General features: G+C 31.2%; 56 protein-coding genes (2 of these 56 cut by a window edge). 40 read left to right on the top strand and 16 right to left on the bottom strand.

Features of this window, described 5'->3' with window-relative positions:
- Positions 1-100, bottom strand: partial view of a 30S ribosomal protein S12 methylthiotransferase RimO gene (gene rimO, locus JM82_RS00810; protein ID WP_145000341.1) — the start only. The gene continues 1,208 nt to the left of window position 1, outside the view; the window shows 100 of its 1,308 coding nt (coding positions 1-100); the start codon lies at positions 98-100; the stop codon falls past the left edge of the window.
- Positions 101-194: 94 nt separating this feature from the next.
- Between rimO and JM82_RS00815 the strand changes: the two genes are divergently transcribed.
- Positions 195-1,271 carry a serine hydrolase domain-containing protein gene (locus tag JM82_RS00815; RefSeq protein WP_145000343.1) on the top strand — a complete coding sequence of 359 codons (1,077 nt, stop codon included), beginning with the start codon at positions 195-197 and terminating at the stop codon, positions 1,269-1,271.
- Between the two features lie 346 nt (positions 1,272-1,617).
- Here JM82_RS00815 and ftsY read toward each other — a convergent pair whose 3' ends face one another.
- The 8 genes from ftsY to JM82_RS00855 all read right to left on the bottom strand — a co-directional run bounded on the left by ftsY (position 1,618) and on the right by JM82_RS00855 (position 6,585).
- A complete protein-coding gene (gene ftsY, locus JM82_RS00820) occupies positions 1,618-2,592 on the bottom strand; it encodes a signal recognition particle-docking protein FtsY (RefSeq protein WP_145000345.1) in 975 nt (324 codons plus the stop codon).
- 293 nt (positions 2,593-2,885) lie between these two features.
- Positions 2,886-3,038: a DUF4295 domain-containing protein gene (locus tag JM82_RS00825; RefSeq protein WP_145000347.1), complete on the bottom strand. Its 153-nt coding sequence runs from the start codon at positions 3,036-3,038 to the stop codon at positions 2,886-2,888.
- Between the two features lie 34 nt (positions 3,039-3,072).
- A complete protein-coding gene (gene rpmG / locus JM82_RS00830) occupies positions 3,073-3,255 on the bottom strand; it encodes a 50S ribosomal protein L33 (RefSeq protein ID WP_028282775.1) in 183 nt (60 codons plus the stop codon).
- 27 nt (positions 3,256-3,282) lie between these two features.
- Entirely contained in the window at positions 3,283-3,519 is a 237-nt protein-coding gene (gene rpmB / locus JM82_RS00835; protein WP_028282774.1) for a 50S ribosomal protein L28, read from the bottom strand.
- Between the two features lie 82 nt (positions 3,520-3,601).
- Positions 3,602-4,852 (bottom strand): competence/damage-inducible protein A, encoded by a 1,251-nt coding sequence (locus JM82_RS00840; RefSeq protein ID WP_145000349.1) that lies wholly within the window; start codon positions 4,850-4,852, stop codon positions 3,602-3,604.
- Positions 4,852-5,193: an Hpt domain-containing protein gene (locus JM82_RS00845; protein ID WP_145000351.1), complete on the bottom strand. Its 342-nt coding sequence runs from the start codon at positions 5,191-5,193 to the stop codon at positions 4,852-4,854. The genes JM82_RS00840 and JM82_RS00845 overlap by 1 nt, the downstream gene beginning before the upstream one ends.
- Positions 5,194-5,196: 3 nt before the next feature.
- On the bottom strand, positions 5,197-5,808 hold the full coding sequence (locus JM82_RS00850) for a fumarylacetoacetate hydrolase family protein (protein ID WP_145000353.1): 612 nt from the start codon (positions 5,806-5,808) through the stop codon (positions 5,197-5,199).
- A gap of 3 nt (positions 5,809-5,811) precedes the next feature.
- Entirely contained in the window at positions 5,812-6,585 is a 774-nt protein-coding gene (locus JM82_RS00855; RefSeq protein ID WP_145000355.1) for a 3'-5' exonuclease, read from the bottom strand.
- 72 nt (positions 6,586-6,657) lie between these two features.
- Here JM82_RS00855 and JM82_RS00860 point away from each other — a divergent pair, with 72 nt between their 5' ends.
- Both JM82_RS00860 and JM82_RS00865 read left to right on the top strand, forming a co-directional pair.
- Positions 6,658-7,296, top strand: a complete 639-nt coding sequence (locus tag JM82_RS00860) for a glutaredoxin family protein (RefSeq protein ID WP_145000356.1) — start codon at positions 6,658-6,660, stop codon at positions 7,294-7,296.
- Between the two features lie 49 nt (positions 7,297-7,345).
- Positions 7,346-7,771: a hypothetical protein gene (locus JM82_RS00865; RefSeq protein WP_145000358.1), complete on the top strand. Its 426-nt coding sequence runs from the start codon at positions 7,346-7,348 to the stop codon at positions 7,769-7,771.
- 389 nt (positions 7,772-8,160) lie between these two features.
- Here JM82_RS00865 and JM82_RS00870 read toward each other — a convergent pair whose 3' ends face one another.
- From JM82_RS00870 to recR, 5 genes are all read right to left on the bottom strand, one after another.
- Positions 8,161-9,474 (bottom strand): dihydrolipoamide acetyltransferase family protein, encoded by a 1,314-nt coding sequence (locus JM82_RS00870; protein WP_145000360.1) that lies wholly within the window; start codon positions 9,472-9,474, stop codon positions 8,161-8,163.
- A gap of 115 nt (positions 9,475-9,589) precedes the next feature.
- Entirely contained in the window at positions 9,590-10,027 is a 438-nt protein-coding gene (locus JM82_RS00875) for a hypothetical protein (protein WP_145000362.1), read from the bottom strand.
- A 178-nt stretch (positions 10,028-10,205) separates the two neighbouring features.
- A complete protein-coding gene (locus JM82_RS00880) occupies positions 10,206-10,784 on the bottom strand; it encodes a phosphoribosyltransferase family protein (protein ID WP_145000364.1) in 579 nt (192 codons plus the stop codon).
- Positions 10,785-11,591, bottom strand: a complete 807-nt coding sequence (locus tag JM82_RS00885; RefSeq protein ID WP_145000366.1) for a glycosyltransferase — start codon at positions 11,589-11,591, stop codon at positions 10,785-10,787.
- An 8-nt stretch (positions 11,592-11,599) separates the two neighbouring features.
- Complete coding sequence (recR, locus tag JM82_RS00890; protein ID WP_145000368.1) at positions 11,600-12,217, bottom strand: recombination mediator RecR; 618 nt, start codon at positions 12,215-12,217, stop codon at positions 11,600-11,602.
- A 170-nt stretch (positions 12,218-12,387) separates the two neighbouring features.
- Here recR and JM82_RS00895 point away from each other — a divergent pair, with 170 nt between their 5' ends.
- Entirely contained in the window at positions 12,388-13,875 is a 1,488-nt protein-coding gene (locus tag JM82_RS00895; RefSeq protein ID WP_145000370.1) for a sodium:solute symporter, read from the top strand.
- On the opposite strand, the gene JM82_RS00900 is transcribed toward JM82_RS00895, so the two are convergent.
- Complete coding sequence (locus tag JM82_RS00900) at positions 13,859-14,221, bottom strand: CoA-binding protein (RefSeq protein WP_145000372.1); 363 nt, start codon at positions 14,219-14,221, stop codon at positions 13,859-13,861. The genes JM82_RS00895 and JM82_RS00900 overlap by 17 nt on opposite strands.
- Before the next feature lie 101 nt (positions 14,222-14,322).
- Between JM82_RS00900 and JM82_RS00905 the strand changes: the two genes are divergently transcribed.
- Positions 14,323-16,767, top strand: a complete 2,445-nt coding sequence (locus tag JM82_RS00905; RefSeq protein WP_145000374.1) for an outer membrane beta-barrel family protein — start codon at positions 14,323-14,325, stop codon at positions 16,765-16,767.
- A 402-nt stretch (positions 16,768-17,169) separates the two neighbouring features.
- Here JM82_RS00905 and JM82_RS00910 read toward each other — a convergent pair whose 3' ends face one another.
- Positions 17,170-18,180 (bottom strand): 3-oxoacyl-ACP synthase III family protein, encoded by a 1,011-nt coding sequence (locus JM82_RS00910; protein WP_145000376.1) that lies wholly within the window; start codon positions 18,178-18,180, stop codon positions 17,170-17,172.
- Between the two features lie 247 nt (positions 18,181-18,427).
- On the opposite strand from JM82_RS00910, the gene htpG reads away from it, so the two are divergent.
- The 35 genes from htpG to JM82_RS01085 all read left to right on the top strand — a co-directional run.
- The gene (gene htpG / locus JM82_RS00915; protein WP_145000378.1) at positions 18,428-20,344 is read left to right on the top strand and encodes a molecular chaperone HtpG; all 1,917 of its coding nucleotides are present in this window, start codon (positions 18,428-18,430) and stop codon (positions 20,342-20,344) included.
- 157 nt (positions 20,345-20,501) lie between these two features.
- Positions 20,502-21,371, top strand: a complete 870-nt coding sequence (locus JM82_RS00920) for a DUF5694 domain-containing protein (RefSeq protein WP_145000380.1) — start codon at positions 20,502-20,504, stop codon at positions 21,369-21,371.
- A gap of 137 nt (positions 21,372-21,508) precedes the next feature.
- The gene (locus JM82_RS00925; protein ID WP_145000383.1) at positions 21,509-22,732 is read left to right on the top strand and encodes a hypothetical protein; all 1,224 of its coding nucleotides are present in this window, start codon (positions 21,509-21,511) and stop codon (positions 22,730-22,732) included.
- 110 nt (positions 22,733-22,842) lie between these two features.
- Complete coding sequence (locus JM82_RS00930; protein ID WP_145000385.1) at positions 22,843-23,181, top strand: PadR family transcriptional regulator; 339 nt, start codon at positions 22,843-22,845, stop codon at positions 23,179-23,181.
- The gene (locus JM82_RS00935; protein ID WP_145000387.1) at positions 23,178-23,609 is read left to right on the top strand and encodes a GldL-related protein; all 432 of its coding nucleotides are present in this window, start codon (positions 23,178-23,180) and stop codon (positions 23,607-23,609) included. Before JM82_RS00930 ends, JM82_RS00935 begins: the two co-directional genes overlap by 4 nt.
- Before the next feature lie 22 nt (positions 23,610-23,631).
- Positions 23,632-23,817 carry a hypothetical protein gene (locus JM82_RS00940; RefSeq protein WP_145000389.1) on the top strand — a complete coding sequence of 62 codons (186 nt, stop codon included), beginning with the start codon at positions 23,632-23,634 and terminating at the stop codon, positions 23,815-23,817.
- A 251-nt stretch (positions 23,818-24,068) separates the two neighbouring features.
- Positions 24,069-26,306, top strand: a complete 2,238-nt coding sequence (locus JM82_RS00945) for a gliding motility-associated C-terminal domain-containing protein (protein WP_145000391.1) — start codon at positions 24,069-24,071, stop codon at positions 26,304-26,306.
- Positions 26,307-26,470: 164 nt separating this feature from the next.
- On the top strand, positions 26,471-26,824 hold the full coding sequence (locus JM82_RS00950; RefSeq protein ID WP_145000393.1) for a DUF6567 family protein: 354 nt from the start codon (positions 26,471-26,473) through the stop codon (positions 26,822-26,824).
- Positions 26,825-27,098: 274 nt separating this feature from the next.
- The gene (locus tag JM82_RS00955) at positions 27,099-27,716 is read left to right on the top strand and encodes an SIMPL domain-containing protein (RefSeq protein WP_145000395.1); all 618 of its coding nucleotides are present in this window, start codon (positions 27,099-27,101) and stop codon (positions 27,714-27,716) included.
- A complete protein-coding gene (locus JM82_RS00960) occupies positions 27,717-28,367 on the top strand; it encodes a hypothetical protein (RefSeq protein WP_145000397.1) in 651 nt (216 codons plus the stop codon). It begins immediately after the preceding gene.
- A 266-nt stretch (positions 28,368-28,633) separates the two neighbouring features.
- Entirely contained in the window at positions 28,634-30,115 is a 1,482-nt protein-coding gene (gene drt3a / locus JM82_RS00965) for an antiviral reverse transcriptase Drt3a (protein ID WP_145000399.1), read from the top strand.
- Positions 30,115-32,274 (top strand): antiviral reverse transcriptase Drt3b, encoded by a 2,160-nt coding sequence (drt3b, locus tag JM82_RS00970; protein ID WP_145000401.1) that lies wholly within the window; start codon positions 30,115-30,117, stop codon positions 32,272-32,274. The genes drt3a and drt3b overlap by 1 nt, the downstream gene beginning before the upstream one ends.
- Positions 32,275-32,657: 383 nt before the next feature.
- A complete protein-coding gene (locus JM82_RS00975) occupies positions 32,658-33,146 on the top strand; it encodes a hypothetical protein (protein WP_145000403.1) in 489 nt (162 codons plus the stop codon).
- Between the two features lie 169 nt (positions 33,147-33,315).
- Positions 33,316-34,011: a hypothetical protein gene (locus JM82_RS00980; protein ID WP_145000405.1), complete on the top strand. Its 696-nt coding sequence runs from the start codon at positions 33,316-33,318 to the stop codon at positions 34,009-34,011.
- A gap of 165 nt (positions 34,012-34,176) precedes the next feature.
- The gene (locus tag JM82_RS00985; protein ID WP_145000407.1) at positions 34,177-34,878 is read left to right on the top strand and encodes a hypothetical protein; all 702 of its coding nucleotides are present in this window, start codon (positions 34,177-34,179) and stop codon (positions 34,876-34,878) included.
- A 144-nt stretch (positions 34,879-35,022) separates the two neighbouring features.
- The gene (locus tag JM82_RS00990) at positions 35,023-35,685 is read left to right on the top strand and encodes a hypothetical protein (protein WP_261375224.1); all 663 of its coding nucleotides are present in this window, start codon (positions 35,023-35,025) and stop codon (positions 35,683-35,685) included.
- A gap of 114 nt (positions 35,686-35,799) precedes the next feature.
- Positions 35,800-36,369 carry a hypothetical protein gene (locus JM82_RS00995; protein WP_261375226.1) on the top strand — a complete coding sequence of 190 codons (570 nt, stop codon included), beginning with the start codon at positions 35,800-35,802 and terminating at the stop codon, positions 36,367-36,369.
- 37 nt (positions 36,370-36,406) lie between these two features.
- The gene (locus tag JM82_RS01000; RefSeq protein ID WP_145000409.1) at positions 36,407-36,604 is read left to right on the top strand and encodes a hypothetical protein; all 198 of its coding nucleotides are present in this window, start codon (positions 36,407-36,409) and stop codon (positions 36,602-36,604) included.
- A 145-nt stretch (positions 36,605-36,749) separates the two neighbouring features.
- Positions 36,750-38,582 (top strand): Xaa-Pro dipeptidyl-peptidase, encoded by a 1,833-nt coding sequence (locus JM82_RS01005; RefSeq protein ID WP_409994617.1) that lies wholly within the window; start codon positions 36,750-36,752, stop codon positions 38,580-38,582.
- A 2-nt stretch (positions 38,583-38,584) separates the two neighbouring features.
- Positions 38,585-38,932, top strand: a complete 348-nt coding sequence (locus JM82_RS01010; RefSeq protein WP_145000410.1) for a hypothetical protein — start codon at positions 38,585-38,587, stop codon at positions 38,930-38,932.
- A gap of 4 nt (positions 38,933-38,936) precedes the next feature.
- Complete coding sequence (locus JM82_RS01015; RefSeq protein ID WP_261375228.1) at positions 38,937-40,238, top strand: MFS transporter; 1,302 nt, start codon at positions 38,937-38,939, stop codon at positions 40,236-40,238.
- Positions 40,239-40,356: 118 nt separating this feature from the next.
- On the top strand, positions 40,357-41,304 hold the full coding sequence (locus tag JM82_RS01020; RefSeq protein WP_145000412.1) for a tRNA dihydrouridine synthase: 948 nt from the start codon (positions 40,357-40,359) through the stop codon (positions 41,302-41,304).
- Between the two features lie 48 nt (positions 41,305-41,352).
- Complete coding sequence (locus tag JM82_RS01025) at positions 41,353-42,684, top strand: hypothetical protein (protein ID WP_145000414.1); 1,332 nt, start codon at positions 41,353-41,355, stop codon at positions 42,682-42,684.
- A 5-nt stretch (positions 42,685-42,689) separates the two neighbouring features.
- Positions 42,690-43,328 (top strand): MOSC domain-containing protein, encoded by a 639-nt coding sequence (locus JM82_RS01030; RefSeq protein WP_145000416.1) that lies wholly within the window; start codon positions 42,690-42,692, stop codon positions 43,326-43,328.
- A gap of 66 nt (positions 43,329-43,394) precedes the next feature.
- Positions 43,395-45,695, top strand: coding sequence for a B12-binding domain-containing radical SAM protein (locus JM82_RS01035; protein ID WP_145000418.1), 2,301 nt, complete (start codon positions 43,395-43,397; stop codon positions 45,693-45,695).
- 51 nt (positions 45,696-45,746) lie between these two features.
- Complete coding sequence (locus tag JM82_RS01040; protein ID WP_145000420.1) at positions 45,747-48,005, top strand: FUSC family protein; 2,259 nt, start codon at positions 45,747-45,749, stop codon at positions 48,003-48,005.
- A gap of 27 nt (positions 48,006-48,032) precedes the next feature.
- On the top strand, positions 48,033-48,590 hold the full coding sequence (locus JM82_RS01045) for a hypothetical protein (RefSeq protein WP_145000422.1): 558 nt from the start codon (positions 48,033-48,035) through the stop codon (positions 48,588-48,590).
- 136 nt (positions 48,591-48,726) lie between these two features.
- Positions 48,727-49,389 carry a carboxypeptidase-like regulatory domain-containing protein gene (locus JM82_RS01050; RefSeq protein WP_145000424.1) on the top strand — a complete coding sequence of 221 codons (663 nt, stop codon included), beginning with the start codon at positions 48,727-48,729 and terminating at the stop codon, positions 49,387-49,389.
- Positions 49,390-49,400: 11 nt separating this feature from the next.
- Positions 49,401-50,405, top strand: coding sequence for a transglutaminase domain-containing protein (locus JM82_RS01055; protein ID WP_145000427.1), 1,005 nt, complete (start codon positions 49,401-49,403; stop codon positions 50,403-50,405).
- Between the two features lie 78 nt (positions 50,406-50,483).
- Positions 50,484-51,725 carry a DEAD/DEAH box helicase gene (locus JM82_RS01060; RefSeq protein ID WP_145000429.1) on the top strand — a complete coding sequence of 414 codons (1,242 nt, stop codon included), beginning with the start codon at positions 50,484-50,486 and terminating at the stop codon, positions 51,723-51,725.
- Positions 51,726-51,744: 19 nt separating this feature from the next.
- Positions 51,745-52,728, top strand: a complete 984-nt coding sequence (locus JM82_RS01065; RefSeq protein WP_145000431.1) for a carboxypeptidase-like regulatory domain-containing protein — start codon at positions 51,745-51,747, stop codon at positions 52,726-52,728.
- Positions 52,729-52,863: 135 nt separating this feature from the next.
- Complete coding sequence (locus tag JM82_RS01070; RefSeq protein ID WP_145000433.1) at positions 52,864-55,083, top strand: RelA/SpoT family protein; 2,220 nt, start codon at positions 52,864-52,866, stop codon at positions 55,081-55,083.
- Positions 55,084-55,178: 95 nt separating this feature from the next.
- Complete coding sequence (locus JM82_RS01075) at positions 55,179-55,646, top strand: Fur family transcriptional regulator (protein ID WP_028282732.1); 468 nt, start codon at positions 55,179-55,181, stop codon at positions 55,644-55,646.
- A gap of 2 nt (positions 55,647-55,648) precedes the next feature.
- Positions 55,649-56,920 (top strand): adenylosuccinate synthase, encoded by a 1,272-nt coding sequence (locus tag JM82_RS01080; RefSeq protein WP_145000435.1) that lies wholly within the window; start codon positions 55,649-55,651, stop codon positions 56,918-56,920.
- A gap of 93 nt (positions 56,921-57,013) precedes the next feature.
- Positions 57,014-57,671 carry the 5' portion of a helix-turn-helix domain-containing protein gene (locus JM82_RS01085; RefSeq protein ID WP_145000437.1) on the top strand. 464 nt of this gene lie beyond the right edge of the window, so 658 of the gene's 1,122 nt are visible here — the first part of the coding sequence; its start codon is at positions 57,014-57,016; its stop codon lies off the right edge, out of view.

The raw sequence follows: 57,671 nt of genomic DNA on the forward strand, positions 1-57,671 counted from the left end.
CTTTTAATTGTCCCATTAGGACTTCGCTATCGTAGACATTTTTACTACAACCTAAAGTTATTACGTTGATTTTGTTCTTTTTAAGTGACTTTGTTCTCATACCTCATTTTTGGATTGCAAAGATACTATCAAATTTTAATATAACAGATATTAAACCATTTTGATTTATATTGGTCTAATAAAAAACTAATAGTATGAAACCAATCTATTTAATTTTTAGTTTACTAACCTTCATTAGTTTAAGTTGCACATCAAAAGATGACACTGATTTAAAAGAAAATCATGACGCGCAAAACATATATTTCCCTCCTTTAGATAGTGATACTTGGGAAACTAAATCACCTTCCGAGTTACAATGGAATACTTCAGCTTTAGCTGAATTATCTTCATTTTTAGAAAACACAAACACCAAATCGTTTATAATTTTACATAAAGGAAAAATTGCTTTTGAGCAGTATTTTAATGATCATGCTTTAACTGATCCTTGGTATTGGGCAAGTGCAGGAAAAACATTAACTTCAACTGTTACAGGTATTGCTCAAGACCAAGGATTATTAGAGATAAGCAGCAAAGTGTCCGATTATTTAGGAACAAATTGGACTAGTGAAACTTTAGAACAAGAACAACTAATTACATGCCAAAATCTGTTATCCATGGACTCTGGTTTGGATGATAGTCTAGGCGATAGTGTTGCACCAGAAAATTTGCAATATATTGCAAACGCAAGTAATCGTTGGGCATACCACAATGTATACGTCAAATTACAAGATGTTGTTGCTGCAGTTAGTAATCAAAGTTGGTCTGATTATTTTAATGAGAACTTAAAAAATAAAATTGGTATGACAGGTACTTGGATTACTATAGGAGACTTAAGTGTTTATTGGAGTACTACCAGAAGTATGGCTAGATTTGGTTTAATGATTTATGCAAATGGCCAGTGGGATAACCAACAAATTGTATCTGATGCATTTTTAAATCAAGCAACAAACACTTCACAAAGTATTAATGAGGCTTATGGCTATCTATGGTGGTTAAATGGTAAGTCTAGCTATCATCTACCACAAACTCAGGTTGAATTTACGGGTGAATTAATTCCTAATGGTCCAAGCGGTATGTATTGTGCTTTGGGTAAAAATGACCAAAAACTATACATTGTACCAAGTAAAGATTTGGTTATTGTAAGAATGGGAGAAGCAGCTGACGACTCTAATTTTGCTTTATCAAGTTATGATAATGCGCTTTGGGAGAAATTAAATAATGTATTTAATTAATAAATTTATATTCCATAAGGATTAATGCTGTATAGTCCATCAAATACAATATTAGGATAGAAAAAATAGAATAAACAGATTGTAAAAATCAAAGTAATTATTACCTTATTAAGTGTTTCTTTTAATAGACTTCTCCAACAATACCAAATACAAAATGCAAAAAGCGGTATTATAACTACTAAAGGAAAAAGCGAATAGTAGATTAACTCTTCAGGAATTAAAGGACTTTTAGGTTGTATAAAAAAAATTATAGCGAAAACCACATGACTACAAATTGCTACTAACAAATAAAGTATTATAAATACAGTAATAATTCTAAAAATTCGATCGGAATTAAAAGACATGCTTATTTAAAGAAAGAATCTACGAACTCAAACTTATTAAACACTTGCAAATCTTCAATACCTTCTCCAACACCAATATATTTTACAGGAATTTGAAATTGATCACTTATACCTATCACAACACCACCTTTAGCAGTACCATCTAATTTAGTAACTGCAAGGCTTGTAACCTCTGTTGCAGCAGTAAATTGCTTGGCTTGTTCAAAAGCATTTTGACCAGTACTACCATCTAAAACTAATAATACATCGTGTGGCGCATCACCAACAACTTTTTGCATGACACGTTTAACTTTAGTAAGCTCATTCATTAAGTTAACCTTATTGTGTAAACGACCAGCAGTATCAATAATAATAACATCTGCATTTTGATTAACTCCAGATTGTAGGGCATCAAATGCAACTGAAGCTGGATCGCTTCCCATATCTTGACGTACCATAGGTACATCTACACGATCTGCCCAAACTTGTAATTGATCAATAGCTGCAGCTCTAAAAGTATCTGCTGCACCTAAAACTACTTTTAACCCTTGTTTTTTAAATTGATAAGCTAATTTACCAATAGTGGTTGTTTTACCAACTCCATTAACACCAACAACCATTAAAACATAAGGTGTCTTAGATCCATCTTGTTGTTTAGGTAATTGCGGAATTTTATATTCTGTATCTTCACCAGAGTTAGTTTCTGACAGTAAGCCTGCAATTTCCTCTCGTAATATTCTATTAAGCTCATCTGTACCAAGATATTTATCCTTAGATACTCTAGCTTCAATACGTTGTATTATTTTTAAAGTGGTATTAACACCAACATCACTTGAGACTAATACTTCTTCCAAATTATCTAAAACTGCATCATCTACTTTAGACTTTCCAGCGACAGCTTTACTTAATTTACCTAAAAAGCTTGTACTTGATTTTTCTAAGCCTTTATCTAAGGTTTCTTTTTTTTCTGAAGAAAATATTTTTTTAAAAAAACTCATTTCAAATTATTGTTTTTGTTTATATACTGATCCCTAAAAAGAGATCAAGGTTTAATATACTTTAATAATTATAAGTAAATCTATCACTTATAAATGTATATTTTACAACTTTAAATTGATGTTGTATACTATTAATCACTTTATATAATAATCAACATAACAATTATGAAGCCTAATTTACAGGACTGCTACATTGTCATATTTATATAATGTAAAGTAACGTAATATTTTAAAAACAAAAAAGCCACTTTCCAAAGGTAAGCAGCTTAATACTATATTAAAATAGAGTAAAATTATTTCTTATCTAAGAAATCTTTTACTAATTCAGGTGACATGATTGACTCAACAAACATGTAAGCTCCTGTTTTTGGAGACTTCACCATTTTAATTGCTTTTGATAATCTTTTAGACGATGTCTGTAAAGATGCTACGGTTTTCTTTGCCATGACTTATATGTTTTAGTATTCCTTAAAAGGAATATTATTTAATTTCTTTGTGTACGGTCATTTTCTTCAAGATAGGATTGAATTTTTTAATTTCCATTCTATCAGGAGTGTTCTTTTTGTTCTTCGTTGTAATATAACGAGACGTTCCTGGCTTTCCAGACTCTTTGTGCTCTGTGCACTCTAATATTACTTGTACTCTATTACCTTTCTTTGCCATAATACTTTAATTTACCTAATTGGGTAATTATTTTATAAATCCGTTTGCTCTAGCTTTTTTCAAAGCAGCAGCAATACCTATTTTATTGATTGTTTTTAATGCTGATGTAGATACTTTTAAAGTTACCCACTTATCCTCTTCTGGAAGATAAAAACGCTTTTTTATCAAATTAGCATCAAATGTACGCTTTGTTCTATTCATAGCGTGAGACACGTTGTTTCCAACCATTGCCTTCTTTCCTGTAAGTTCACAAACTCTTGACATTACTTTATAACTTTAAAAATATGTTATTAAAAATCGAGGTGCAAATATACTAATTATTTACTATTTGGCAATAGCTAAATAATTAATTTTCAAAAATTTCTTTTTGAAGCAACTCTAAAGCCTTATTTACTGTTTTATTTATGACGCGTTCTCTATGGTTTCCCATATTAAATTTATAAGCCTTTACTCCGTTTTTTGAAGCTATTGCTATAAAAACTGTTCCAACCTCTGCGTCAGAGTCTCCTTTTGTTGGTCCAGCGTTACCTGTTGTAGCAACAGCGTAATCTGTTTTAATTATTTTTTTAATATTGGCTGCCATAGCTTCTGCAACCTCTAAACTGACCACAGAATGACGATTAATCAACGCTTCTGGAACACCTAAAAGATCAATTTTAGTCTGTGTGGCATAACTAACAATTGCGCCTTTAAAAAATTCTGAAGCACCAGAATGAGACGTAAATTGCTCTGCTAATTTTCCGCCTGTACAGCTTTCAGCTAACGCTAAAGTTTGTCCTTTTTTTGTTAATTGTCTTGCAATACTTAGCTCTAAACCTTCATCATTGTCCTGAAATCCAACAAAAACATCTTGAATTAATGGTAATATTTTATCAATTTCAACTTGAATATCTAAAGCTAGATTAGCCTCGTCCTCACCTTTTCCTGATAAACGCAATCTTACTTTACCTAAACTTGGTAAATAGGCTAATTTAATATGTTTTGGAAGCGCGTCTTCTATAGCTTCTATACGTTCTGCAATTACGCTTTCACCTAATCCATAGGTTAGTATGGTTTTATGCAAAATATATGGTCGTTTATACTTTTTGACTAAATTAGGTAGCACTTCATTATCTATCAATGCTTTCATCTCGTATGGCACACCTGGTAAAGAAATAAAGGTTTTATTTCCTTTTTCTAACCACATACCTGGAGCTGTTCCAAACCTATTCATTAACACTTTTGCTTTAGTTGGCACTAGTGCTTGTTTTTTATTAATTTCGGAAATAGGTTGGTTGATGTACTTTTTAAATAACTGCTCTACGTGGAGTAAAACCTCATCATTTTGAACTAAAGTATCTTCAAAATAATCTGCTAAAGTATGCTTTGTAATATCATCTTTGGTTGGACCTAATCCACCTGTTATTATGATAATATCTGCATTGTTTTCTGCTTCAGCAAATGCTTTTAACAAATGCTCTCTATCGTCTTGAATAGAGGTTATTTGATAAACAGAAACACCAATAGAATTTAATGCTTTACCTATAAATGCTGAGTTTGTGTCTACTACTTGCCCAATTAGAATCTCGTCACCAATGGTAATTATTTCTGCTTGCATTATAAATTAAAATCTTGAATAATCTCGTTAGTTGCATTATCAATAGCTGCTAAAACGATGTTTAATTTATCTGTAATATCGATCTCTTTTTTTTCAAATTTACCCCAATCTTGCACCTCAATTATATCGTCAAGTATACCTAACTCAAACATATCAACTGTAGGTTTCATTTTGTGTGCTGTTTGATAAGTCAATAGATAATTTTTGTTTTCTACTGCCAATTTAAGCACTTTAGCATCACTTGGTACTTCATCTATAAAGGTTGAAGCTAAAGCTAAAATAAACTCTTGATCGTCGTCTGCTAATTCTTTTAGTCTATGTAGTTTGTAATGTTGTTCCATGTATTATTTAACTGTTATAGAAAATAGTTCTTTATCCTCTAGATAACCTTTTAATTTATCATTGGCAACTACCTTGCCAACTCCTGAAGGTGTTCCCGTAAATATAATATCTCCAATCTTTAAAGTAAAATATTTTGAGACATATTCTATCAATTCGTCAATTTTCCAAAGCATAAGGCTTGTGTTTGCGGTTTGAACCACACTTGAGTTTTTCTCTAACCTAAAATTTAAACTATCTACATCAGAAAATTCTGACTTATCAATCCATTTACCAATTACTGCAGCTCCATCAAAAGATTTAGCTTTTTCCCATGGTAAACCTTTTTCTTTTAATTGTTTTTGTAAATCACGCGCAGTAAAATCTATTCCTACACTTAATTGATCATAATATTTATGAGCAAATTTTTTATCAATATGTTTTCCTAGTTTGGTAATTTTAACTAAAACCTCAACTTCATGATGCACATCGTTTGAAAAATCTGGAATAAAAAAAGGTTGTTTTTTTAAAAGTATGGCATTATCAGACTTAATAAACACTACAGGATCTGTAGGTTTTTCGTTTTCTAATTCTTTGATATGATCTGTGTAGTTACGACCGATACAAATTAATTTCATATTTTAAAATTTATTATTTAAAGCTCTTAATTTAATTGCTGTCAACACTTTTTTAGTGTACAACGGAAAATCTGCATTAAGTAACCATCCAAAATATCCAGGCTCTTTGTCTAAAACCTCTGTTACTAATTTGCCTTTATGCTTTCCAAAAGAAAACACTTCTTGTCCTTCCTTATCATAACTTATAAAACCTGCAAAATCTGCAAATTTTTTGCGAGAACTAAATTCGGCTAAAAATTTTGTGTCATTTTCAAGTTCGTCATAACGCTCTACCTGAGCTTTTAAAACCTCGTATGTTGCTAACGTATCCGCTTCTGCTGTGTGTGCATTTTCTAAACTTTTATCACAATAAAACTTATACGCTGCACCTAAAGTGCGTTGTTCCATTTTATGAAAAATTGTTTGCACATCTACAGCAACACGACCTTTCATGTCAAAGTCTAAATCTGCGCGCAGCATTTCTTCCGCTAAAAGCGGAATATCAAAACGGTTAGAATTAAAGCCTGCTAAATCTGCATCTTTAATCATCGCATTAATCTCTGGTGCTAATTGCTTAAATGTAGGCTCGTTGGCAACTCTCTCATCAGTAACACCATGAATTGCAGACACCACAGCTGGAATTGGCATTTCTGGATTAACTAACCAGGTTTTACTCTCTTTATTTCCGTTAGGAAACACTTTTAATATAGAAATCTCTACGACCCTATCGTTGGTAATATTGATTCCTGTAGTTTCTAAATCGAAAAAGCAAATTGGTTTTGTTAAGTTTAATGACATAAAAGAATTTATTGGTATGGTTTATGCAAATATAATTCTAATCTGTTACTTTTACTTTGTAATACTTTGAAAATGATTAGAAACCTTATCCTGCTGCTTATCACTTTTACTACTATGACTGTTTACTCCCAGAACAATCATAAACATGTCTCTATAAAAGAAGAGGTAAAAGGAAAACGATATGAGCTTTATATTGAAAATACCGACTCCATATCCTATGATGTTTTTTTAAAAGTTGAAACTAATGATTTTAGACGTAGTAGTGAGCGTCCGATTTTAGAGACTATTCCTGGTAATAGCAAAAAACGTGTATTAACCATGGTGAAGCTAAATAATACCGAAGGAAAATACACCTACATTTTAGTGGTTAACGAGGTGTCTTATAGCCTAGAGATTGATAAAGATTTTGAAATTATAGATTTTAAATTAGACAGAGCATTACACAACAAAGAGGTCACACTTTACACTAAAGACGACTGCACGATTTGTCCTGATGCTAAACACATATTAACAAAAAACAAGATTAATTATACTGAATATAATCTAGATAAAGACACGACACATTATGATAAAATAATTAAAGAATTTAAATCCATTAATTCTAAAAGTGACTTTAGCCAAATCCCGATTTTAAAGATTGATGACAAACTTTACAACAATATCACTAGTTTAGACGAGTTTATTCAAGCTTTACGCGAAGGACTAAATTAACAAATACTGCTACCTAAATTGGTTTTAAATTAATTATTCTTAGCCTATTATGAAAAAAATATACTTTGACAACCTTTCTAATTTTAAGAATTTGTGGTTATCTAAAACTGTTTTTATAGTGGCACTATTATGCATCTTTTCAGGTTTTATTTTTCCAGCTACTGATGCAATTGATGACGTTTGGATTAAAAGAATACAACGTTTTGGCTACATACTTTTTGCACTTTATTTTTTGAATAAAGTTTTTAGAAAAAACTATGTGCAATGGAACAAATTAGGAATGACTATTCGAATTAATAGTTATTTTAAAGAACACCGATTGACTTTTTCAAAATTTAAATACCATACGTTTGAAAATAATAACTTAACGGTCTACCAAATAGACAACACGTTTACTGTAAACCTAAGTAATACAAACACATCTGATACTGATCAATTAGTAAAAATTATTACCGACAATACAACTAATACATAAGCCATGAGGATTAACATATTGTTTTCTAGCTTAGTCGCGTTATTAAATGTGTATTATATAGGTACCTGGATATTTGTTTTTAATACTATTAGTAATCAAACGGATAGACAGCTCTCTTTTTTAAACGGTTGGTTTAATCTTTTTAAAACATTAACCAATTGGATATAACATTAGTTGTTTTAACACTAACCTCTATAATTTCTACTATTTATATACATAAAACAAATTTAAAACGGTTTACCAAAATCGCATTACTTATCCATCTACTATTTTTAGCGTACATGCTATGGTCACATTTATAAGATGCGTACTATTATAACCTAATGTTATTAAACACAAAAAAGCACAATCAAATGATTGTGCTTTTTTTATAAAATACTTTATGTTTTTTATATCTCTCTGTTTTTATCCCAAGACTCTAAGTAATCTTTAACCGATTTAACAAACTGTCCTCCTAATGCTCCATTTACAACTCTATGGTCATAACTGTGCGATAAATACATTTTGTAACGAATTCCGATAAAATCACCTTCTGGTGTCTCAATAACTGCAGGCACTTTACGAATTGCTCCTAAAGCTAAAATACCAACTTGTGGTTGATTAATAATTGGAGTACCCATGATACTTCCAAACGTACCAACATTAGTTACAGTATAAGTTCCACCTTGGATATCATCAGGTGCCAACTTACCTTCTCTAGCACGTCCAGCAAGATCATTTACTTGCTTAGTCATACCTACTAAGTTTAATTGATCTGCATTTTTAATAACAGGAACAATTAAATTACCATCTGGTAAAGCTGCTGCCATACCAAGGTTAATATTTTTCTTTTTAATAATCTTATCTCCTTGAACAGAAATATTCATCATTGGATGGTCGCGTAACGCCTTAGCAATAGCTTCCATAAATATTGGAGTAAAGGTTAAGTTTTGACCTTCACGTTTTGCAAAACTATCCTTAACTTTTTTACGCCAGTTCCAGATATTAGTAACATCTGCCTCAATAAAACTTTGTACGTGTGCACTAGTTTGAGTAGACTCTACCATATGATGAGCAATTAATTTACCCATTCTAGTCATTTCAATAACTTCATCTCCAGCAGCAACTTGCATTGGCGCTTGAGGTTTAGCTTGTTGTTTTGGTGCAGGTGCCGAAGTAGCAGGTTGTGCTGCTGCTTTGGCTGGTTGACTACCTCTATTTTCTAGATAAGTAACCATGTCGTTTTTTGTAACACGACCATCTTTTCCTGTTCCTGTAATTGCATCTAGTTCTGATTGCGCAATACCTTCTGCTTTAGCCATATTTTTTACTAATGGCGAATAAAAACGATCATCGTTTGATGCTATTGGAGCTGCTGCTTGTTGTGCAACTTCAATCGTTTTAGAGACTTCTTTTGCAGCTTCTGGTTCTGGAGCAGAACTATTGTCTTGCTTAACAGCTTCGGTTGTAGCACCTCCTTCTCCTTCTGTTTCAATTATAGCTATGGTCTGACCAACCTGAACCACATCGTCCACATTAAATAGTACTTCTACTAAAACACCGTCAACCTCACTTGGTACTTCGCTGTCTACCTTATCTGTTGCAATTTCTAAAACTGCCTCATCTGCTTCTATAGTGTCACCAACTTCTTTTAACCATGAGGTAATCGTTGCTTCTGCAACGCTCTCTCCCATTTTTGGTAATTTAAGTTCAAATCTTGCCATATTAATAATCTAATAGTCTTTTTACTGTGTTGAATTGCAAAATTAATAAAAAAATCAATCAAACGGTTAAATAAGTTTAAAACATCAACTTAAAAAAACGTTAATAGTGTTTTTATTATACAATATTAAAAAATATTTGGTTTTGTTTTAAGATATTTTTAGTCTCTTTATTGGGATTTACTAAAATAACGTGTTGAGCTATCTTAATTAATGGTAAATCATCAAAATGATCTGTTACTACAGTATCAACGCAATTGCTACCCAATGTTTTTAAATAAGTGGTAACTGCCTGCTTTTTAACATCTCTAACATTTTCAAAATCGGATTTATAGTTTTTTTCTGGTGTATTAGTTGCCAAACACACATCAAATCCTTCGTTTAAAGCAATGATTTTTGAATAGCAATTTGGCGCTGCAGTTGCTAAAATTTTAATATCAAAAGTTGTGTCTTCAATTACTTTTAAATGGTTTTTATAATTTGACAAACTAGACACAAAAGCCTCATAATTTATTTTTTCATTTCCTTTAATTACCTTTAAAATAATATATTTCATTTTAGAGTGATTAATAAAGCCAAACAACCTTAAAAACATAGCTTTTATAAGATTAAAAAGCAGTATAATATTGAATGTTTTTATACTAAAACGCACCAAATATTTGATAAAAAAGTGAAAGGTATTAACGCTATACAACGTACCATCCAAGTCTACTACAACAACTTTTTTATTTGATTTATTTTCGTTTATAATCATTGGACCAAGGAAATCTTAATAATGTATTATTATACAAATAATAATCTGGTTTTATTATTGAACTATCAATTGTCCAAGCTAATACTGCAATTTTTATTTTTGCTTTAGGAAACTTTTGCTGCAAATTACTTTTAACAACAAACATGGTTTTTCCACTATCAATAGCATCATCTATAATAAGCATGTTTTTTATGGGTTTTGCTATTGTATTTACTGTATCAAATGCTATAATATTATCTTGTAATTTTTCTAAATCTAAATTAGAAATTTTAGCTTTCACACTATTAGACTCTAAAATACGAAGCCAATTTAAGATAGAATATGGTAATATGGATAAAACAGGTTTTAAAAAGCGCTGTTTAACATTTGTAGATTGTCTTTGTAAGGTTACTACTTCAAATAAACTACTTTTTACATTGGGATGCTGTTTGATAGCTTCCAACACATGACCTCCTCCTGACAATATACCAACAACTAAATCTGGATTAACTTCAAGTTTAGAAATTAATTTGAGACTCTCTTTTTCAAAAGTTTCAGTATTTAATGTTAATACTTTCATTTATTTATAAAAAAAAGTTTTTTTAAAGTATAGTAAAATACTTTTAGGTATAAGACTAGTCGCAAAAGCCCTAACCAAACCTAAAGTTGCAGTAAATGTATAATTATAATTATCCTTAAGTAGTTTAATTCTGCTTTTAGTTTGCTGCTTTCTTTTTAAATTAGAAATACTATTTGGATTAACCTCATACTCTAACAATAACTCTGGCAGCACCATAGTTTTAAAATGTTTAATTACTTTAAAAAAATAGGCATGATCTTCAAGAGCTGGATAATTTTCTGGATACAACCCAATAATTTTAACAACTTCCGTCTTATACATTACAGCAGGATGGATAAATGGGTTGTATTTATAAATGGCTTCTTGTAATTTACTATGAGTTACTGGTGGTTTAAAATTAAATAAAAAGCTATTATCCTTAGCTGTAAAAGTAACGTAGCTAGAGACTAATCCTAACTTGGGATCTAATTGTAATGCCAGCAGTTGTTTTGCTAATCTATTATTTATACACTTATCTCCTGCGTCTAGTCTTGCTATATATTTAAAATGAGGTTGGTTTAGAATATAATTTAAACCATTATTTAAGGCTGCAGTTACACCAAGACATTTTGTTTGCTTTATTAAGGTAATATCCAACTTGGACTTAAACGAAGCTATTACGCCATCTACTTGCTTCTGGTTATTACTACCATCGTCGATAATAATTAATGTAAACGGTTCTGTTTCGGTTAATAACGAATGTAATGTAGCAGTTAACCCTTCAATATTATTGTAGTGAGGCAATAAAATGGCTAATTGATGCTCCATTTATTAGCTTATAATTTTAATGAAGACTCAAACGGAATTCTATTAATTATACTTCTTCCTAAGGTAATTTCATCTGCATATTCCAACTCATCACCAACAGAGATTCCTCTAGCAATCGTTGATGTTTCTATACTATAATCCTTAATTTGCTTGTAAATATAAAAGTTGGTTGTATCACCTTCCATAGTTGGACTTAAAGCAAAAATCAACTCTTTAACCTGTCCACTTTTTATTTTTTGGATCAAACTAGGAATGTTTAAATCATGTGGACCTACACCATCCATTGGCGATATTTTACCACCTAAAACATGATAAAGCCCTTTATGTGACGCTGTATTTTCTATAGCCATCACATCTCTAATATCCTCCACAACACACACGACATCATCCTTTCTTAATGGATTAGAACAAATATCGCATAGTTCGTTATCACTTATATTATGGCATGATTTACATAGTTTTAAATCATTTACCATATTTAATAAGGCATGACTTAAATTATGTGTGTGCTCTTTAGGTTGACGCAACAAATGCAAAGCTAAACGCAAAGCTGTACGCTTACCAATACCTGGTAATTGCGAGATTTCGTTTACTGCATTTTCAAGAAGTTTTGAAGAAAATTCCATAGCCACAAAATTAAGGTTTTTACTAATGATTCACGAATTTATTTTTGTTAAGAATACACTAATACTCAACAAACTTTTCAAAACAATTTTACTTACCTAAAAACTTTTAAGTGTTATAAACTAAAGTCCTTTTTAGTAATTTTGTACTTTGGCACTGATAAAACCCTTTTATGAATTCAATACAAATACTATTATTAATAGCAGCCTATTTTGGAGTGCTAATTTTAATCTCTTATTTTACAGGTAAAGACGACTCAAATGACGTGTTTTTTAAAGGTAAAAAACAATCACCTTGGTACGTTGTCGCTTTTGGTATGATTGGCGCATCACTATCTGGTGTAACTTTTATATCTGTTCCTGGTTTGATTGCAGGACAACAGTTTGCCTACATGCAAGGGGTTTTTGGTTTTTTTGTGGGTTATCTAATCGTATTACTAGTACTTTTACCTTTGTATTACAGGCTTAATGTAACATCTATTTATCAATATCTAGAACAACGTTTTGGAACAGTAAGCTATAAAACTGGTGCCTTTTTCTTTTTGCTATCTCGTGTTACAGGCGCTGCGTTTAGATTATTTTTAGTGGCTTTAGCAATGCAATATATTGTTTTTGAAAAATTAGGTGTTCCGTTTTGGATAACCGTAGTCATATCCATTGCATTAATCTGGTTATATACTAATCGTGGTGGTATTAAAACTATTGTTTGGACAGACACCTTGCAGACCTTAGCTATGTTAACTTCTGTAATTGTGGCTATATTTTTAATAGTAAACAAATTAGACTGGTCCATAACTGAGGTTTTTAGCCAAGCATCTTTTAAATCAAAAAGTCAATTATTCTTTTTTGATGACGTAAATAGTAGTACTTACTTTTGGAAATACTTTATTGGCGGAATTTTTATAACCATTGCTATGACTGGTTTAGACCAAGATATGATGCAAAAAAACTTAACCTGTAAAAATCCTGAGGATGCTAAAAAAAATATGTTTAGCATGTCTGTACTATTGGTCTTTGTTAATGTTATATTTTTATCATTAGGTGCTTTACTTTTTATTTATTCAGAGCAATTTGGCATTTCAATACCTGAGGTAGAAGGTAAAGTACGTACCGATTTATTGTTTCCTGAAATAGCAATGAATCAAGGGTTAGGTCTAGGATTACAAATCACCTTTTTAATTGGACTTATTGCTGCTGCTTATAGCAGTGCAGATAGTGCGTTAACCTCATTAACAACATCATTTTCTATAGATTTTTTAAATATTGAAAAACTGCCACTAGCCCAACAAAAACCTTTACGCAAAAAAGTACATATTGGTGTCTCTTTATTACTGATTATTGTTGTTGTTATTTTTAATGAATTAGAAGGAAGCGTCGTTAATAACCTTTTTAAATTTGCAACCTTTACATATGGTCCTTTATTAGGATTATTTACTTTTGGTATACTTACCAAACGAAGCATTAAAGACAACTACGCTTGGATAGTTGGCTTGGCTTCCATACTAATCACCTATTATATTACAGAGCTTCCTGCAAACTTTCCGGATAGTTTTATTGGGAAATACGCCTTCCATTGGGAAATCCTTCCTCTTAATGGACTTGTAACTTGTTTAGGCCTGTATTTAATTTCCGCGAAAGCGAAACCTAATACTGATTTGTAGATAATAATACCAAAGTACAAGCAACCTCATAGTCTATTCCGTTTGCTTTTAATATTTGATATAATTCTGGATTTTCTGTACCAGGATTAAATATTACGCGCTTTGGATTTAGGCTTACTATATAATTGTAGTAGTCTTTTTGTCGTGAAGGATTTAAATATAATGTTACAGTATCTAAAGCGTCATAGTGTTGTAATTGCGTATCAATGGTAACTCCAACCACCTCTCCTGCTTTCATCCCGAAAGCCAAAGTATCATGATTATACTTAACCAATTTGCGTAACGCAATGTTGCTATATCTATCTAGCTTTAATGAAGCGCCAAGTACTAAAGTTTTCTTATTCATAAATGTTAAATTTTAAAATAAATGTTATTCAAGCGTAACAGATTACTAATTAAGGCGTCTTTATAGCATAACCAAGTTTCATCAATCAATCAAAATCACAAATGAAAAAACTACTCACCATTGCTTTACTATTGGTAGCCTTTAGTATTCAAGCACAAGACAACACAAACGATTCGCCCAAAATAGGAACCATTACTGGTACTGTATTAGACGTAACACTTGACCAACCCTTACCTTATGTAAATGTAATTGTTAAAGACACTAATAACAAATTAATTACTGGTGGTATTACAAATAACGATGGACAATTTGAGGTTAAGCAAATCCCAGAAGGCACTAATATTGTTACTATTGAATATCTAGGTTTTTTACCTCAAAACAAAACTATTGTTATTAGTAATGACAACAAAATAATAGATTTAGGAACTATAAATTTAGAAGAGGCTGCAACCAATTTGGACGAAGTAACTATTGTTGCAGAAACCTCAACAATACAGCAAAAGGTAGACCGTAAAGTCATTACTATTGGTAAAGATTTACAGACTGCTGGTGCTACTGCTAGCGAGATTATGAACAACCTACCATCCGTTAGTGTGGACCAACAAACAGGATCTATTAGCTTACGTGGTAACCAAAACGTTAGAGTTATGGTGGATGGCAAATTGTCTAACATTCCTGCGGAGCAATTACTTAAACAAATACCGTCCTCTTCTATCAAAAGTATCGAGTTAATTACTAATCCAAGTGCTAAATATAATCCTGAAGGTATGAGTGGATTAATAAATATTGTGCTTCATAAAAACACAAAAATTGGATTTAACGGAAACATAAATATTGGTCTATCGCATGATATTGAAGCTAAATTTAACAGCTCAATTGATGCCAATTACCGTAACGGAAAATTTAATGTCTATGGATCATACAATAATAGTGTGACTAAAAACTTTAATTTTGGTGAAATAAACAGAATTGAACAGGATATCCAGCAAAAATTTGAAATTTTAAATAATAACAAATCACACTTATTTAAGGTTGGTGTGGATTATTATTTAGATGAAAAAAATACGATTTCAGTTTTTACCAATCAAAACTTATTTGATGGTTGGGTTAACGTAAATTCTGGTATTAACTATTTAATTAATCCGTCTTTAAACGAATCTCAGTTTACAAGAAACGACAACGATAACAATTTTGAACAATACAACTTTAACTACAAGCATGACATAAATGATGAAGGTCATAGTATCGAGTTAGAAGTTGATCATGATACTTACAATGGTTTTGGATATACAAAAAACACTTTTTTTAGCTCGCAACGTCCAAATTTTATTGAAGACACAGATACAGACAGACAAAGTACTACTATAAATTTAGATTATAGTAACCCTTTATCTGAAACTGCAAAACTTGAAGTAGGCTTGCAAGCACGATTGTTTAATACCAATATTTTTTATCAATCTGATGCCAGAGAAACTAATCAATTAGGTCAATATATACCTACTACAACAACGTTTGATTACACTAGAGACATCTATTCTGCTTACGCAACATATGGAAAAACCCTAGACAAATGGAGCTACCAATTAGGTTTACGTGCAGAGACTGTAAATGTAGACTCTGAGGCTTACAAAAAAGATTTAGCGTCTAATGAGCAAACTAACATTCCGTTTGAAAATGATTATTTTAGATTATATCCTTCTGGATTTTTAACCTACACACCATCCGAGAAAAACGCTTATCAATTTAATTACAGCAGACGTGTAGATCGTCCTGGTATAAATCAGGTTAATCCACTACCAGAATGGAACACACCTTTAATCTCTCAGTTTGGTAACCAAGCGTTACGTCCACAGTTTACAAACTCGTTTGAAACTAATTACACAAGACAATTAGAAAATGGAAGCATTACAGCAGGAGTATTTTACAGAATTATTGAAGACGAAATACAACAAGCCATATTAATTGACAGAACAGATACAAATAGATTAATTTTTACAGATCTAAACTTTGATAACTCTACTGCTTATGGTATCGAGTTATCTTCAAACTACAGGCCTACAAAATGGTGGAGTTTAAATGCTAGTTTTGATTTGTTTTCGCAAACCCAAAAAAGTTTAGCCGAGTCTTTTGACACCAATCAAAATATTGTTTTAAATACCGTTAAAATAGATAATGTTGTTTGGAATGTTAGAGCATTTAACAACTTTAAAGTTACAAAAGATCTTAGCTTTTCTGCTTTTGGAATGTATAGCGGAAAAAATAAAAACATTCAATTTGAAATGAATGATATGCTTATGGTAAACCTAGGTATGCGTTATAGCTTTTTACAAAACAAAGCGAGCTTTAGCTTAAGCTACAACGATATTTTTGATACTATGTACGCACAATTTGAAGGTGACAGACCTTACGCTCAAGTGGGACGTTTTAATTGGGAAAGTCAACAAATTTCTGGACGTTTAGCGTACCGTTTTGGTGGCGGAAACTATAAAGCAAAAGCAAGAAAACAAAGAGATGATGACACTAAATCTGGAAGCGGATTTATGTAAACCTATAAACAATACCTTCTAGAGGTTATTTAGTAGCTAATAAACAGTTAATGGTTAGTGTTTAAGTTAGTTGCTAAATAAAAACCCCAAAGCCTGATCAGCTTTGGGGTTTTGTTTTTAACACGCTTTTTAGTTTATATACTTAACAATGTTAAATACATGTTAAATACTGATTTTCAGCGTAATAAAATTCACTTTTTGGCGTCTTAATAATAACAAGACAGTAAATCGTTTTTATTTTTTATTTGAATTAGTCTTCACAAAAAAACCAAGACAAAGATTTATAAAGTTAAGTTTAAGTAGTTAGTTAATAAAAAAAGCCAGAAACATAAATATATGTTTCTGGCTTTTCGTTTTGTATCATTTAGGTGGCTTCAAAAGTATATTAAAACACTTGAATTGTTACCATTTAATAATTGCACTTCCCCAAGTAAATCCACTTCCAAAAGCAGCCAACACGACGTTGTCGCCTTCATTAATTTTTCCTTCTTCCCAAGCTTCCGTTAAAGCAATAGGTATGGATGCTGCAGTTGTGTTACCATATTTCATAATATTGTTAAACACTTGATCATCCGTCAACCCAAATTTTTTCTGGATAAACTGTGCAATACGTAAATTAGCTTGATGCGGAATTAACATATCAATTGCGTCTTTATCCATATTGTTTTTAGCTAATCCTTCCATAATCACTTCGCTAAAACGGACCACTGCATTTTTAAATACAAACTGACCATTCATATGCGGAAAATAACTAGTATCCTCAGGATCGTTATCTGCTATAATATCATTTACCCAACGTTTACCCATTCCTGGTGCAACTAAAACAAGCTCTTCTGCATGCTCACCTTGACTATGTAAATGTGTAGATAATATACCTTTATTAGTGTCTTCTTCTCTAGTTAAAACTGCTGCTCCTGCTCCATCTCCAAAAATTACAGTTACACCACGACCTCTTGTGGTTTTATCTAATCCATGAGAGTGCAGCTCGCTACCAATTACCAATATGTTTTTATACATACCAGTTTTTATAAAATTATCTGCAACAGATAATGCATATACAAAACCAGAACATTGGTTACGTACATCCAAAGCACCAACCGTTTTAATATCTAAAGCGTGTTGTACTTGCACACCTGGACCAGGAAAATACATGTCAGGACTTAACGTTGCAAAAATGATAAAATCTATATCATCCTTATCTATTCCTGCACGTTCTATTGCTTGTTTGGCAGCTTTTACTCCCATTGTTGCAGTGGTGTCACCAGAGCCTTCTTTTACCCAACGTCTTTCTTTTATTCCAGTACGTTCTGTAATCCACTCATCATTAGTATCCATCATTTTGGATAAATCCGCATTTGTGACGATGTTGTCAGGTACATATTTACCTAAACCAATAATTTTTGAATTGTACATTAATTTTAATTTTATTAATTCTAAGCTATTTTTCTGTTTAAAAAAAATAGTATCGCAATTTACTGCTTTCATAAATAACGAATTCACAATTATTTTTTATTCGTTATGCATGCATAATACTTTTATGATTATTTTAAATGTCATCTTGTCACCTTTCAGCAATTGGCATTTTTGTTGTCTATTACCTAATCAGAAATTAATAGAAGGGTTTCGCTTAAGCGGAACTTAAAAAAATAAACATAAAATCATGGCAAAAGGAAATATTAACGTTTCAGTAGAAAACATTTTTCCGTTAATCAAAAAATTCTTGTACAGTGATCACGAAATCTTTTTACGTGAGCTAATCAGTAACGGAACCGACGCAACATTAAAATTAAAACATTTAACTAGTATTGGAGAGTCTAAGTCTGAGTACGGAAACCCAATAATTGAAGTTAAGATTGATAAAGAAGGTAAAAAACTTCATATTATCGATCAAGGTTTAGGGATGACAGCAGACGAGGTTGAAAAATACATCAACCAAGTGGCTTTTTCTGGTGCAGAAGAGTTTTTAGACCAATATAAAGATAGCGCTAAAGATTCTGGAATTATCGGACACTTTGGTTTAGGATTTTACTCAGCATTTATGGTTGCTGAAAAAGTTGAAATCATTACAAAATCTCATAAAGAAGGGACTACTGCTGCACATTGGACGTGTGATGGTTCGCCTGAGTTTACTTTAGAACCACATGATAAGACTGACAGAGGTACTGAGATTATCTTACATATTGCAGAAGACTCTACCGAGTTTTTAGAAGAAGCACGTATTAGCAGCTTACTATATAAATATAACAAGTTTATGCCTATTCCAATCAAATTTGGAACTAAAGAAGTAAACGATCCTGACCACAAACCAGAAACGACTACAGATGCTGAAGGTAAAGAAACGACTGAACCTCAGAAAAAAATTACTGTAGACAACATCATTAACAACCCTAATCCAGCTTGGACTAAACAACCAACCGAATTAGAAAACGAGGATTACAATAACTTTTATAGAGAGTTATATCCATCTCAATTTGAAGACCCATTATTCCATATTCATTTAAATGTGGATTATCCGTTCAACTTAACAGGTATTTTATACTTCCCTAAGATGACTCAGGATATGGCTATGCAAAAGGATAAAATTCAGTTATACCAAAACCAAGTTTACGTAACAGATAACGTAGAAGGGATTGTACCAGAGTTTTTAACTATGCTACGTGGTGTGATTGACAGTCCAGATATTCCGTTAAACGTATCTAGAAGTTACTTACAAGCAGATGGAGCAGTTAAAAAAATTAGCTCGTACATTACACGTAAAGTAGCAGACAAACTTAAATCACTATTTAATAATAATCGTGAGGAGTTTGAAGCTAAATGGAATGACATTAAAATTGTTATCGAATATGGAATGTTATCTGAGGACAAGTTTTTTGACAAAGCAGATGCTTTTGCATTATACCCAACCGTAGATGGTAAATATTACACTTACGAGGAATTATACAATGCTATCAAAGCAAAACAAACAGATAAAGACGGTAAATTAGTAATCCTTTACACAAGTAACCAAGATGAGCAACACAGCTATATTGAAGCTGCTAAAGACAAAGGTTACGAAGTTTTATTATTAGATAGTCCGATTGTTTCGCATTTAATGCAAAAATTAGAATCTACTAAAGAAAACATCACCTTTTCTCGTGTAGATGCCGATAGTGTTGACAAATTAATTGCTAAAGACGAAACTGTAATCTCTAAGTTAGACGAAGACCAAACTAAAGCTTTAGATGCGTTATTAAAAGACGTAATCCCATCAGAAAAGTTTATGGTACAGTTAGAGCCAATGGATAGCAATGCAACACCATTTATGATAACACAACCAGAATTTATGCGTCGTATGAAAGAGATGCAAGCGTCTGGTGGTGGAGGCGGAATGCAAATGTTTGGTAACATGCCAGAAATGTATAACCTTGTGGTTAATACAAACTCTGACTTAGTTAACGAGATTTTAAATACCGAAGCTAAAGACAAACAAGCGCATTTAATCACGCAAAGTTTAGACTTAGCACGTTTATCTCAAGGTCTTTTAAAAGGAAAAGAATTATCAGACTTTATCAAACGTAGCTACGAGTTACTAAAGTAAATCACATAATTATATCGCTTACGCGGAAATTAAAAACCACCTGTAATAGGTGGTTTTTTTATGCTTGAATATCTCGTTTTTAAAAACTAACTTCGTTATAAATCAATAACATAACAATATCAATCAATCAACTAATCAATCAAAAAATCAATCCAACATGAAACAGGTTCTCTTATTAGCTTATGTACTTCTTATTGTAAGTTGTAATAACACAAATACACCACCCGAAATATTAAAACAAGACCATAATGTTTCAACTAGTAACAACAAAATTAAAGTCTTAAACTTTGGAAGCTTCCATTTTGGAGAAACCACAGATGCTAACAGTACAGATTTTGATGAGACTAGTCCTGAAGCCCAAAAACAAATAAAACAAATTGCGCAAATGCTAGCAGCATTTAAACCTACCATTATTTGTGTAGAAAATTTACCAAGCTTAAATGATGCCTTAAATAAAGACTATCAAGCGTTTCTTAAAAACCCAGACCAACTAGACACTAGTTTTGGCGAAACTAGTATGATTGGTTTTGAAGTAGGACGCTTAAATGCAGTTAGCAAACTATACGGAATTGACAATCACATGGGTTATAATTATAGCGTTGGCGATTTTTTTGAATCCAGTCCAGACTATACAAACGCTATAGACCCAAAAACCTATCTACAACTAACTAATCAGCCATTTAAAGATTATCCTGAAATGGCTAAACGTGATCAAAATTATAAGACGATGTCTGTTTTAGAAAAACTAAAATTAATTAACGAGCCTTTACAACTGGATCAATCCATTGTTGCTAACGCAGACAAATTACTATATGTTGGTACTGAGGATAATTTTGAAGGCGCAGATAATGCTGCTAAATTTTATCATAGAAACATGAAAATATATTCTAATTTAAATAGAATACCAATGACTAAAACGGATAGGGTTTTTATAATCATGGGATCTGCACACACAGCGTTTTTAAGAGAATTTATAAACAGAAGTCCAAAATTTGAAATGGTCAATACTTTAGAGTATTTAAAATAATGCAACACTGATTAATAATAAAGCCACGAGTACAAGTATAATTTTTCATGCTTTGATAGTGTCATAAAAATTACCGAACTTCGTTTTACTTATATATAAGCTATCAAGCCAATTACTTATTCCAAGAAAATATTTAAATGAAAAAATTCTTATTAGTCTTATTATATCTTTCAATAACTATAGGATACGGTCAAACTAAATTTGAAACACTTTTAAACGACGCAAAAACAGAATTTAAAAGAATAGAAAGTCTAGATAGAGAAGCTTATGACCAGGTCAATTTTAATCATATTGCAGATTGGCTTGAGCAAGCCATTTTAATTAAACCAAATCATCCAGAAGCAAGATATTATTTAGGATATACGTATAGTCGTATTAACGCTAAAGATGGTCGTGGTGCACTAGATATGGATTTAAACTTATTATTAAAAACTAGTAATCAATTAGAAAAAGTAATACAATTAACACCCAAATATACAGGTAAAATAATTGCATTAAATCCGTATTACAAAATTGGAGCAGAATGGGGAACAATGGGAATGAAGTACTTATTTGAACAAAAAAAAGATTCTGCAATATGGGCTTTTAAAGAAGGCCAAAAAAGAGGTGGTTTTAGTAAGTACACCCTTAAAACGCATCAGCAAATTTTAAAAAACTGCGATAAAAACGCCTTACTTATTTCATCTGGAGATATGTCTACCTTACCTTTATATTATCTACAAACTGTTAAAAAATATAGAAATGACGTTATCATAATAGATGTAGGTTTACTAAATACAAATTGGTATCCTAGATTTCTTTCTAAAAATAACAACTCCCTTTTTGATATACCTAATAAAGCATTAGATTCCATAAATTATATAAAATGGGATAACCAAAAAGTCACCATAAACAATGCACAATGGACTGTCACTTCAAGTTATGATGGCTATTTATTACGAGGAGACAGGTTATTATTAAGCATATTAAAGCAAAATCAATTTAAAAAAAGTGTCTACTTCACTAAAGGGTTTGATCCAAAAGGCTATTTAGGATTAAACACTTTTTTGAATTCTGAAGTTTTATTAGATAAAGTAACTTTCAAAAATAAAAAACAAGACTTTAATCAATACCTAAAAACAATAACCAATCTATTAAGTGTTACTAAACTTATTGATTTAAACATTCCGAAAGAGCATGACATCATTGAGTTTTACAGGTACGAAATATTAACTAAAATCAAAGATTTAGTAGATAATAACCAAAAAGACAAAGCAAAACAAGTATTTGCAATTCTAGAAAAATATGCTAGCAACACTGTTATACCTTATAAATATGACGATTTATACCAAATGGAGGACTACTTCAAAAAACACTTATAACGGTTATCAAAACACAAGTTTAAGTCACTTTTCATAAGTGACTTTTTTTATATCATAAAAAATTAATACCTTTTATTAAAATGTATTGTAAAAAAATGTATATTTGACATATGTATAGCAAAGAACTCACTAAAGGAACATTACAACCTATCATTTTAAAGCTACTAAGTCAGCATGATAAAATGTATGGTTACGAGATTACCCAAAAAGTTAAAGACCTGACTAAAGGCAAAATAGACATCTCAGAAGGTGCTTTATACCCTATTTTACACAAGTTAGAAAGCAATAATATTCTCGAGACCGAAAAAGTTTATATTGGCAAACGTGTTCGCAAATACTACTCGGTAACCAAATCTGGACAGCAAGTTATTATTGATCAAAGCCATCAGATTAACGATTTTATTAAAACCCTATCGCTAATATTTAACCCTAAACCAACCGTAAAATGAGACTATCAGATCAAAATATAGACTACATAACGACCAATTTAGAGTTATATGGTTTAAAAAATCAAGACTTAAAGGAAGACATCTTGGACCATATTTGCACTTATCTAGAAAATGAAGAACAGCTTAGTTTTGACGAGGCTTACAAAATAGCAATTCAGCAATTTGGAGGCTACTTATCCATTACCCAAATACAACAAGAAACCAACGCACAACTGTATTTTAAATCAGCAAAAAACAGAAACAGAGTCCTTATTATTTTAGAGTTTATTACTGCGTTTATTATAATTACAGGAAGTTTATTTAAAATCATGCATTGGCCTTATGCAGGTATTTTAATTTTTTCTGGATTTCTATTTTTAATATGCATCACATTGCCTTTATATTTTTATAATAAGTATAAAGAACAAACACTTAAATATCAATCTTAATACGAACATTAAATCAATCAAAATGAAAAAATCAGTTTATGTTTTAGGCTTTTTAGCCTTATTTACACTTAGTACAGCATCATTATTCAAAATTATGCATTGGCCTTATGCAGGCATCCTAATATTTGTAGGCTTCTTGCTACTTAATTTTGGATTTTTACCAACATTATTTTATAAGCTGTACAAAAAAGACGCTATTAAAAATTAAATTATCGCTTTCGCGGAAATCAAAAACCACCTAAAACAGGTGGTTTTTTTGCATTATACACAACCCAACAACAATAGATATTAATAACCAATACGTTATAGTTCAAAAAAAAACACAGGATTTTGCTAGTTAATAAAAAAGTGTAGTTTTGTTACACGTATAAAATCCCTAACTAAAATCGCTTTTACCAACAACGATTTTATGCCAAACGCTAACCAATTATTTAAACCATAATCGCTTAATTAATCTAAATGAAATCACTTCTCAGTTTTCTAATTTTCACTGTATGTATCTCTTTCAGCTATTCACAATGTAACAACAAAGTACTATTTATTGTGGACGATTCAGGCTCTGTTTCTTTTTCAGAACGTCAAGACATGGAAGCCTCAATTCAGCAATTATCTAATCAAATATTTAGTCAAAATCCATTAGCCGAAATTGGTTTAGTGCAATACGGACAACCTAATGCCTCATCAACCTCTCAACCAAGTTACTACCTATCCTACCCTTTTACAGTAAATCCAACCATCAGTATTCCTGATAATCCTGGAGGTAATAATTTAATACAAGATGTATTACCAAACTCGATAAACACCATGATTAATGATGGCTTATTTACCACTGGTGGTGCTTTTGAAAATACTACATCTATATTTATATTTACGGATGCACTAATTGATTCGGGTTGCTCTTCAGTATTAACAAACTGTAGTAGTTGTAACGTTCCAGCCTTGTCTTGTGGATATACTTATCTAACAGACTTAAGTAACAGTTTAGGTGGTATACCAATATCTACCTATCGTGTAATTAGTAGTTTTAATCCAGGAACTGCAGATGGTATTCAACAAGGAGCAGGTGTTTTGATAGAAGGTTCAAACTTTCAGTTAAACAGTACGCAAATTGATTTACTAACAGACAGTTTAATATGTATTGATGCAGATTACGATGTCTTTAATACCTGTATTGGAGACACTACTCAATTTACATTAACAACATCAGATCCAATTACCTCAGCATTATGGGATTTTGGTGATGGTAGCCCAACATCGTCAGATTTAAACCCAACGCATACCTTTCCTGCACTTGGAGACTACGTTATAACCTTAACGTTAACTAGTAATGGCGAGGTTGTTACAACCACTAACACCATAACAATAAGCGACATACCAGTTGCTAACCCAATACCAGATTACATTCTTTGTGACGATTTGTCTAATGACCAAATAGAACAGTTTGACTTAACCACAAGAGATGCCTTTATATTAGGATCGCAATCTGCAGCAGACTTTACAATTAGCTATTTTGCAAATTTTACAGATGCAGACAACAATCAAAACGCATTAAGCACCAATTACTTTAACACCTCAAATAACCAGGATATATTTGCAAGAATTTACAATACAAATAATCCAGATTGTTATAGCATTACAGACTTTAAGCTAATTGTGGATGCACAACCTATTGCTAATCCAGTGTCTGATTTTATAGTTTGTGACGACGACACTAACGATGGTATTGCAACTTTTGATTTATCAAACATAGATAATGAGGTGTTAGCAGGACAATCTGCAACGACCTTTACTGTCGTTTACTATTTAACCAATGTAGACGCTATTGGTGATAATAATCCTTTACCAAATAATTATACAACCACATCAGCCAATCAAATAATTTACGCTAAGGTATTTAACACTAGTAATACAGATTGTTTTGCAATAACTACCGTAAATCTTATTGTAGATGTTAAACCTGTTGCTAATCCAGTACCAGATTTTATTAATTGCGAAAACGACCCAAGTCTAATCAATTTAAATCAGTTTAATACTACAGTACTTGGCACACAAAATAGTACAGACTTAGTGGTAACTTATCACACCTCAGAAGCTGATGCAATTGCAGGACTAAACGCCTTATCAAACAATTACCAATTAGACCAAACCACTACACTATATATTAAAGTAGAAAACACAATTGGTATTGGCTGTTACGACATTACAACAGTAAACCTATCCATTTTTGAATTCCCTTTTTTAGACGCTAAAACTATCGAAGACTGTCTACCAAATAATTACAATATTAATGCAGATATTGGAGTCACCAATGCGACGTATTTATGGGATTCTGGTGAGACTACAGCAGCAATAAATGTTAATAGCTTTGGCGAATATAATGTACAAATCACCATTGGTAATTGTACAAAAAACCAAACCATCACGTTTGTAAAAGCTAATAACTGTAACATACCACAAGGGATATCTCCTAATGACGATACACTTAACGACTTTTTTGACATAAGCTACCTAGAAGTAGACAACATCATAATTTATAACAGATACGGAACCGAAGTGTACAGTAAAGCCAATTACGCTAAAGAGTGGAATGGACAGTCTAACGCTGGACAAGAGCTGCCAACCGGAACGTATTACTACGTTATAAAAACCAAAACAGACCCTAAGCCATTAACTGGTTGGGTATATTTAGCTAGATAACATAACGCTTTCGCGGAAATTAAACACCACTTTTTAAAGTGGTGTTTTTTATGCTTTTATATTAACATTACGGTTTACCGTAAAATAAAACCAGAGGTTAGCTGTAATTTAGCATAATTAGACCAAAAAATTATAAACCCAAGTATAACCAAACAACAATTTAAATGAAAAAAATTATTTTATCGCTTTCAATCCTTGCATTATTCTCATCATGTAGATCAAGTTTACACTCTGGAGGATATAACCAACTAAACCAAACGCAAACGGTTTTAACAAGCAATAACTTTACAGTATTAGGTAGCTTTACAGGAAGTGCAACCACAAAAATTGTAACAGGTAACATTACCAATAAAGAAGGGATCATCTCTCAAGCAAAAGCAAAATTACTAGAAAACGCTAAAGCTGCAGGAGTAAGCTTAACTGGAAGCAGAACTTTAGTAAATGTATCTATAGATATTATTGAAACTAAAAAAAGAATTAACGCTACAATGTCTGCCGAAATTATCGAATTTAGATAAAACCTGAAATTGTTTTATAACACCAAACCACCTTTTCAAGGTGGTTTTTTTATGCTTTAGTTTTAATTTATGGTTTACCGTAAAAATAATGTGACAAGTATTGTAACTTAGCTTTTGACAAATAAATTTACGTAGTAATAGGTATAGATTAATTAAACTAAAAGAACTACATTGGACTACCGAATGATTTTAAACATTAAAATGCACAACTATTAATTAGTAAAATAACCACACAATCGCTTCAATAAAAAAACATCCCAAAGCATAACCAATTATGAAAAAAACACTTCAAATTTTATTAGTAACCTTAATTTTTTCTACAACCATTTATGGTCAATCTACTGAAAGATTCATTCGTATTATCGGAAACGCAAAAAAAGAACTAACCGCTAATAAAGCCAAAGTACAATTAACGATTACCGAACAAAAAGCAACTAAATACAAAGAGGACTCAAAGGACATTGCTTTTGAAGACGTATATAATACTGCTATTGTAGAGCTTTCAAAATACGGAATCGCAGAAAGTGACCTAGAAGTAATCATTCAAAGTAAAACCTACTCTAGAGCAACCAGTAAAAGTTATTATTTTACAACAGACATTAACACTCTAGAAGATATCGCAAACATAACAATAGATGGTGCAAAAATAACTGACATTAAATACTTATATGATACTTCTGATGAAGACCTAGAAACAGAATTAAGCCTACTAGCTATTAATGATGCTAAGCGAAAAGCAAAAACAATTGGTGACGAGATAAATATGACCATTGGAAAAATTCTTAATATCGAAGTCAAGGAATCTTCCTTTGGAACCGATACTGTAGAAAGCAAGAAAAACGAAATCACAAAATCGTACAGAATAGCAATCACCTTTAAACTTGTTGATTAAATGAAGTTATATATACTAATTCTTTGGTTTATAACTTTTGCCAATTACAGTCAAGCGCAAAGTATAACCTTACGTATTTTAGGGCAATCCAACTATACTGAATATGCTGAAAGCAACGTAGTGTTACTCTCGGTTAAACAGGATAATATCACAAAAATAGAAGCTTTAAAAGACTCGCTAATAGCAAACGGATTGGACAACCCAGTCGTTAAAGTGGCCACGTCAAAAAACCAACAAATATCCCATTACAAGTTTGAAAATCAAGACCTAAATACATTTGACAACGTATTGGTTTGGTGTAGTGCATTGCAAATTAATGTTTACAAAGTCTATTTTAAAATGCCAGAACACCAATTTAAAAACGAGGATGACCATGCTGTTTTGGCACTAAAAAATGCCAACACACAAGCAAAAATATTAGCCAATCATTTAGGATACAAAATTGAAACTATTCTAAATATTGATGACGAAACCACCTATGCAAACCCAATATATGACACCATTGATTTTGATAGTAGTAAAGGACAAAGGATGTTAAAGTTTCTTGAGTTATTAAGTAACAGAGACGTAACCTATGACACTAAAAGTAATAGTCCATCAAAATCTGGAGGCTATAATATATGGGTAACATACAGACTAACAAAAACATAACAACCATTTACAACTAATTATTTATGCTTTTATTTTTAGTTTACGGTTTACCGTAAATTATAATGAAACAAGTAATATAACTTAGCTTTTGACAAATAAATTTACGTAGTTCTACGTATATAATTGTTCTAAAAAATAACCTAGTTTTACAGACATTAAAAAAATAAAAGGATAACAAATAGGGATAAACTCCTTTGGGAGTTTATTTGATTGTTGGCAGTAAGTGAAGAGAACTACTAGAAATCAAAAAAAAAATTAGAAAAATAATGTTAGACCAATCCTTTTCAAGTAGTAATTTTAATAAAATATTTTTAAAAGAAAACAGAAAAGGTAATTTTGATAAATCTCACTTTACTCAAGAATATTTAGATAAACATCAAGCATTTAAAAGTACAATAGGCGAAAAATTAAGTCTAAAGAAAACTAAAACACTTACTAAAGAGGAATTAGATGAATTTGCTGAAAGATTAGAGAATATTAATACTGAAAAAGAAGAAATTAGATTATCAATCTTTGAAAATTATTCTAATGTAATTAACAACCAAATTACTCCTTTTCAATTCAAAATACTATATAATTCAACAAAAGAAGTTTATACTGTTGAAAACGATGCTGCTTCATACTATGCAGTAAAACAACTCCAACGAAATATTTACAAGACTTTTAAAGTTATACAAGCGGATAGAAATAGAATTATAAAACAAATTTTTAATATTGCTTCCGATGGGTTTCCTAAAATTATTATAAAAACTGATATAAAATCTTTTTACGAATCTATTCCTCAAGATAAACTTTTTGAGAAAATAGAGAATAATACTTTGCTTTCTCCATTTTCTCAAAAATTGATAAAAAGGCTTTTTTATGAATTTGAAGATAAAAAAGATAAAACTAAAATACCTCCCAAAAAAGGTGTGCCAAGAGGAATTGGTATTAGCGCATATTTATCTGAATTATATATGCGAGATATAGATAATGAGATTAAAGCATTAGAAGATGTAATTTATTACGCACGCTATGTTGATGATATAATTGTAATTATTTGCCCTAAAACAGAATCAACAAAAAGAGACTACTTATACGAAATAAAAAATATAATTTGCGTTAAAAACAATCTTACTCTTAAAGATGGTAGTGATGGAGAAGCTTCAAAAACAGAAATAATCGATTTACCCAAAAAAGGTAACTATAATAAATCATTTAACTACTTACGCTATTGTTTTAATTTAAAAAGAACTGAAACAACAGATAATAAATCAAACTTTCAATTACTTCTTGAAATTTCAGATAATAAAATTGAAAGGTATAACGAGAGATTAAAAAAATCAGTCACAAACTATAATCAAAATTCAAAATATAACGAAAAAGAAGCCAGAAATATTTTAATCGCGAGATTAAAATTCCTTACTGGAAACTTCCATCTTAACAATAATAAAAGAAATGTAAAGTCAGGCGTTTATTACTCTAATCAAATGCTAAAACTAAATAAGGTTACATATAATAGTTTAAAAGTATTAGACAGAAAACTATCTACAGCATTACGTGATTTAAATCCACCTCCTAAAATTGGAATTGATAAAATAAAATTGAAACTTTTCTTAATGCAGAAATATAGTTTCCAAAAAGGATTTAATAATAAAGAAAAAAACTTTTATTCTTTTAAACTAAACCCAAGAGAAACAAGTTTTTATTTTAAAAAATTCAAAAGAGCAACAAACAAGTTTGAAGTAATTAAATCTATTTGGAAGTAATGAGCAAAAAGAAAAAACATATAAAATACACCAAAGAGAGAGCTATTATTTCTGACGTACTACCATATGAGGTTCCTATTACATTTTCAAACAGATATTTGTATCGGTTCCTAGTCAATAATGAATTAGAATTTAAAAATAGTACAATTAAGTTTAAAACAAATTTTAAGGATGATTACTTTGATGCTTTTAAAATAATTTTAAAAATATTATTTTCTACAAATATTTCAAATCCGAATACTAGAAAAATTCCATTTACTTATAGAATTAGTCATAAAGAAAAAGACTTTAGAGAACTTGCATTAGTTCACCCAATTAATCAATTAGAATTGATAGAGTTTTACGAACATTATAAAGAATCCATTATTTACTCTTGTTCTTTAAGTAATTATAGTATACGAAAACCTGACAACGTAGCTAAGTTTACTTTCTTTAATGACAAACTTCATCAAACAAATAAAGGTGAAATTTCTGATTTTTTAGAACTAAGTGGGAAAGAATATGAAAACTTAAAAACTTTTTTTTCTTATAGCAAATACACTAACATCTATCAATTCTTCGAACATTATAGGTATCAAAGAGCAGAAAAGAAATTCAATCATTTATTTAAATTTGATATTTCTAAATGCTTTGACAGTATTTATACTCATTCAATTTCCTGGGCTGTATTAGGTTTAGATGTTGTAAAAGAAAACGTAAATAGTTCTAAAAACACCTTTACTGGAAAATTTGATAAATTTATACAATATTCGAATTACGGAGAAACCAATGGTATCTTGATAGGTCCAGAATTTTCTAGAATATTTGCCGAAATTATTTTACAAAAAATAGATATAACAATAGAGAAAAAATTAAATGAAAATAATTATTTACTTAAAGTAGACTATGAAATGTATCGTTATGTTGATGATTATTTCCTGTTCTGTGATGATAGTGTTTTAAAAGACGAAATATTAAAACTACTTAAACACGAATTAAAAAAATATAAATTATCAATTAATAATTCTAAAACAGAAGAATATAACAAACCAATTATAACTGAAATAACAATTGCTAAAAATAAAATTATTGATTTATTTTCTGAAAATCCTAAATTTAAAATAACGGAAATAGAAGAAAAGGAAGTAGACAAGAAAGATGAAGATGATGAAGTTTCTTTACTAAATCATAAATTTGAATTATCATTCAATCCCAATAAATTAGCAACACGTTACAAAATAATCATAAAAGAATCTCAAGTTGATTATAAAGATGTTTTAAATTATAGCTTAGCTCTTCTTTCGAGTAAAATTGAAAAAAACTTAATTTCTTTTGAAAAAATATATTTTAAATATCTTGAAGATAATGACGAAAAGGAGTTCTCTAAATCTGATTTGTTAAAACTTAGAAAAACGGAAAGTTTGTTTACTTCTCATATCGAAGGTATTATAGATTTTATTTTCTTCATTTATTCAGTATCACCAAGAGTAAACTCAACAATTAAAGTGAGTCTTATTCTTTCAAAAATAATTCTACTTTTTAAAGAAAAAAATAAAACAACTAAACAGTATAAAATTAGTCAAAACAATAGAGAACGTGTATTCAAAAAAATACTTGATGAGTCAAGTTTTATATTAAAGAAAAATTCTTTAAACGAATATGCACAAGTAGAATCACTTTATCTACTTACACTATTAAGGGATCTAGGAAAAGAATATAGATTACCTGAAGAAATATTGATAAAATTCTTAAACGCTTCTGAAGTAAACAATTCAGAAAAAATTACAATTAAAAACAATACGTTAAATTATTTTTCAATTGTTGTATTATTCTATTACATAGGATATTCTCAAAAATATAAAAAGGTAAAAGAAGCTTTAATCACTTATACTTTCAAATATATAAGAGAATACCCAAATGAAAAAAGAGGCAAATCTTCAGAAATGGCACATTTAATACTTGACTTATTAGCTTGTCCATATTTAGAATTTAGAATAAAAACAAAACTCTTAATTTATTATCGTGATGATAAAAAAATTTCACAAATAAAAAAGACAATTTCTGACTCTAAAAAATTACTTAAATTTCATAAAAATCATAAATATTGGTTTACTAAATGGGAAAGGTTTAACTTAGCGAAAGAATTAGAAAATAAAAAGAGTCAAGAAGTTTACTCTTAACAATAATGCCAATGCCAATCTCCAGGTTATATCAAGCATTTATGTTAGATATAATTATTTTCACACACTTGCAGAGGCAATACTCGGTAATAGAGGACAAAAACAAAAAGGTAGCTGGAGATTTTGCTACCTTTTTAACATTTAGAACATCTGAACAAAACACCTACTGCCAACACCGTATAAAATTAATTGCTGGTTTTAGCTTTTTTACGAAAGTTCTCGCAGACTTTAAATCTGTGTTTTATTTATTAACTTTAGTGCATAAAACACGCAACTAATCTTATACAACAACGTTGTATGCAATTTGAAAAAACATTGTGATAGAGAATTTAAACGACTTACATAACTTACTCTTTAAGGAATTAAATTTAACTTTTCACGAATTGGAAAACTCTAATTTGATTTCTGAATTAAATCCAGATTTATTGGATTACGCAATGAATTTTGGTTCATCAATTCCTAAAAACAATCATCAAGACCACTTAGAAATTCAACAAAACAGAACTAACTCTGAATTGACTAATTTTATTTCTGAAAACTCTGGAAATTGGAATATTGCTGTGCACAAAAAAACGAACGAATTGTATACCAATGAACATTGGCTTTACACAGAAAGTAATTTATCTGATTATAGAAAATTGAATTTTGGAATAGAAGAATGTCTAATAAGTTTTAGTTTACAAGAATTATACTTTGCTTTTTGTGAAAACGAGATTGAAGTCAAATCAGAATTAAACTTAATACCTATTTGGACTGACAAAAGATATAGCAGTAAAGAAAGAACTCATAGTTTTCTTTATGACTCGGAATTTAAAGCTTTGAAGTTCATTCATAGTGAAAACAACTTCGAAAAAATTGCCTTTATTGAATAGTATTTATGAATAAAAACTGCATACAACACCGCATATAATTTATTGCTAGTTCTAACCTACTCACAAAAATCCTCTCGGATTTTCTATTCGGTTTTTATTTATTAAATTAGATTCTCAAACACATAAAAGACCATAATACAATCACGTTGTGATGCTTTTAAAAAATATTATGAATACACGATTATTACTTTTCATTTTTTCAATGATGTTTATATCATGTGCTGGAGTTAAAAAAAATATCGTTGCACCTGAAACGTATACAAAACTACTACCAGAATTAAATAAAATTAAAACCTCTGAAATTGGAAGCTTTGTTGTTTATAAAGAAAATGGGTATCAAAATGATGCTATTGAAATAGTAAAAACATTTAGTATTAAACCAGATGGCGTTTTAAAAGTAATTGAAAAAGGTCAAATATTTATCCATAAATATAATACCAATGATTATGATTTTTATGGAAGTGCTTCTAATTCAGAATTTGGCGTTGCGATTCCTATAAATGGGGAAAACCCATTGATTTACTTTAAAAGCATTATTGATGGCATTTACTCAACCGGAACTAATTATAATGAACTAACATTAATAAAACCAAAAGAACAAATAGACTACATTCACATTAAAGTAAGAACAAAGCATAAAGATTATTTTAAAAAAGAATTCATTTATAATGGTCGTGTTGGTAATGCACTTAAATTTATTTATCGCGAATATATAAATGATTATGCTAGACCTGCTTTTACGCAAGAAGTGCAGTATGATTTATCAGAGAATAAAATTATTGGTTTTCGTGGCATGCGCATTGAAATTATTAAAGCCACAAACACAACAATTGAATACAAAGTTTTAAATTATTTTGAAAAATAAAAACGTCGAGCAACAACCTGTATAATTTATTGTTAGCTCATAACCTACTTCCATAAATCCTCGCGGATTTTCTATTCGGTTTTTATTTGCTAAATTAGTCGCTTAACCACGCAACTAACTCATACACAAACACGTGAGCCTTCATTATGACCAACAACTAAATCAATGATAAAATTCTTTAGAAAAATCAGGCAAAAAATGCTGACGGAAAATAAATTTAGCAAATATTTGATTTATGCTATTGGAGAAATTATTCTTGTCACTATTGGAGTCCTTTTAGCTATTCAAGCTAACAACTATAATGAAAAACAAAAGGATAAAAAAAATATCAATAATATATATGCAAGAATTAATACAGATATTGAAAACAATATAAATATTGCAAATAAACTAATTGCTGAATATAATGATATGGAGTATCTCTATCATAAAGTTCTAAATGATTCTATAAATTCAAATGATATAGGTCAAGGATTAGAAAATCTTGCTACTGGATTTATTTTATATGAATTTGATAAAACAGGAATTGATCAATTAAAAAAATTACACTTACGAGATAGAAATTCGGTAGATATAATTCGGATTTACGATAGAGCTACCATACAAATTAAAGCCTCAACGGAAATTATTGAATCCAGCGTTAGTAGAAACTTATTATTCTGGAGTGATAATTATCCTTGGTTTCCTGATTACGTAAAATTTAATATAAATAATCAAGCTAAAGATTATTTTGTAAATAGTCAAGATTATAAAAACAAAGTCTCATATTTTTATTTATGTGTTTATCAAAGCTATATCCCAACATTAGAAAATTTTATTTCTGAATTAAAAGCTTGGCAAAATAACATCGAAAATAACGAAGGCTAACACTGTATATATTTTAATGCTAGTACTAGACTACTTACTTAAACCCTCTTGGGTTTTCTATCTTTGATTTATTTACTAAATTAGTAGCCAATCCACGCAACTAACCATAAACTATTACAGTAACCAACAATAAAATCAAAACTCATGAAATACATATCTAATCGTAAAACAAAATTTGGATTCCAAAATATAATGGTCATTCTAACCATTTTTACTATGCTACTATGCTTTTCTTGTAAAGAAGAATCTAACACGTTACAAACCACAGAAAGTGATTTAATGACAAAAATTAATGCGGTTCAGGAACAAGTGATGGCTCAAGGTAATATGTCAGAAGCAGAAGAACAGGCTTTACTAGGATTATGCAGTATAATCTCTCAAGAGGATGGTATGGCAGTCTATACGTCTGACGATAGTATCATTTTAAAAGATGTAGATAGCGCTCCAGTATTTAATGGTTGTGAAGGGCTTTCAAAAGAAGAAACAAGAGCATGTTTTGACGATAAAATAGCAACATTTATTAAACGTGAGTTTAACATGAAGGTCTCTAAAGATTTAAATCTTTCTGAACCTAAACAAGTCGATGTGTTTTTTATAATCGACAACTCTGGAAACCTGACCGGAATGAAAGTGAGAAATTGTGAAGTAACCATTCAAGCAGAAATCTTAAGAGTACTTAGAAAAATGCCTATAATGAAACCTGCTGTTCATAACGGAAAAAGTGTTTCTGTATTATGTTCCATAGTAGTAACATATGGTAATGAAATCAAAGTGGACGTGGTTTACATTCCTGAAAGACCAGAATAATCTTTCATTATTATTCTAAAAAAAACAATTGTAGCTGTAGTTAAAGACCATGGCTTGTCGCTAACTAAAGTTTAAAATTAAAACCAAAAAAAACAATCAACTACCCAAACCAAAATGAAAATAAAAAACACCTTTACCCTAGTGCTACTTGTATTAACTGCAATGGTTACTCAAGCACAAATAACCAAAGACAAATCGTTAAATGTGCAACTAGGTTATGGTATTTCTGTACCTTATAACAGTATTACAGACGTTGCAGACAAAGGTGTTTTTGCACAAACCGAATTAGTACTTAAAGTAAAATCTTGGTTAGAGTTAAGACCTTACGCTGGTTTAATTATTACAAACTCTAATGGTAAAGATTTAAACAACAATCCTACCTTTGAGGTTTCCGAAACTAAAGCGTTTTTGCTTGGTGGTAAAGCCAGATTACGTGCGCCAATTCCGTGGGTTGCACCTTATCTTGAGCTAGGTATCGGAACATCCATAGGATCTTTTAAAACCTTAACTGCTTTTGACGCTGTGGACAAAGGTGGTATTATTTATCATATTCCGTTAGCGTTTGGTTTAGAACTAGGAAAAAACAACAATGTAGATTTAGGCTTTACATATTTTTTTCAACCTTCGGTTAAACAATTTGCTGGTGCAATTGCTGTTGGTGTGACCTTTCCACTTAATAATTAAAAGTACAACACTCCTCAATAATAAAAAGTAAACCAAAATGAAACTCACCACTCCAAAATTAGTACTACACATAGTGCTTGTTTTAACAATCCTAATTGATTTAATCATAAATGGATTCCCTAAAAACGATAACGCTTACAAATCCATTGGATTAGTAGTTATACTTGTTGTTTTAAGTTACTTAATTTTTAAAAACATTCAATCTAGAGTCAAAAAAAAGACGCTAAAATCTTAGGATAGCATTGGGTTTTATAACAATCCGCAATTACAAACACCCAAAATTCACCTTTAAAACATTTACAATTCCCTTAACATTTAAGCGCTTTAGGTGTTATAAAAAATAACTAACTTGTAACCAACAAACTTTACAACCAGTTATTATGACAACATTAAGCATGACGTCAAGGCTTTTTGCAGCACTATTTTTAGTGGCTACAATGGGTTTTGCACAAGACAAAACGGTTCCTGTTTTTGAAAATGGAGAAGCGCAAATTGTCGAAGGATTTAGCAACTACAAAGACTACATCAGACATGACCTTTGGGTACAAACTACATTTAACACAGATGGAGACGACACCTTAGATCGTGTGCACGTGTCTGTAACTAGACCAAAACAAACAGATACTGAAGGTTTAAAATTACCTGTAATATATGTCACTAGTCCTTATTTTGCTGGAGTTGCACCAGATGTTCCTGGTATTATGTGGAATGTAGAGCATGAGTTAGGTGAGTTACCAACCCAAGAGCGTGCACATCCTGAAGTAAAACGTTTAGGAGAGCGTCCAATTATATCAAATTCGCATATCTCTAAATGGGTACCTCGTGGTTATATTGTAGTACACTCGTCTTCTCCAGGTACTGGATTATCGCAAGGTAGTCCAACTGTTGGTGGACCAAACGAAGCTTTAGCACCTAAAGCAGTTATTGACTGGTTAAATGGTCGTGTTAAAGGATACACAACACCTGATGGTGATGAAGAGGTTAAAGCCTTTTGGTCTACAGGAAAAGTTGGTATGACAGGGACATCCTACAATGGTACGTTACCTTTAGCTGCAGCAACAACTGGAGTGGAAGGTTTAGAGGCTATTATCCCAATTGCACCTAATACCTCATCATATCACTACTACAGATCAAACGGTTTAGTGCGTCATCCTGGAGGTTATTTAGGTGAAGATATTGATGTGTTATATGACTTTATACATAGTGGTGACGAAAGCAAACGTCCTTACAACAACAAAACGGTTAGAGACACAGAAATGGCTAACGGAATGGACAGAAAAACAGGAGATTTAAACGACTTCTGGAATGATCGTGATTACCTAAACCAAATGGATGGTATGAAAGCTGCATTATTAATGTCTCATGGTTTTAACGACTGGAATGTAATGCCAGAACATAGTAACCGTATTTACCAAAAGGCTAAAGCAATGGGATTACCAACCCAAATTTACTACCACCAAAATGGACATGGAGGACCACCACCAATGACTATGATGAACCGTTGGTTTACACGCTATTTACATGGTGTAGAAAATGGTGTAGAAAATGATAAACAAGCTTGGATTGTTAGAGAAAACGATAAACGTGATCAACCAACTGCTTATGATGCTTATCCAAATCCAGAGGCTAAAGACGTGACTTTATATTTAAATAAAGGTGGTAACCAAATGGGAATGCTAACTACAAAAGCTAGCAAACGTCAAAAAACAGAAACGTTTGTAGACGATTTTACCATTTCTGGGAAAGACCATGCGCAAGCATCAAACTCGACACACAGATTATTATACGCAACACCAACTTTAAAACAAGATTTACATTTATCTGGAGAAAGTACTATTAGCATAAGCTTATCTAGTAGTAAACCTGCTGCTAATTTATCGGTTTGGTTAGTCTCGTTACCGTATACAGATGACGCCAAAGTATTAACAGATAATATTATTACACGTGGTTGGGCTGACCCTCAAAACTATAAGTCGTTAACCGAAAGTGAACCTTTAAAACCTGGTCAATTTTATGACTTAACGTTTAAATTACAACCAGATGATCAAATTATTAAAGCTGGTCAGCAAATAGGATTAATTATATTTTCTAGCGATAAAGACTTTACAATCCATCCAAAACCTGGTACTGAGTTAACCGTAGATTTAGACAAAACTACAGTAACGTTACCTGTTGTTGGTGGTTTAGATGCTTTAAAAGCTGCAACTGAGTAATAATGACTATTGTTATTAACGCTATTGAAATCAATAAGGCCAAGATCCTAAATTTATTATCTAAAGGCAAAAAGCTTCAAGCTATTAAAACCGTTAGAGAACAATTGGATGTTGGTCTTTATGAAAGTAAAATTATAGTCGAAAATTTAGAACAAAATCCTAATTTTTACGACGGAAGACCACACACGATTTCAACAGATTTCCCAGACATGGAAACCTTAGATACTGATCCTATTAAAACAACTAGTGGTCATATTATATCAGATACCTCAAGCAAATTTAAAGACACTGTAATTATCTTTATAATTATAGCTATTGTGGTATTATTATTAATTCAATTTAGCAAGTAACCTTTTGTCCATAACCGAAAAACTATATCGCTTTTTAAACAACGAAACGGAAGAACGTGTTTGTAAAGACATTACTGAGCAAGCTTGTGAAGCAGTACCAAAAAACTATTTTTTACTGATTTTTAGTAGTGTGTTTACCAAATTAGGAGACACATTAAGCAATCCAAAAACGGTATTAACATGGTTGATGAGTTATGTTAGTGCGCCTGTATATTTAATTAGTTTAATTGTTCCTATTAGAGAATCAGGTTCTATGGTTCCGCAGGTATTTTTATCAAAATATGTCAAAAAACAACCTGTTAGAAAATGGATTTGGGTTTTAGGTTCCTTTTTACAATTTTTAGCAATTGCATCTATTGGTTTTATAGCCTTAAATTTTGAAGGCACTACTGCTGGATGGCTAATTATAATAGCTGTTATAATATTTAGTTTGTCCAGAAGTATTTGCTCGTTATCGTCAAAAGATGTGACTGGAAAAACCATTCCTAAAACAAGACGCGGAAAACTTAAAGGTTACACTGTATCTGTTTCTGGAATCTTAGTACTTGCTGCTGGATTGTTTATTTTATACCAATCTAAAAGCGAACAAACCATTACCTTTTATAGCTATTTAATCTTTTTTGCTTCGGCAATGTGGTTAATTGCTGCTGTAATTTATTCTAGAATTAAGGAGTTTCCAGAAGATACTGATGCTTCGGACAACGACAAAACGTCTTTTATTTCAAAATTAAAACTATTAAAAAAAGATGCGCATTTTAGAGATTTTGTAATCGCACGATCGCTATTATTATGTTCTGCTTTAACAGCTCCTTACTACATCTTATTAGCGCAAAAATACATTGGCAAGGAAGTTTATTTGCTTGGATTGTTTATTATAGCCAAAGGAATCGCATCCATTATAAGCTCGCCAACTTGGGGAAAACTAGCTGACAAATCCAGTAAAAATGTGATGGCAATTGCTGTATTAATTGCGTCTGGATTAGGGATTATATTATTTTTTATAATTACCTATTTTGATACTGTTAGAAGTCTAGTTTGGTTATATCCTGTAGCTTTTTTTATTTTAGGAATTGCTCATGGAGGCGTCCGACTAGGTCGTAAAACTTACATTGTAGATATGGCTAAAGGCAACCAACGTACAGACTACGTTTCTGTTAGTAATACTGTTATTGGTGTAATTTTATTATTTACTGGTGGCTTAAGTGCTTTAGTATCGTCAATATCTATTGAAGGTGTGGTTTTAATTTTATCTGTATTCGGGATTTTAGGTGCTTACAAAAGCTACAAACTCCCTGATGTTGAGTAATTTTAACTGATTTTTAAAGGGTAAAATTTAATTCTATTCTTAGGTTTTTTTAAAACCGCTAAATTCTAATTAATTGAAGGTATATTTGCCTAATTAATATTACCTGTTTTACATTTAAATGTCAATTACATTACTCTCTTCTCCTTTACAAGGTTTTACGGATTTTAGATTCCGTAACGCGTTTCATCATTATTTTGGTGGTATCGATACGTTTTATGCACCTTATATTAGACTTAACGGAAAGCTAAAAATTAAGCAATCGTATCAATTAGATTTACAACCGGAAAATAACACGACTTTAAATGTGATTCCGCAAGTTATGACAAATGATGCTGACGAGTTTATGTTTGTCGTAAATTATGTCCAAAGTTTAGGTTATAAAGAGTTAAACTGGAATTTAGGCTGTCCTTATCCAATGGTTACTAAATCCGGAATGGGTTCTGGTTTAATATGTAATCCAACAAAAATTGACGAGATTTTAAAGCGTGCACATAACGAGAGCGACATAACGGTTTCCATGAAAATGAGAATGGGTTATGAACATGCTGCCGAAATTTTAGACACCTTCCCTATCCTAGATAGCTATCCACTAAAAAACATTGCAATACATGCCAGAATTGGCAAGCAACTATACAAAGGACCAGTAGATTTAGAGGCGTTTGAGCCTTGTATTACTGGCACAAAACACAAGTTATATTACAATGGTGATATTACGTCTGTAGAAAGTTTTAAAGCTATGGAAGCACGCTTCCCTAGTATTGATCATTTTATGATTGGTCGAGGACTAATTGCAGATCCGTTTTTACCAAGTATGATTAAAAATAACACCACAACATATCCTAAAGACCGTTGGGAGATTTTTAGTCAGTTTCATGATACAATTTACCAACAGTACGACGACTACCTTTCTGGTCCAACACCAATAAAAATGAAAATGTTAGGCTTTTGGGAGTTTTTCTCGCAGTCGTTTTCTAATCCTCAAAAAACTTATAAAGCCATTAAAAAAGCTAGTAATCCTGTAAAATACAAACAAGCAGTTGCTACTATTTTAAATAACGAAAAGTAGTTTTTCAATATTTACTCTATATTTACAAAAACCAACCAGAGTAATACCATGCAAAATAATTATAGATCCAAAGCTTTTAAAGCTTGGCTAGACAAACTACAACAAGAAAGTTGGCAGTTAGAATTAATTATTTCTGGGTTTTCTATTTATGGATTATCACAAGCTTTTGAACCCTTAGAGTTATATTTTAATATTTCTCAAAACGAAAGTAACTCGTATTTAACCACAATCTTAATGATTGCGCTTATCTCTTGTTCTATTTTACTATTTACATTATTACTTCATGTTATACTAAGAGGTTTATGGATTGGTGCCTTAGGATTGCGTTACGTCTCAGGAGATATAGACTATAAAAAATTAAATTACAGACCTAAATTTGACCGTTATTTACGTAAAAAAGTAGGCTCTTTTGATAAGTATATTGCAAAACTAGAGGATTATTGTAGTATCCTTTTTGCGGTTTCATTTCTGCTGATTTTTTACATACTATCCGTATTTATTGTTATTGGAAGTATTGTTGCAATTGCCTATCTGTTTCTTCGTAATCACGAAAATCAACACTTTTTGTTATTTGTAATAGGCATGGTATTATTGTTTTTTATACTTATTGGGATGCTGCTTACTTTTTTAGATTTTGTCACACAAGGCTATCTTAAAAAAAACAAATGGTTAGCAAAAATTTACTTTCCGTTTTATTGGGTATTTAGCTATTTAACGTTGTCGTTTTTATATCGTCCTTTGGTCCATAATTTTTTGGATAATCGTTTTGGTAAACGACTAAGTTTCACTTTAATTCCTATTTATTTTGTTATAATGCTACTAGCTTCCTATAATTATAATCGTTCCAACTATTTTTCAGCAGTGGATGATTCCAATAGTTTTACTGCTAATGCTAGTAATTATGACGAAAACATCACAGAAAAAGGCGTATTTATTTCAGATGCTTCTATTCCTTCTAAAATAATAAACACCAACTATTTACCTGTATTTTTAGAATACCAAAATGACATTGAAGACGTTATTTTTGAGTACAACAAATCCCTTAAACCAGAAGAGGATAAACGTGGCTTAAAATCGGATATTTTTACCTCTACCAATCAAATGATTGCAAAAAACAGCCGAGACCGTCTTAAAGCAGATTATATGCAAACGCTATCTAATATTTATAGTTTTAAAATAGACAGTTTAGATTATAATAATCCTGACTTTATTTATGCTAAACACAATAATAACCAACAGGGTTTTGAAACCGTTTTATCTTTAAAAAACATTACAGAAGGCAAACACGTGTTAACTATAAACAGACTGGTTAAAAAGGATAGTGCGTTTATTAAAACAACACTTTTAAATATCCCTTTTTGGTATTTTAATAGTAATTAAAGTTTATGGAAATCACGTCTACCAACATAGCAAAACCAACAACTATTGTCTGGAATGGAAAAACACAAACCACAGGAATTTATAAAAGCCCAACTCCAGCAGGTATTTATCTAGAAAAAGAAGACGTTAAAGGCGATGAGGTCTCTGACCGCAAACATCATGGTGGCATTTTTAAAGCCTGCTATTTATTTTCGGAAGACCATTATGCGTATTGGCAAAACTTATATCCAAATTTAGATTTTAATTACGGGATTTTTGGCGAAAACCTAACCGTTAAAGGTCTAGACGAAACTAAAATAACTGTTGGTGATATTTATAAAATTGGCACTGCTTTAGTGCAAGTCACGCAACCCAGAGAACCTTGTTTTAAATTAGGCATCCGTTTTGGTACGCAAACAATTCTTAAACAATTTATTAAGCATGCACGACCAGGAACTTACGTTCGTGTTTTGGAAGAAGGCTTGATAAAACCTGGAGATAAAATGATCTTGGTACAAGCTGCAACAGAGAGCTTAACCACAGCGCAATTATTCACCTTAATTTTTGCGAAACAAAAAGACCAATCTCAATTAGCTTTAATTATAAATAATGATGCGATTCCACTTAAAAAACGTCAAAAACTAGCTGCTTTTATAAAAAACTAATAGAACACAAAACCGATAAGCTACATTAACTTATCTTTGCTGCAATCTATTTTTAAAGCCATTTTTTTGAAAGATCTTTTACTAATAACGCCTCCTTTTACGCAATTAAACACGCCTTATCCTGCAACTGCCTATTTAAAAGGATTTTTAAATACGATAGGTGTTTCTGCCTTTCAGATGGATTTAGGGATTGAGGTGATTTTAGAATTATTCAGTAAAAAAACATTTGAAAAACTTTTTGATTTAGCAATAGAAAACGATTCTATTTCAACTGAAAACTGTCAACGTATTTACACGTTAAAAGCAGATTATTTACAGCCTTTAGATGCTATAATTTTGTTTCTTCAAGGTAAAAATCAAACCTTAGCAAGACAAATATGCACCACAAATTTTCTACCTCAAGCGTCTAGATTTGAACAGCTAGAAGATATGGATTGGGCTTTTGGCGAAATGGGAATGCAGGATAAAGCCAAGCATTTAGCAACCTTATATCTTGAGGATTTATCGGATTTTATTATTGAGTGTATCGATCCTAATTTTGGTTTTAGCAGATATGCTGAGCGTTTAGGACAAAGTGCCAATGCGTTTGACGAGCTATACGATAGCTTACAAAATAAACCAACATTTATAGACAACCTAACGCTAGCCATTTTAGAAGACAAACTAAAAACGGTACAACCAAAGTTAATTTGTTTTTCGGTTCCCTTTCCAGGGAATTTATACAGTGCGTTTAGATGCGCACAATTTATAAAAGCCAATTATCCTGAAATTAAAATAGCAATTGGTGGAGGTTTTCCTAATACCGAATTACGTCAAGTAACAGACACACGTGTTTTTGACTTTTTTGACTTTATTACCTTAGATGATGGTGAACTGCCAATTGAGTTATTGCACCAAAACGTATGTCAACCTCACAACAATAATAGTACTTCCGAAACCAATATAGAAAACAAAGACCAAAATAGTAATAACAACGGTCGTGCTGGGCGCAGTCGAAGTACTACAATAAACGTTGATCTCAATAGGAAAGAAAAACAATACAAACGCACCTTCCTTTTAGAAGATGGAAAAGTCGTTTATAAAAACAACACCACACGTCCAGATTACAAACAACTACAAGTTGGCACACCAGATTACTCAGATTTATTCTTAGAAGATTATATTTCGGTTATTGAAATTGCTAATCCAATGCACAGTTTATGGAGTGATGGACGTTGGAACAAACTAACTATGGCGCATGGTTGTTATTGGGGAAAATGTACCTTTTGTGACATATCTTTAGATTATATCAAGATTTACGAACCCATTGCTGCTGCACTTTTAGTAGACAGAATGGAACAGCTAATTGCACAAACAGGAGAAAACGGATTTCATTTTGTGGACGAAGCTGCTCCTCCTGCATTAATGAAAGCCTTAGCTTTAGAGATTTTAAAGCGTCAATTAACCGTTACATGGTGGACCAACATCAGGTTTGAAAAAAACTTTACACAAGATTTATGTTACTTACTAAAAGCCTCAGGTTGTATTGCAGTCTCAGGAGGTTTAGAAGTAGCATCAGACAGACTATTAAAGCTAATTGATAAAGGTGTGACTGTGGAGCAAGTCGCACAAGTTACACGTAACTTTACACAAGCTAACATTATGGTTCACTCCTACTTAATGTATGGTTATCCTACACAAACAATACAAGAAACCGTTGATAGTTTAGAGATGGTCAGACAGTTATTTGAGTTAGGTATTATACAATCTGGATTTTGGCATCAATTTGCGTTAACAGCACACAGTCCTATTGGGTTAAATCCATCAGATTATGGTGTTACACCAAACTACAAGTCTATTACATTTGCAAATAATGATATTGATTTTACAGACAAAACTGGCATTGACCATAATATGTTTAGTTTCGGTTTAAAAAAATCGCTATTTAATTTTATGCATGGTATTGGCTTTGATATGGACTTACAAGAATGGTTTGATTTTGACATTCCGCAAAGTACAATTACACCTTATTACATTGAGGATTGCTTAAACACACCAGCTAGCTTAACAACTAAGCCAACTGCAAAAATAGTTTGGTTAGGTCATTTACCTTTAGTTAGAGAATACACAAAAACTAAAAAAGGGTTTGTAAATGAATTGTTGGAGCTAACGTTTCATGATAAAACGGATCGACTTCAAATTACAGTCAACAAGCCTGAAGGCGAATGGTTGCTAGATACGCTTGAAACCTTAAAACCAACCACAGGAAAAGCGCTTTCATTTTCAGCATTAAAACAAGATTTTGAGTCCCAATTTGAAGATTTTGAACTCTTTTGGTTTTCTAAACAAATGCAAAAATTAAAGGACTTTGGATTGCTTCAATTATAATTAACACAAGATTAATCTAGCCAATTCACATTAAAAACTACCTTTGCTTAAATGCAAAACAAGCTAAAGACACAGTTAAAAACAATCGAATTGTTCCTAAAAGGCTCAAGCTTTTACAGAGGCGTTGTACTTACCATTGCTGCTGTATTACCTTTAGTAATCTTTAGTGCTATAGACTTATTTGTCTATGCACCTTCCATAGCTGTTGGTGCTTTTTTAAATGCGCCAAGTGATGTTCCTGGTAGTTTAAGACGTAAAATAAATGGGATACTAATTAGTATAGTACTAACCATGTTAGTGACGTTTATTATTTTTATTACTAAACCTGTTTTTGTCTTATTAATAGTTGCTATTGCAGTGTTAAGCTTTGCAATTAGTTTAATATCTGTTTATGGCTTTAGAGCCTCTTTAATATCATTTTCTGGATTATTATCTATTGTTTTAGCTTTAGCTATAAGTAAACCAAATCCTGCAGCTATTTTTTTACATGTTGGTTTAATGGGAGTTGGAGGTTTATGGTATTTGTTTGTGTCACTGTTTTCTAAATGGATTGCTCCTAAAAAAGATGACGACCAATTATTATCAGATACCTTAGCTTTAACTGGTCAGTATTTAAAAATTAGAGGTAAACTTTTAACTAAATCCAATAAACGAGAAAAATATGCTAAAAAAGCACTTATCCTACAAACACAAATAAGTGAAAAGCATGAAACTTTAAGAGAACTACTACTGGAAGGCCGAAAACGTTCTGGACGTTCCTACTCCAATGAGAGACGCCTTTTAATTTTTATATCGCTTGTTGATATTTTTGAATTAGCATTAGCAAATACCTTAGATTATTCTAAAATAGATACGTTATTTGGTCTTCAAAAATCATACTTAACACCTTTTAAAGATTTAAATAAAGCACTAGGAAATCACCTTATTACTTTATCAGAACTTTTAATTAAAAAAGAAACACTTCCTGACTTTGATTCCATTTCTAAAATAACAGATAAAACCAACAGTGCTATTGAAGATTATGTAACAGAAATCACCTTACCAAAAGCTAGAGAAGGTGCAATAACACTAAGAAACCTTCAAGATTACCAAAAACAATTATTGCAAGAAGTTAAAGCAATTAGACGCGTTTTAAGTAAAGTTAAAGACAACACTAAAGCGTCTTTAAAAACACAGGATTCTAAACAATTTTTAACCTCTCAGGATTATAGACTAAATATTTTATGGCAACATTTTAGCTTAAAATCACCTATGTTACGACATGCGTTTAGGGTGAGTTTAGCTATGGTATTTGGTTTTTTATTAGGAAGCCTTTTTGATTTAAAAAACGCCTATTGGATTGTATTAACCATTGTGGTTATTATGAGACCTAATTATGGTTTAACTAAAGAGCGTTCTAAAAACCGAATTATAGGGACTATTATTGGAGCTATTATAGCAACAACTGTTGTATTAATTACTCAAAATACCGTAGTATATATGGTATTAGCCGTAATATCTTTAACCTTTGCCTTTTCACTAATCCAACAAAGTTATAAAGCTGGAGCTGCTTTTATTACACTTAATATTGTTTTTGTATATGCTTTAATTGATCCAAATGCTTTTGATGTCATCCAATACAGAGTAATTGATACTGTGATTGGAGCAACCATTGCTGTTTTAGCCAATTACCTATTGTTTCCTAGTTGGGAATATAAAAATTTAGATGCAGTTATAGTCAACGCCATTACATCTAACAGTAATTATTTAAAGGCTACTAAACAGTTATACCATAATAAAGAAGCTAAAAACCTGGATTATAAAATTTCTAGGAAAGAAGCCTTTTTAGCTATGAGTAATCTAAATGCAGCCTTTCAAAGATTAACACAAGATCCAAAATCTAAACAAAAAGAATCGGTTTTAATTTACGATATCGTTACTTTAAATCATACCATATTATCTGCTGTAGCGTCTATTGGTAGTTATATTTTAAATCATAAAACAACATCTGCTTCAGAAGAATTTGATACCATTATCGATGGTATTACAGATACTTTAAAACATGTGATTTTAAAATTAGAAAAAGATAAAACTATTCCTTTTACAGAAGTAGATGATGTAAATAAAGCACATCAAACGTTACAAAACAAATATGCTAATCTTTCTGAAAAACGAGATATAGACATACAAGCAGGTCAGACTGAGATTGATACTAACACCTTATTAGATCTTCAAGAAGCGCATTTAATAAGCAACCAATTACTATGGTTAAAATCGTTATCTGCTAATTTAATAAATGCAACGTCTAAATATAAATCTGTTTTTAATTAACTTGCTTAAGTAATTTAAAACTAAGAATTGAAAACGACTGTATCAGACCAAATACGTTTTATTAAACAAGCCTTTAAACCACACTTCGGAATTTTAGGCATTGGGTTTGCTATAATTTTATTTGGTGTTTTGTTTGCTTTTATAGGCTTTAAAGTTGAAAATGGTTTAGGATTTATACTATTTGGAGGCCTTTTTATTGTGCTTAGCTTAGCCTTTATGCTATATACATTACCTTCTAGTTTTATGTATTATTATGAGCAAGCCGAAATAAAAAAATACGGTAGCTATACGACTGCTAAAGTTATAAATAAGCGTGTGGACGACTATTCGCATAGTAACTCCACGTTTAATGGAGGATCAAAAAAAACTATTGAAACCTACTTGTACGTTATCGCGTTTGAATTTAGTTATAACAATACCATTTATAATAGCGAATGTTTTTTTGAGCATAAATCTACTTTTGATGCTATTACAATACATTCAACATTACCTATTAAGTTTTTAAAAACTAATCCTCAAAATGTTACTTTACGTCGCAAAAAGCTAGCCAATCAATTAGGTATTACTGCTAAAATGTGTCAATAATCAACCAACTGTAATTTTGCTTCCTCTGTAAAAGACATGGTTTACTCACCCAAAAGGAGGATTAACTAAGTGTCGGTTTTATTACTTCTATTGTTACCATAGGTTTGTTATATAATAATGTATTAAACCTATAATCATGAAAAATCAAATAAATTTAAACATCACGACGCCTTGCAATCAAAATTATAATCAATTTACGCCTACACTTAAAGGTGGTTTTTGTAACGCTTGCACAAAAGAGGTTATCGATTTTACTGAAATGACTACTGAAGACATCGGTCTTTACTTCAACACTAAACAAACCACTAACGTCTGCGGAAGATTTAAAAACGCACAACTAACAACACTTTCTGTTAAAGCAAAAAAAAGTAAACTTAGTTTTATAAGCGCCATTGGATTAGCTTGTTTAGCCCTATTCTCTTTAACAACTGCAAAAGCACAAGACAATCTATCCAGAGTCAAAACTTCTAAAATAAAAATCAATCAAAATCAAGCCAATATTACTGTAAAAGGAACTGTATATGATAACGATGGTTTACCACTTCCTACCGCAAACGTTGTTTTACAAGGTACCACTGTAGGTGTTACAACAGGTTTTGATGGACAATTTATTTTTCCTGAAAAGCTAAAAGAAGGTGATATTTTAGTGTTTAGCTATGTTGGTTATGACTCTAAAAAGATGGTTATTCAAAATCCAGACAGCATGTCTAACGTCCTTTTAAATGTAAGCTTAAGTAACGATTCTTATATTATGATGGGTAAAGTTGCTGTTAAATCAGTTTATTCGTCTAAAAAATAAAGTGTTTTAAAATGAAAAAACTAAGCCTACTTTTTTGTTTTTTGCTTTGCACCATAGTAACAGCTCAAATTACCGATTTTGATGACATCAATTTTACTAGAGCTGATAATATCGCTAAACGTCATAACAACTTAGATTTAAAAAACCTTCCCTTACTTGCTCATAATTTGACTTTTAATTTACCTACTGAAGCAGAAAAATTTAGAGCAATATACACTTGGGTTTGCAGTAATATTAAAGGTGATTTAGCACAAGACAGTAAGGTTAGCAAAAACAGAAAAAAATTTCAAAAGGATAGTTTGGGCTATGTAAATTGGAATAATTCTTATAAAAATAAAGCCATAAAAAAACTATTAAAGCAAAATAAAACCATGTGTACAGGTTATGCTTATTTAATTAAAGAGTTGTGCTTTTTGGCTAATATAGAATGTAAAATAATTAATGGTTATGGACGTTCCACAACCACTAATGTAGATACCTTACAGTTAGTTAACCATTCTTGGAATGCAGTTAAGTTAAACGACAAATGGTATTTATGCGATGCTACTTGGTCTAGTGGTTATTTTATAAATGATGTCTTTATAAAAGACTATAATTTAGGTTACTTTTTAACTGAACCCATTCTATTTGCCAAAAACCATTATCCAATTAATAAAAAATGGTTACTGGATAGCACTTTAATAGCAAGTGATTATCAAGCATATCCAATGGTTTATGGTAAAACGTTTACACATCAAATCATTCCTATTTACCCTTCAAATTTAAATACAACCATAAAAAGAAACGACGTTATAAATTTTAGCTTTAAAATGCCAGATGTCATTAATATTAAGGATGTCACATTAATAGAATATTCTGGTTTTAATGAAATTACTCGTGATTTAGAATACACAAAACAAGACAATGGTCAGATAACATTAGCTAGTACATTTAAAAATGAAGGCATTTTTGATGTGCACTTAAAATTTAAAAATGATATTATCTCCTCCTACACTATTCAAGTCCTAGAAAAGTAAAGACTCACGGTTGTGTAAATAAATATTAAGCCTTATTAAATGCTTGGAAAAAACTACCTTTGTAGCAAATCTTAATTCATGTCATTTAAAGACTTACAACTAAATAGACCTATTTTACGCGCAATTGCCGAAAAAGGATACGACAACCCAACGTTGGTACAAGAAAAAACAATTCCTGTGGTACTTAACAAAAAAGATGTTATTGTCTCTGCCCAAACTGGTACAGGAAAAACAGCTGCTTTTGCGTTACCTATTTTACAGTTATTATTTGACAAACAAGACGCGCCTAAAAAAGGAAGAAAAATTAAAGCATTAATTGTTAGTCCAACGCGTGAACTAGCAATACAAATTGCTGAGAATTTTGAAGCCTATGCGACTTACATTACCTTAAAAAGCGCAGTAATATTTGGTGGAGCGTCTATCGATCCACAAAAAGAAATACTTCGTGATGGTGTTGATATTTTAATTGCAACGCCAGGACGTTTATTGGATTTACACAAGCAAGACCTTGTCAATCTTGACTATGTCCAAACATTGGTGTTAGATGAAGCAGATTTAATGCTAGACATGGGTTTTATTGATGATGTCAAAAAAATTGAAAGGTTATGTCCTAAGACTAAACAAACCTTGTTATTTTCGGCAACGATACCTTATAAAGTAGAGCAATTAGCAAGTACAATATTAAACGAGCCACAACGTATAGAGGTCGCTCAAAACAGTTCGACATCTAAAAATGTCAATCAATTACTATACTTTGTTCCTAAAAAAGACAAGATAGAATTAGGTTTACATTTACTACGAAACACTATAAACGGTAACATTATTATTTTTAGACGTACTAAATATGGTGTTGATAAATTAGAAAAAACGCTGCTTAAAAACGGTTATAAAGTGGACAGTATCCATGGTGACAAAAGTCAAACTGCAAGACAAGAAGCTTTAAATAAATTTAAGAAAAAAGAAGTCAATATATTAATTGCAACAGATGTTGCTGCACGTGGTATTGATATTGATAATTTAGATGCAGTAGTCAATTTTGACCTTCCTAACGTCCCAGAAACTTATGTCCACAGAATTGGTCGTACTGCTCGTGCTGGACAAACTGGTATGGCATATTCACTTTGTAGTGCAGACGAGAAACCTTACCTACTAGAGATACAAAAACTGATTCATTTACAATTAGATGTTATAGATGAGCATCCTTACCCACTAGACCCAAAAGCAAAACCAATCATTCATAAATCTGCAAAAAAAGGGAGCAAACATAAAAAAGGACGTAAAAGTGAAGCGTCTAAAAAGAAGAAAAAACGTTGGTATTAATCATTATTAAATAGACTGTATGCACTCTAGATATTTCATTATTTTACTTTTAGTACTATTTACAATTAATAGTTTCAGTCAAACTACAATTATTGATAGTATTACAAAAAATGGCGTCTCGTTTGCAACAGTTTCATTTGGAAACGGAAATGGAATATTTGCTGATGACGATGGTAAATTTTTCTTCACTAAAAAGCTATATTCAGATATCGATTCGCTTTTCGTTTCAGCATTAGGATACAAAGACGTTAAGCTGGCTTCAAAAACACTAAAAGACACCCTTTATTTAACACCACAATCTGACCTTTTAGACGAGGTTATCGTTATTGCTAAACCTTCAGGAAAACATAAAGAAGTTACACTTAAACCAACAGCACATGACGACTATTATAAATGTTGGCTACCTACTATTGAAAGTGAAATTGCTGTATTTTTCCCTAACACAGACAACAAACCAAAGCATGTCACTAAAGTGTTAATTCCTATTAAAACCGAAGCTAAAGATTGGGACAAAAGAGGTAAAAGTAATAAAGCAAAACGTCCTTTTTCAACGTTATTTAGAGTACAGTTTTACGAGAACAATAATGGACAACCTGGAGATGTTTTAACCTACGAAAAAGTCATTTTTATTGCCACTCAAGACACCAAACCCGTTTTTGAATTTGATGTGTCTGGATTTGATGTTTTTATTCCAAAAGATGGTATTTACATTTCCATACAAGTTTTAGGCTTTACAGACAAAAACGGAAAATTACTTCCAAATAAAAAATATCAAGAAGTTAAAACTAGACGTGGTATTGTAAAAGTATCAACAACCTTTAGACCTTTATTACCTTTTACAGACCAAATTTCTGAAAAAACTACCTTTGTAAAACGAGTTTTTCAAAACAATGGACAATGGGTTCTTTTTGATAAAAAAAACATTGATAACTCAAATCTTTTAAACGCTGGTTTAAACAATTATGGTATGGGTTTAAAAATGGAAGTTTATAAAGAGCAATAGCCTTTTTATTGCAATATTTTCATCTTGCAAAAAGCTTATTCAGTTTTAATCAAAATTAGACTAATGTGTGTTGTCTATTCATAATTTTGTAGTATTTTTAGTATTCATTCTATTTTAAATGAAGGAGAGCAATCTATGACAGAAATCGATATTGAAAAAGAAAATGCAGACATTGCAAAAGCCTATAAGCAACTTTTAAAAGTTAGCTATCGCACATTGTCTACAGAGGACAAAAAACTAATCCGAAAAGCATTTGATGTCGCTGTTGAAGCACATCGTCCACAACGCAGAAAAAGCGGAGAAGCCTACATCTTCCATCCTATTGCTGTTGCCAAAATTGTTGCCCAACAAATTGGTCTAGATGCAACATCTATTGCTGCTGCGTTACTGCATGATGTGGTTGAGGATAACGAAAACTACAGTGTCAAAGATATTGAAGATTTATTTGGATCTACAGTAGCCAAAATTGTAGATGGTTTGACAAAAATTTCGTCTTTAAGTAAAGAAAAAGACATGGACGTGTCTTTACAAGCCGAAAATTTTAGAAAAATGCTACTGACTTTAAATGATGACGTTAGAGTTATCATTATAAAAATAGCAGACCGTTTGCACAATATGCAAACCATGGACAGTATGCGTCCTGATAAACAAGAAAAAATAGCATCCGAAACCTTATACATTTATGCTCCTTTAGCGCATAGAATTGGATTATATAATATTAAAACAGAATTAGAGGACTTAGGATTAAAGTACACAGCACCTGATACTTACAACAAAATTCTTAATAAAATTAAAGAAAGTAAGGAAGAACAAGATGCTTACATAACCGAATTTAATGATGTTATAAAAAAATCCTTAGACAAAGAAGGCTTAAACTACACTATAAAAGGACGACCTAAATCCATATTTTCTATTAAACGTAAAATGGACAAACAAGGCGTTACATTTGATGAGGTTTACGACAAATTTGCTGTCCGAATTATATACAAAAGTGATCGTGAAAACGAAAAATTTCTAGCCTGGAAAATTTACTCCATTGTAACCGACCATTTTAGACCTAACCCAACCCGATTACGTGATTGGATATCCTCTCCAAAATCTACTGGATATGAAGCCTTACACATTACTGTTATGGGACCAAAAGGACGATGGGTAGAAGTACAAGTACGTAGTGAGCGTATGAATGAAATAGCCGAAAAAGGTTATGCTGCACACTATAAATATAAAAATGCCGAAGACAAAGAAGATAATTTAGACATGTGGATTAATCGTTTGCAGGAAGCCTTAGAAAATGCCTCTACCAATGCAGTCGATTTTGTAGAACAGTTTAAACTTAACCTGTATTCCAAAGAAATTTTTGTATTTACACCCAAAGGAGAATTAAAATCTTTACCAAAAGGCGCAACACCTTTAGACTTTGCGTTTAGTATCCATACAGAAGTTGGTAAAAAAACTAGAGGCGCCAAAGTTAATGGAAAACTAGTGCCTTTAAGTCACGAATTAAGTAGTGGTGATCAAGTAGATATTATCACTTCAGAAAACGCAAAACCTAACCCTAACTGGCTAGATTACGCGACCACTGCAAGAGCTAGAGGTAAAATTAAATCGCTATTAAAAGAAGATACTAAAATAATAGCCGAAGAAGGAAAAGAAATTTTAAGACGAAAACTAAAACAACTTAAAATTACGCTTAATGAAAAATCGGTTAACGAAATGGTTAGCTATTTTCATTTAAAAACTAGTTTAGACTTATTTTATCGTGTCGGTACAGGTAATATTGACAACACGATGCTTAAGGAGTATGCTGCTTCACGTAGCAATGCTTTGATGAGTTTTTTCAAAAATAAAATTACCAGAAAACAAACTATATCTCCAGAAGAAGTTAATAAAGATGAAATTACTAATAAATATGACTTATTAGTCTTTGGTAAAGAAGAAGAAAAACTAGATTACAAATTAGCTAATTGTTGTAATCCAATTCCTGGAGACGCAGTATTTGGCTTTATTACCATAAACGATGGTATTAAAGTGCATAAAAAAAATTGCCCAAATGCGATAAGTTTACAATCTAATTATGCCTATCGTATCATTCAGGCAAGATGGATAGACTCGTCACAACAAGAGTTTGCTGCACAGATTATTTTATCTGGAATAGACAATTTAGGACTAGTTAATCACATTACTAAAGTCATCTCATCCAACATGCACGTCAACATGAATAGTATTAGTTTTCAGAGTGATGACGGTATCTTTAAAGGAAAAATTAATGTTATTGTACGTAACAAATCCATGCTTAAAAAGTTAATGGATAATCTTAAAAAACTTAACGGTATAGACAAGGTAACTCGGGTTTAAATTAATGTTGTTAATAACTGTCTAATAACACTTAAAGTAAAGTCTAAGTTTTATGATTGCAACCTCAAAAAAAGATGTAAATTTGCTTGGTATTTATGAGCGCAAAAACAGATATAAAAAATCAAGAGATTGTAAAAAACGTATTCACTTCTTTTTTAGAAGCGAATGGTCATAGAAAAACACCAGAACGTTACGCTATACTTCAAGAAATCTATTCTAACGATGAACATTTTGATATAGAATCCCTATATCTAAACATGAAAAACAAGAAGTATCGTGTAAGTCGTGCTACGTTGTACAATACTATCGAGCTGCTTCTAGATTGCGGCTTAGTTAGAAAACACCAGTTTGGTAAAAATCAAGCACATTACGAAAAATCTTATTTTGATAAACAACATGACCATGTTATACTTCAAGATACAGGAGAAGTTATAGAATTTTGTGATCCAAGAATTCAGGCAATTAAAAAAACAATTGAGGAAGTCTTTGATATCGAAATTTCTAAGCACTCACTATATTTTTACGGAAATCGAAAAAAAAATAATAACAACACAACTAATTAAAAATGGCAGTAGATTTACTACTTGGTTTACAATGGGGAGATGAAGGCAAAGGAAAAATTGTCGACGTTTTAACTTCAAATTACAATATCATAGCACGTTTTCAAGGTGGTCCAAATGCAGGACATACTTTGAAATTTGACGGAATAAAACACGTACTACGTACTATACCTTCAGGAATTTTTCATAAAGATGCTATGAATGTTATTGGAAATGGTGTAGTAGTCGATCCAGTTGTTTTTATTAAAGAATTAGAGGGTTTAGACCAATTTGATGTTGATTATAAAGCCAAACTAATTGTATCTAGAAAAGCACACTTAATTTTACCAACGCATCGTTTATTAGATGCAGCTAGTGAAGCCTCTAAGGGAAAAGCTAAAATTGGTTCTACTTTAAAAGGTATTGGTCCAACATACATGGATAAAACTGGTAGAAACGGTATTAGAGTTGGTGATCTAGAATTAGATAGCTGGAAAGAAAAATACAGAGCTTTAGCTAATAAGCACGAAGCTATGATCGCATTTTATAATGTTGACGTACAATACGATCTAGAAGAAATGGAAGTTGAATTTTTTGAGTCTATTGAAAAACTTAAAGAATTACAATTTATAGATAGCGAAGCCTATTTACACCAATCACTAAAAGATGGTAAAACCATTTTAGCAGAAGGTGCTCAAGGATCGCTTTTAGATATCGATTTTGGTACCTATCCATTTGTAACATCAAGTAATACAACTGCAGCAGGAGCTTGTACTGGTTTAGGTATTGCACCAAACCAAATTAAAGAAGTCTTTGGTATTTTTAAAGCCTATACAACACGTGTAGGTTCTGGACCTTTTCCAACAGAGTTATTTGATAAAGATGGAGAAGAAATGGCTAGAGTTGGCCAAGAGTTTGGAGCAGTAACAGGTCGCGCTAGACGTTGTGGATGGTTAGACTTAGTGGCTTTAAAATACACTTGTCGCGTTAATGGTGTTACACAATTAATGATGATGAAAAGTGATGTTTTATCTGGTTTTGAAACTTTAAAGGTAGCAACTGCTTATAAATATAAAGGAGAAACGATTAAACATTTACCTTTTAACATAGAACCTGAAAATGTAGAACCTATATATACAGAGTTTAAAGGTTGGAGCGAAGACTTAACAGAAATGAGTGAAGCTTCTCAATTACCAAAAGCGCTAAATGATTATATCGCATTTTTAGAAGAAGAATTAGAAATTCCTATTAAAATAGTATCTGTTGGACCAGACAGAAAACAGACTATTTTTATGTAATTAAATAATAAAACATAATACCTAAAACCTCATATATTTTAAAATTTATGAGGTTTTTTATTTAAATTTAAAATTGAATAATACTTCCATCGAATGAACTTAGAAAAGTTAAACATCTTCAATATTCTTATAATTTCGGGTGTTATTCATGGTATTATTTTTAGTTTCATTCTATTTCTTCAAAAAAAACAAATTTTAAAACATACTTATTTTTTAGCCTTAACAGTTTTATTTTTATCACTTAGCAATCTACAATATTGGTTAATTGACATCTTAATAGTTAATTCTAAAATTGCTTTATTATTAACAACTATACCTTGGCAATGGTTAATAATGCCAGTGTTTTATTTATATGTATTCAATTTTGTAAAACAGAAAAAAGCGAAAACAAAACTAAAATTACTATTAGTACTACCCTTTCTAATTGTTCTTTCCTTAAACTTGATATTACAAATTTATTTTAACACAAACGTTTCTCAAAAAATTTCAATTCATGCAATAACCAATCAAGTATTCAATTTTTTATCTATTATTTATAATGTGATTATTATAATTTTTACTTTAAAAATGATCAAATCTTATGAAAAAGGTAACATTATTGTAAACACAAAAGTCTATCCAGAAACATTATGGTTAAAGCGACTTCTAAAAATTGGATTACTAATTTGTTTAGTATGGCTCATAACTATAATATTTTCAATATTAAATGAAAATGATAAAAATTACATCTTCTACCCTATGTGGATTTGTA

This window comes from Olleya sp. Hel_I_94, assembly GCF_007827365.1.
Classification (GTDB): Bacteria; Bacteroidota; Bacteroidia; order Flavobacteriales; family Flavobacteriaceae; genus Olleya.

Bases quoted from the DNA above. Each gene is read 5' to 3' on its own strand.
- JM82_RS00885 (WP_145000366.1), bottom strand. From the start codon at position 11,591: ATGGAGCATCAATTAGCCATTTTATTGCCTCACTACAATAATATTGAA.
- JM82_RS01050 (WP_145000424.1), top strand. From the start codon at position 48,727: ATGAAAAATCAAATAAATTTAAACATCACGACGCCTTGCAATCAAAAT.
- JM82_RS01020 (WP_145000412.1), top strand. From the start codon at position 40,357: ATGTCAATTACATTACTCTCTTCTCCTTTACAAGGTTTTACGGATTTT.
- JM82_RS00900 (WP_145000372.1), bottom strand. From the start codon at position 14,221: ATGAATAAGAAAACTTTAGTACTTGGCGCTTCATTAAAGCTAGATAGA.
- JM82_RS00935 (WP_145000387.1), top strand. From the start codon at position 23,178: ATGAGACTATCAGATCAAAATATAGACTACATAACGACCAATTTAGAG.
- JM82_RS00865 (WP_145000358.1), top strand. From the start codon at position 7,346: ATGAAAAAAATATACTTTGACAACCTTTCTAATTTTAAGAATTTGTGG.
- JM82_RS00895 (WP_145000370.1), top strand. From the start codon at position 12,388: ATGAATTCAATACAAATACTATTATTAATAGCAGCCTATTTTGGAGTG.
- JM82_RS00995 (WP_261375226.1), top strand. From the start codon at position 35,800: ATGAAAATAAAAAACACCTTTACCCTAGTGCTACTTGTATTAACTGCA.
- JM82_RS00985 (WP_145000407.1), top strand. From the start codon at position 34,177: ATGATAAAATTCTTTAGAAAAATCAGGCAAAAAATGCTGACGGAAAAT.
- JM82_RS00840 (WP_145000349.1), bottom strand. From the start codon at position 4,852: ATGCAAGCAGAAATAATTACCATTGGTGACGAGATTCTAATTGGGCAA.
- htpG (WP_145000378.1), top strand. From the start codon at position 18,428: ATGGCAAAAGGAAATATTAACGTTTCAGTAGAAAACATTTTTCCGTTA.
- JM82_RS00845 (WP_145000351.1), bottom strand. From the start codon at position 5,193: ATGGAACAACATTACAAACTACATAGACTAAAAGAATTAGCAGACGAC.
- JM82_RS00990 (WP_261375224.1), top strand. From the start codon at position 35,023: ATGAAATACATATCTAATCGTAAAACAAAATTTGGATTCCAAAATATA.
- recR (WP_145000368.1), bottom strand. From the start codon at position 12,217: ATGGAATTTTCTTCAAAACTTCTTGAAAATGCAGTAAACGAAATCTCG.
- ftsY (WP_145000345.1), bottom strand. From the start codon at position 2,592: ATGAGTTTTTTTAAAAAAATATTTTCTTCAGAAAAAAAAGAAACCTTA.
- JM82_RS01030 (WP_145000416.1), top strand. From the start codon at position 42,690: ATGGAAATCACGTCTACCAACATAGCAAAACCAACAACTATTGTCTGG.
- JM82_RS01060 (WP_145000429.1), top strand. From the start codon at position 50,484: ATGTCATTTAAAGACTTACAACTAAATAGACCTATTTTACGCGCAATT.
- JM82_RS01000 (WP_145000409.1), top strand. From the start codon at position 36,407: ATGAAACTCACCACTCCAAAATTAGTACTACACATAGTGCTTGTTTTA.
- JM82_RS00875 (WP_145000362.1), bottom strand. From the start codon at position 10,027: ATGAAATATATTATTTTAAAGGTAATTAAAGGAAATGAAAAAATAAAT.
- rpmB (WP_028282774.1), bottom strand. From the start codon at position 3,519: ATGTCAAGAGTTTGTGAACTTACAGGAAAGAAGGCAATGGTTGGAAAC.
- JM82_RS00815 (WP_145000343.1), top strand. From the start codon at position 195: ATGAAACCAATCTATTTAATTTTTAGTTTACTAACCTTCATTAGTTTA.
- JM82_RS00920 (WP_145000380.1), top strand. From the start codon at position 20,502: ATGAAACAGGTTCTCTTATTAGCTTATGTACTTCTTATTGTAAGTTGT.
- JM82_RS00905 (WP_145000374.1), top strand. From the start codon at position 14,323: ATGAAAAAACTACTCACCATTGCTTTACTATTGGTAGCCTTTAGTATT.
- JM82_RS01010 (WP_145000410.1), top strand. From the start codon at position 38,585: ATGACTATTGTTATTAACGCTATTGAAATCAATAAGGCCAAGATCCTA.
- JM82_RS00825 (WP_145000347.1), bottom strand. From the start codon at position 3,038: ATGGCAAAGAAAACCGTAGCATCTTTACAGACATCGTCTAAAAGATTA.
- JM82_RS00930 (WP_145000385.1), top strand. From the start codon at position 22,843: ATGTATAGCAAAGAACTCACTAAAGGAACATTACAACCTATCATTTTA.
- JM82_RS00945 (WP_145000391.1), top strand. From the start codon at position 24,069: ATGAAATCACTTCTCAGTTTTCTAATTTTCACTGTATGTATCTCTTTC.
- JM82_RS00940 (WP_145000389.1), top strand. From the start codon at position 23,632: ATGAAAAAATCAGTTTATGTTTTAGGCTTTTTAGCCTTATTTACACTT.
- JM82_RS00850 (WP_145000353.1), bottom strand. From the start codon at position 5,808: ATGAAATTAATTTGTATCGGTCGTAACTACACAGATCATATCAAAGAA.
- JM82_RS00860 (WP_145000356.1), top strand. From the start codon at position 6,658: ATGATTAGAAACCTTATCCTGCTGCTTATCACTTTTACTACTATGACT.
- JM82_RS01065 (WP_145000431.1), top strand. From the start codon at position 51,745: ATGCACTCTAGATATTTCATTATTTTACTTTTAGTACTATTTACAATT.
- JM82_RS01005 (WP_409994617.1), top strand. From the start codon at position 36,750: ATGACAACATTAAGCATGACGTCAAGGCTTTTTGCAGCACTATTTTTA.
- JM82_RS01055 (WP_145000427.1), top strand. From the start codon at position 49,401: ATGAAAAAACTAAGCCTACTTTTTTGTTTTTTGCTTTGCACCATAGTA.
- JM82_RS00950 (WP_145000393.1), top strand. From the start codon at position 26,471: ATGAAAAAAATTATTTTATCGCTTTCAATCCTTGCATTATTCTCATCA.
- JM82_RS01080 (WP_145000435.1), top strand. From the start codon at position 55,649: ATGGCAGTAGATTTACTACTTGGTTTACAATGGGGAGATGAAGGCAAA.
- JM82_RS00910 (WP_145000376.1), bottom strand. From the start codon at position 18,180: ATGTACAATTCAAAAATTATTGGTTTAGGTAAATATGTACCTGACAAC.
- drt3b (WP_145000401.1), top strand. From the start codon at position 30,115: ATGAGCAAAAAGAAAAAACATATAAAATACACCAAAGAGAGAGCTATT.
- JM82_RS00980 (WP_145000405.1), top strand. From the start codon at position 33,316: ATGAATACACGATTATTACTTTTCATTTTTTCAATGATGTTTATATCA.
- JM82_RS00925 (WP_145000383.1), top strand. From the start codon at position 21,509: ATGAAAAAATTCTTATTAGTCTTATTATATCTTTCAATAACTATAGGA.
- JM82_RS00870 (WP_145000360.1), bottom strand. From the start codon at position 9,474: ATGGCAAGATTTGAACTTAAATTACCAAAAATGGGAGAGAGCGTTGCA.
- JM82_RS00955 (WP_145000395.1), top strand. From the start codon at position 27,099: ATGAAAAAAACACTTCAAATTTTATTAGTAACCTTAATTTTTTCTACA.
- JM82_RS01025 (WP_145000414.1), top strand. From the start codon at position 41,353: ATGCAAAATAATTATAGATCCAAAGCTTTTAAAGCTTGGCTAGACAAA.
- JM82_RS01075 (WP_028282732.1), top strand. From the start codon at position 55,179: ATGAGCGCAAAAACAGATATAAAAAATCAAGAGATTGTAAAAAACGTA.
- JM82_RS01040 (WP_145000420.1), top strand. From the start codon at position 45,747: ATGCAAAACAAGCTAAAGACACAGTTAAAAACAATCGAATTGTTCCTA.
- JM82_RS01070 (WP_145000433.1), top strand. From the start codon at position 52,864: ATGACAGAAATCGATATTGAAAAAGAAAATGCAGACATTGCAAAAGCC.
- drt3a (WP_145000399.1), top strand. From the start codon at position 28,634: ATGTTAGACCAATCCTTTTCAAGTAGTAATTTTAATAAAATATTTTTA.
- JM82_RS00960 (WP_145000397.1), top strand. From the start codon at position 27,717: ATGAAGTTATATATACTAATTCTTTGGTTTATAACTTTTGCCAATTAC.
- JM82_RS00855 (WP_145000355.1), bottom strand. From the start codon at position 6,585: ATGTCATTAAACTTAACAAAACCAATTTGCTTTTTCGATTTAGAAACT.
- rpmG (WP_028282775.1), bottom strand. From the start codon at position 3,255: ATGGCAAAGAAAGGTAATAGAGTACAAGTAATATTAGAGTGCACAGAG.
- JM82_RS00880 (WP_145000364.1), bottom strand. From the start codon at position 10,784: ATGAAAGTATTAACATTAAATACTGAAACTTTTGAAAAAGAGAGTCTC.